Origin of the sequence: Buchnera aphidicola (genome assembly GCF_900128725.1) — a bacterium.
Taxonomy (GTDB): domain Bacteria; phylum Pseudomonadota; class Gammaproteobacteria; order Enterobacterales; family Enterobacteriaceae; genus Buchnera_F; species Buchnera_F aphidicola_K.
Genome location: NZ_LT667500.1, coordinates 230,686 through 288,356 on the forward strand (window position 1 = coordinate 230,686; position 57,671 = coordinate 288,356).

A 57,671-nucleotide genomic window follows, 5' to 3' on the forward strand; every position below is an offset into this window, starting at 1 on the left:
TAACTGCTGGGGCAAAAAAAGTTGTATTAACAGGACCATCTAAAGATGATACACCAATGTTTGTTAGGGGGGTTAATTTTAGCCAATACAGTGGTCAAAAGATTGTCTCAAATGCATCCTGCACTACTAACTGTTTAGCTCCATTAGCAAAAATATTAAATGATGAATTTGAAATTATTGAAGGGTTGATGACTACAGTGCATGCTACAACTGCTACTCAAAAAACTGTAGACGGAGTTTCTTTAAAGGATTGGAGAGGGGGTAGAGGAGCTTTACAAAATATAATACCTGCATCTACAGGAGCTGCTCAAGCAGTAGGAAAAATTTTACCTGAATTGAATAATAAGATTACCGGAATAGCTTTTAGAGTACCCGTTCCAAATGTTTCTGTAGTAGATTTTACGGTTCGAATAAAGCAAGATGTTACTTATTCCGATGTATGCAAAACTATTAAATTAGCTGCTAAAACATACATGAAAGATATTATTGGATATACTAACGAAGAAGTAGTATCCAGCGACTTTAACGGATCTCACCTAACATCTATTTTTGATAAAAAAGCAGGTTTGTCTTTAAATAAAAATTTCATGAAATTAGTATTATGGTATGATAATGAAGTCGGGTATTCAAATAAAGTATTAGATTTAGCAAAATGGATTACATCTTAATTGATAAATAAGATATGCAATATAAGACGTAATATAAAAGTTATACTGACAGTATTCAAGATGATTTATTTTGATGCTGTCAAAATATGTATAGATTATTAGCACACAAAACTATCAAATTAATTTTTTATGCTTCCGTTAACCCGCAGTAAAAATATAAATTTTTATTTATAACCAATATTATATTTCTAAAAATATACATCATTTTTAATAGTAATAAAAATTATAAAATTAATTATTTAAAAGATTGATTTCTGAAAAAACTAACTTTAACCATGAAACAATACGTTTTTTTGTTAATTGTGCTTGATTGTCTTCATCAATTGGTAATCCATGAAAATGAGTCTTATTTTTTTGAGCTTTAGAACTTTCAAATTTATAGTTTTTGATAGGCCATTTACCCACGCATCGAGCATTTCTTTTCTTTAGAAAACCGTACATAATGCCAATAGCATCACAAAAATATTCTGAATATTCTTCTTGATCTCCGCATCCGAACAGAGCAATAATTTTTTTATCAAAATTGATTTTTTCTAAAATTGGCAATGCATCTTCCCAATCACATTGTAACTCTCCATAATACCAAGTTGGTATTCCGAAAAATACAATATTAAACTTTTCTATCATTTGTAAAGAAGAATGGGATATATCAAATAGTTTTGATTTTTTTTGACCAATTTGTTGGTGTATAATGTGCGACACTTTCTCAGTATTTCCCGTGTCACTTCCGTAAAAAATACCTATTTCTTTCATCGCGGTAATCTCTCGAGAATAAATATTTAATTATTTAAACCATTATTTTTGTATATAAAAATATAATTTAATAGTTGGTGCACCAATTATTTTTACTATAAAAAATTTTTATGCTAATAACAATTTTTATTTTAACAATTATATTATATATGTCACGGATAACAAGAAAAACGAATAAAAAAAAATATTTTGTTTATAATTATTTTATATTATATAATAATAATTCTTGAATAAAAAATTTTTTGTTATCCCTTTATACAAAATATATACAAAATATTTTTACGAAATAAAAATTAATATTTTAATATTTTTATTTATGCTAAATTACTAAAAACAATTTTTATCATTAAGATATATAATATAATAAAATTATGAATATCAATTTAATGTGGTTTCGAAGAGATTTACGAATTCACGATAATAAAGCTTTATATTATGCTTGCCAAGACACCCATGCCCGTGTTATTGCTATATTCGTATATACACCCGGTCAATGGTTATTACATAATCAATCACCAAAACAAACGCTATATATATATAAAAATTTAATTTTTTTAAAAAAAAAACTCTTGAAATTAAAAATTCCACTTTTTTTTTTAAAATCGACTGATTTTTTAGATTCAGTAAAAAAAATATTAAATTTTTGTTGCATACATAAAGTTAAAAATCTTTATTATAATTATGAATACGGGTGCAATGAAAAAACACGAGATAACTCTGTTCAACGCCTATGTATAAAGAATAATATTGTTGTTCATGGGTTTTATGATAATGTTCTAATTTCTCCAGAGAAGATTAAAAATCATCTTAACCAAGCCTATAAGAGATATCAATGTTTTAAAAAAAAAATTATCAACACAGTTAATTTGCATAGAATTATTTGCTACCCCAAGCCCAAGCCTAGGATATTTTTTTTTCAAAATCTTAAAACAGAGATTCCGATATTTACATGCCCTCAAGAGAAATTTAATGAATCTATTTTTCTAGTAGGAGAAGATAATGTTTTTTTACAACTCGAAAAGTTCTGTAATAAATATTATAAGCAACATTTATATAAATCAAAATCACGAAACTATCAAATAAATAGTTTTTTATCATCAGCTTTAAATATTGGAGTTATATCAGTTCGAAAATGTGTATTAATGTTTTTAAAAAAAAATATTTTTATAAAAACGCTAGAGGATATTAATGCTAATGCATGGATTAATGAAATACTATGGAGAGAATTTTTTTATCACCTAATGTATTCATATCCAGAATTAAGCCAATACAAAACGCTTTCATTAATCGACAAAAGAATTCCATGGAAAAAAAATAAATTTTTATTTACATTATGGAAAAACGGAAATACCGGATATCCTATAATTGACGCTGCTATGCGACAATTAAACGAATTAGGATGGATTAGTAATCGATTAAGAATGATTTCTGGAAGTTTTTTAGCAAAAATTTTTTTTTTAAATTGGCGCTTAGGTGAAAGATATTTTATGTCTAGATTAGTAGATGGTAATTTAGCTATAAATAACGGTTGCTGGCAATGGGTTGCCTCTGTCGGAACTGAAAAAATGCCTTATTTTCGCAAATTTAATTTTCTTACCCAATCTAAAAAAATAGACCCTTTAGGGGTTCTTATAAGAAAAATGATTCCTGAATTAAGATATACGCCTAATAAACATGTTCATTTTCCTTATCTGCAAAAATGTCATAATAGATTCGCGGTTAATTTTCTACACCACATTGATCAATTTTACAATAAAACTATAAAAATATTTTCACAAATATATAGTGATATCAAACATGAGTAATATTAAAAATGAATAACTTTTTTCTTGAAAAATTAATTAATAAAAAATTACGAGCACCTAAATACATAGACGATTATATGCCTAATGGGTTACAAGTAGAAGGTAAATCAGAAATTAAAAATATTATTACAGGAGTAACAGCCTCTCAAAAATTATTAGATATAGCTATCAATACACATGCGGATGCAGTTATTGTTCATCACGGTTATTTTTGGAAAAATCAAGGAAGAAAAATTCTTGGTATGAATAAATCTCGATTACAAAAATTATTAACCCACAATATTAATTTATATGCCTGGCATTTACCGTTAGATACACATCCCGAATTAGGCAATAATGCCCAATTAGGTAAATTACTAAACATTTCTACCCAAGGTATTATATCTCCCTACATTTTTATGGGTTATTTTAAAAAAAAACATACCAAAAAATCATTATCTCAACTCATTAAAGAAAAATTAAACCGAGATCCATTTCATTATGGGCAAACAGGGACCAAATATATCCGCAATATAGCCTGGTGTACTGGGAAGGGACAAAAATTGTTTCCCCGAGTAGTGAACTTAAACCTTGATGCATACTTAACTGGAGAAGTGTCAGAAGACACGGTACATATAGCAGAAGAAAATAATATGCATTTTTTTTCATTAGGACATCATGCTACAGAAAAGTTTGGAATTCAAGCGCTGGGAAAGTGGCTCTTTCGAAAAGATAAAAATTTAAAAATAAAGTTTATTGATATTGAAAATCCTATTTAAAAATATACTCTCGCCATCTTTATTGCTAGCCTATAGAAAACTATTTAAATATATAATATAAATATGAAAAAAAACAAGAAAACAAATCCATTTTTTCGTAACGGATGGTTATACGCAAACAATCAATTATTTTTAGAAGATACTTATAAAAATTTTTTATCTAATTCTCAAGAACTAGATATTTCCTGGAAAAATGCATTTTATACATTATCTGATGATTATAAAAAAGATCATACAAACCAAAAAATTGGTTTAACCGATCGAAAAAAGAAAAATATTGAAAATGAAAACTTCTTATGTAATACAAAAAATACACCGTTTAATAATTATTGTGATCTTTTTAGAGAAAGATTTTTAAATTTTATAAACTCCTATCGTATATTTGGTCATTATGTAGCGCATTTAAACCCTTTAGTTAGCTGCAAAAAAGCGCTAAAAATTCCTGAATTATCTAAAACATTTCACCAAATCAAAAAAGAAGAATTAAATTCTTTAATACATTTTAATTTTTTACTTTTTAAAAAAAATATTTCTTCTTTTAAAGAAATATATTTATTTTTTAAAAAAAAATATTGTAAATATATTGGTTTTGAGTATATGCATTTAAATAAGCTCGATGAAAAACAATGGTTGCAAACGTATATAGAAACGCATAATGTTAAAAATACGTTATCAAATGCAGAAAAAGAAGATTTATTGAAAAATTTAATCAAATCTACAACATTTGAAAAATTTATTCACACTAAATTTCCTGGTAATAAACGTTTTTCGTTAGAAGGATGCGATGTTTTAATTCCTGCTTTAAAAGCTATTATAGCTTTTTGTATACATCGTAAAACTAAAAAAATATTTTTAGGAATGGCTCACCGAGGACGCTTAAATGTTATGTTTAATGTATTGCAGTGTAATGTGTTAAAAATGTTTCAAAATAATTGGCAGGAAATTAAACAACATAATGGCACTGGAGACGTTAAATATCACCTAGGTATAAAAAAAAAAATTACTCTTGGAGAAAAAAAAATTGAAATTCATTTACTAAACAATCCCTCTCATTTAGAAATTGTTACTCCTGTAGTAGCCGGGTGTTGTAAATTTTATTTAGAAAATCAAGTTTGTACGCATTATCCGTTACCTATTATTATACACGGAGATGCTGCTTTTACTGGACAAGGGGTTATACAAGAAACATTAAATATGTCTCAAACCCCTGGATACGGTGTTGGAGGCAGTGTACACATTATTATAAATAATCAAATTTCTTTTACTACATCAAAAAAAAAATATTTAAGAAGTAGTAAATATTGCACTGATATAGCTAAAATGATTGACTCTCCAATATTTCATGTAAATGCCGATCAACCAGAATCAGTTATCTTTTCCGTAAAATTAGCCTTAAAATTTCGATATTTATTTAAAAAAGATGTGTTTATTGACTTGGTGTGTTATCGCCGATTAGGTCACAACGAAGTTGACGATCCGTCAATTACGCAACCTTTTATGTATGCTTTAATTAAAAAACACAAACGCATATGCCGCTTATATTCTAAAAAACTATTGCATCAAAATAATTATTCATATGAAGACTTGTATCAAGCATACAATCGCCGACTAATTTTACAATTAAAGTTATCAAATATTCGGATCAAAAAAAAGCTATCGGAAGATTACCAATCCAAAGCAACTAAACTCGTTCCGTTTAAAAATATTTCTTATCAAATGTTAAAAAAAATAGCTCGCAAATTATTTGAACTGCCAAAAAACTTAATAATACATAGACAAGTAAAAAAAATTTTTTATAATCGCATGCAAATGGCCAATAATAAGTCTCTATTAGATTGGGGCGCAATAGAAAATTTGGCATATTCTACTTTAATGTATTATGGCATTACGTGCCGATTAACGGGAGAAGATGTACGTCGGGGCACATTTTCTCATAGACATACAACCGTTATCTGTCAAAAAAAAAATATTACTTATATTCCATTGAAACATTTATCTCGCTTAACTGGTTCATTCTATATATGGGATTCAGTTTTGTCAGAAGAATCTGTTTTAGCATTTGAGTACGGTTATTCAATAGCATCAAAAGCTATATTAAATATCTGGGAAGCTCAGTTTGGAGATTTTTCAAATGGAGCTCAAGTAGTTATTGATCAATTTATAGCATCCGGGGCTCAAAAATGGGGCTGCGCTTCTTCGTTAACAATGTTATTGCCTCATGGTTATGAAGGGCAGGGACCGGAACACTCGTCGGGAAGGCTAGAAAGATACCTTCAATTATGTGCGCAAAAAAATATTAGAATCTGTGTGCCAACAACAGTTTCTCAAATGTATTATATTTTAATAAATCAAGGTAGAAGTTTGCTGAAGCGACCGCTAATTCTTTTTACCCCTAAGTCTCTTCTCAGAAACCCATTAACTTTTATTTCTATCAAAGATTTGTTTTTTGAAAAATTTCATAAAATATTGCTTACTAATCCTATCAACCAGACCCACAAAATTAACCGTATTATCTTTTGTTCGGGGAAAATTTATTATGAATTACTAGATTTTTGGAATAAAAATAAGATATTTGATGTTAATATCTTGCGAATTGAACAATTATATCCTTTCCCGCACAAAAAAATAAATAATATATTGAAAAAATACGCGAATATAAAATATTTTATATGGTGTCAAGAAGAACCTAAAAATCAAGGCGGATGGTCATATATTTATTTTTATTTTAAAAAATATGTTTTGAAAAATAACAATGGACAATTATTTCAATATACAGGTCGCCCAAAATTTGCTTCTACTTCCGAAGGAAGTTTTCTTGATCATCAAAAACAACAAAAAAAAATTATAGAATCGGCTTTTTATATATAAAAACAAGTGAAATATTATGAAAAAAAAAATTGAAATTATCGCTCCAGATTTACCAGAATCTGTTAATAATGCAGTTTTATTGAAGTGGCATAAAAAAAAAGGCGAATATCTTCAAGAAGATGAATTAATTGCTGAAATTGAAACGGATAAAATTATCCTAGAAATTTCATCTCCAAAAAATGGAATTTTAATATCACAAAACGTATCTATTGGTCAAAATATAAAATCAAAATCTATTTTAGGGTATATTGAAAAAATAAATAATATTAATAATCGTGAAATAAATACTATTCGCTCACACGGAAGAGAAAATGATAAAAAGTTTTTTTTTACTCCTACAATGCGTCGATTAATTTCATGTCATAAAATAGATACTTTTAAAATACAAGGTATAAAGATTAGCGAAAAAGTTACTAAAAATCATTTTATTATAAACAACCAACAGAAAACACAAGCAAATAAATTAATTAATAATCCAAATGAAGAGACATCAATATTAGGTGTAACGCGTAAAAATAACGTATTAAATGAACGCAGCTCTAAAACAATTGAAATGAACCCACTAAGAAAAAAAATTTCAGAACGGCTATTGTCTACTAGAAAAAATACAGCAATGTTAACTACGTTTAATGAAGTGAATATGAGTCTAATTATAAAAATAAGGAAAAAATACCAAAATATTTTTCAAGAAAAACATACAACAAAATTAGGTTATATGTCTTTCTTTGTTAAGGCAACAACTCAGGCATTAAAACAATTTCCAGAAATAAATGCCTCTATTGAGGGCACTAATATAGTCTATCATAATTATTACGACATAAATATCGCCGTTTCTAGTCCACGCGGACTCATAACGCCTATTTTAAAAAATACTGATTGTTTATCTATGTCTGAAATTGAAAAAAAAATTAACTCTTTTTCTACATTAGAGCGCTCTAAACAATTAAAATTAGAAGATTTAGATTCAGGTACCTTTACTATTACTAACGGAGGTGTTTTTGGTTCCTTAATGTCTACGCCTATAATTAATCCTCCACAAGTAGCTATTTTAGGTATGCACAATATTAAACAAAGACCGGTAGTAGTAAAAGATAAAATTAAAATACAGCCTATGATGTATTTAGCTTTATCATATGATCACCAACTAATCGATGGAAAGCAAGCAATACAATTTTTAAATTATATAATAAATATTATAGAAGATTTTTCGCGCATGATTATAGACGTATAATTATACATAAGTAACTGACTTGTTCGTGTTGAAGAATCTACTTACGCATGTACGAAAACCAAACGAGTGGGAAGCTAAAAATTAGTATGAAAATAAAATTTAACTATTAAACCAAGAATTACGTGTAAAATATAGTATACAGATCTTTATTTATAGCAAACTCTTGAAAAAGTTAACTGTGATTATGATAAATAATCATAAAGAACGTATTAAAATAATTAAATATTAGAGACTTACTCGTATATTGAAATATAACGTAAAAGACAAGATAGTTATTGTAACTTAAAATATATTATATATTAATGGGATAGAATAAATTATGAAAAAAAAAAAAATAGTATTAATGCGACACGGGGAAAGTCAATGGAATCAATTAAATCAATTTACAGGATGGAGGGATATTCCGTTATCTAAAAAAGGAGAAGAAGAAGCTAATTATGCTGGAAAAATTTTAAAAAAAAACAAATTTGTTTTTGATATGGCTTATACATCTGTATTAAAAAGGTCTATTCATACATTATGGATAATTTTAAATCAATTAGATCATTTGTGGGTTCCTGTTTATAAATCATGGAAATTAAATGAACGCCATTACGGAGCACTTGAAGGGCTCAACAAAAAAGAAGTTGAGAAAAAATATGGGGCAAAACAAGTTATATTATGGCGAAGAAGTTTCAAAACTATTCCTCCGGCACTACATTCCTTAGATAAAAGTTATTTAATGAATGATAGAAAATATGCAAACCTAAAAGAAAGTGAAATTCCTTTAGCGGAAAGCTTACAAATGACATACTATCGAGTAATTGATTTTTGGAAATTAACTATTATTCCACAAATAAAGAAAAATAAAAATATCATTATTGTTGCTCATGGAAATTCTTTACGAGCGTTAATAAAATATTTAAGCGTTATCAGCGATACTGATATTTCTAATTTAGATATCGCTACCGGTTCACCAATTATTTATGAATTTTCCGATCAAATGAAACCATTACAATATTATTATTTATAAAATATTTTTTTTTAAATTAAATGTAAACTTTACATCACTCGGTTTTAAAAATATTGAAAATCATTCAATGATAAATAAATTTAATAAAAATTTTTTTAACAAATATTATTACAGACGATTATATATTTTGAGTTTTCTTATGTTTATATATCATGTATGTATTATTTAATATACATAATCTTTATATCATGAGAAAAAATATAAAAAATTAAGGTTATAGAATTATAATGATCAAAAAAATAGGAATTTTAACAAGCGGAGGTGATTCTCCGGGAATGAATGCAATTATTAGATCTGTCGTCCATGCAGCATTAAAAAATAATTTAGAGGTAATCGGTATCTTCAATGGTTTCTTAGGATTATACCAAAATAAAATGATACCATTAAGTTATAACAGTGTTTCTGATTTACTCAATAAAGGCGGTACATTTTTAGGATCTTCGCGATTTTCAGAATTTCGGCTAGAAAAAATTAGAAGAACTGCGGTAAAAAATACTTTAGAACAAAAAATTGATTTTTTAATTGTGATCGGTGGTGATGGATCATATATGGGGGCTAAATTTTTAACTGAAATGGGAGTTCCGTGCATTGGAATTCCGGGGACTATAGATAATGATGTTTCCGGAACAGATTATACAGTGGGGTATTTTACTGCTCTAGAAACTGTTGTAGAAGCTATTGATAAACTTCGAGATACTTCTGCTTCTCACGAAAGGATCTCTATTGTAGAAATTATGGGCCGTTATTGTGGCGATCTAACATTATCTGCGTCTATTGCTGGAGGATGTGAGTTTCTTATAATTCCAGAAATAACATATAAAAAAGAATTATTGTTGCTAGAAATACAGAAAAGCATCAAAAAGGGAACTAAACATGCTATTGTGGCTGTGACAGAACATATATGCGATGTTAGAAAATTAGCGGAATATATTCAAAAAAATACTAACCGAGAAACCAGAGCTACTGTGTTAGGACATATTCAAAGAGGGGGAAAACCTGTTGCGTATGACAGGATTTTAGCTATACGTATGGGCGTATACGCAATACAATTATTGTTATGTGGGCATAAGGGTAGATGTATCGGAGTAATCAACGACCAAATAGTACATCATGATATTAATTATGCTTTAAATAATATGAAAAGATCTGTTAAGAAAAATTGGTTGAATGTTAATAAACAATTATATTAATATTATTCAAGAATTAAAAGCATCAGTTATTTAATAAGTGCCGGAATACCGGCGCTTACGGGACATTAATGATTTCTGCTTAGTGATATAACGTGTATAACTTATCTTCTGCATTCAGAAATAATTAAGATGTATTGCTAGTTATCATTGGAAATATAGGTTTTCAAATACACTCTTCTAAATCTATTTTAAGAATACATCTGGTTGATTATTTTTATAATTTTAGTAAATTCTTGTAACTGAAGAGAAGCTCCTCCGATTAAAAAACCATCGATATCTTTTTGAGAAATTAATTGCTTGACATTATCGGGAGTAACAGATCCACCATATTGAATAAAGAAATTTTTTATTTCAGAATTTGCTTTCAGTTCTATATACTCGCGAATAAAATTAGCGATACGTTGAACTTCTTCAGGATCTGCTGAACGCCCGGAACCGATAGCCCAAATAGGCTCGTAGGCGATAATAGAATTATTAAAGGCATGCTTAGAGCCGCAAATTTTAAATATTTCATCAATTTGGTTTTTACATTTTTCTTGAATTTGATTGTCTCTTTTTTCTTTCAAGGTTTCTCCAATACAAACAATTGGAATCAAATTTTCTTTTTTTAAAATATAAAATTTTTTAGCAGTGGATTCGTTATCTTCTTGATGATACAAACGCCTTTCTGAGTGTCCTATTATAACATAATCTACCTCAACATCGATTAGCATGCTGGGAGAAATTTCTCCTGTAAAAGGTCCTGAAGAGTGTAAATCAGTATTTTGAGCTCCAATAAAAAAATTTCTTTTATTTGATGAAAATATATGTTGAATAAACGCTGCATATAAAATTGGAGGAGCAATTACAACCGTAGACTTTTTATAATATTTTTCTAAAAATTTATTTAATGGTATAAAAAATTTATTAATAAGCTCTTTGTTTCCATTTAATTTCCAGTTACCTACAATAATAGGCTTTTTCATGTTAAAAAAAATCCTTAAATGCAATTATTGGAGTATATTATACTCTAATAATTGCTAAATTATAAAAAATTACCGAATAGTATTTAACTGCATGTAAGAATTAATGATCTAGTGCTCCTATCCGTAGAATTTATTCAGCACTTTAATTAGTTTTTAGATTTAAATAAGTAGTATGTTCCCTCTTTTTTCAGAATGTTATTTTTATCTTTTCTGAAATTTATTGGTTTTCTAAAAAACGAAAAGTCAAAAAAACTGCTAACAAGACCTCATTATAATTTTTGAGCCATGCTCAGAATAGAGATATTTTTTCTAAAAATATCTTTTATAAATGAATGATCAATTGTTCTGGAATATATTTTTTTTAGTTCTCTTTTTTTTAAATAAATTTAATTTTTTTGGTGACTCACTGACTCAAAATATATGCTATATTTAAATGTTTTTCTTATACACTAACTTTTAGTATTATCAACGGCCTGTGTCAGGATATTAGCGTTTTTTTTAGTATCTTCTAAATTTTCTTGTAGTGAATTTTTTTGTATATTTTGCTGATGAACTTCATCGGTAATTGATAAATATACAATTCTATTTTTTTTATCAAATCCTAAAATTTGTACTAATAAATTTTTTCCTACAGACATTTGTGAAATATATTGTTTTCGATATTCGGGCAGAATATCTATTACTTTTAAACACCCTTTTATACCGTAGTCTATATGAAGTAATATTGCTTTTTCTTCAATTAAGTGAACCACACCTGTAATTACGGCGCTTTTTTTGTTTTTCAAAAGGTACTGATTAAAAGGATCTTCATGTAACTGTTTTATTCCTAAAGATATACGCTCTCTATCAGCATCTACTTGAAGAACAACGGCGTGTATATTGGCGCCTTTTTTGTACTCTTTTACAGCTTTTTCTCCGGGAATAGACCACGACAGATCTGATAAATGAACTAATCCATCTATCCCACCGTCTAATCCAAGAAAGATTCCAAAATCAGTAATAGACTTAATTCTTCCATTTACTTTGCTCCCTTTATAATATTTTTCAGAAAATTGTTTCCAAGGATTGATTGTGCACTGCTTAATTCCTAAGGAAATTCGCCTTCTCGCTTCATCAATATTTAAAATAGATATCTTAATTTTTTCTCCAGAAGATACTACTTTAGATGGATGTATATTTTTATTGGTCCAATCCATTTCTGATACATGCACTAAACCTTCTACACCTTCTTCTATTTCTACAAAACAACCATAATCAGTGAGATTAGTTACAACGCCTAAATGCTGGCTTCCTTCGGGATAACGTATAGATAAGCGGAGCCAAGGATCTGTCCCCAATTGTTTTAATCCTAATGATACTCTTGTTTTCTCTGGATCAAATTTTAATATTTTAACCTGAATTTCATCTCCAATTTTTACTACTTCACTAGGATGCTTTACTCTTCTCCAGGTCATATCTGTAATATGTAATAATCCATCTATACCGCCTAAATCAATAAAAGCGCCGTAATCTGTTAAATTTTTTACTATTCCTTGAATAATATTACCTTCCTGTAAATTTTTTAACAGTTGATCACGCTCTGCACTGCTCTCGGACTCAATCACAGCTTTACGCGAAATGACTACATTGTTTCTTTTTTGATCTAATTTAATTACCTTGAATTCTAACTCCTTTCCTTCAAGATGTAAAGTATCTCTGACGGGCCGAATATCGACTAGCGAGCCGGGTAAAAATGCTCTGATGTCATTTATTTCTACAGTAAAGCCGCCTTTGACTTTACCATTAATCACACCTGTTACATTAGATAATTCTTTATGAGCTTTTTCCAGCTTAATCCATGATTCGTGTCTTTTTGCTTTTTCTCTCGATAAAACCGTTTCTCCAAAGCCATCTTCAATTGCGTCTAGAGCAACATCTACTATATCCCCCACTTGTACTTCTACAAGACCTTGTGAGTTTTTAAACTGTTCCGATGGGATGGATGATTCTGATTTCAAGCCAGCATCTACTAAAATCATATCATTATTTATAGAAATAACTGTTCCTTTAATAATAGACCCTGTACGTGTTTCTACTGTTTTCAGTGATTCTTCAAATAATTTAGCAAAAGATGTTATCATATAAAATAATTTGTCGTGTCAAGTTATAAATGTTTAAGAAAAATCTTTTTAATTAAATTAAACATATATAATATAGTTCATAAAAACCATTTATATTTCAATGGAGTTAAATAAAAAAATATATTTTTAATAAATGTATATTTTCTATTTTAAAGAAAATAATAATTAAAATAAAAATATTTTTTTTAAAAAAAAAATATATAAAAAAATATGTCATTATTATTTAAATTATTTTTTTTAAAAAGGCAAATCTTTAAATATTACGTCATTTAATATGTACAAATAGTTTGATAAAAGCGTTCTAAAGTTCTAATTTTTAAAAAATTATTAAACATGATTCTTTTTACCTTATAAAGTTGTCTATCCAGCTAAAATAAAATAATATTATTTTAAAAATATATATTAATTATTAATTAATTTACCTAAATGATAGAATCGTGACATATGGATTTAAATGTTTGGAAAAAAGACGGAAAAGTTTTATTTACACACGAAGGGTTCAATAATGTTACGGATACCTCTGATAAAGCAATTAAGGAAAAACACATCGCTATTCTATGATCGTTATATGTATTAATTGTAGCATGTAAAAATCTTTTAACTGGATAAACGATTATAAAATCTGCTCCTTCTTGAACCTTAGCTCCAATTTTTCTTAATTCTGTAGTCATTGCATGCAACCGATCTGTTTCTTTGACTCGCCAGTTATATATATTTTTAATATATACTAATTGTTGCGCAAACAAACCTAACATAGCAATTGTCATCGCTGCATCTGGTATATGATTACAGTCTATAGAAATCCCCATTAATTTTTTTTTAGTACAAATTAAAGAATTTTTTTTCCACTCAATAGAAGCTCCCATGTTTTGTAAAATATTAATAAAATCTAGATCCCCTTGAATACTATTTTTCTGTATACCATTAATTTTTACACAACCCCCTCTTATTGCTGCCGCTGCTAAAAAGTAAGTAGCCGAAGACAGATCACTTTCAATAAAATATTCTTTTGGAGAAATATATTTTTGCTGGCACTGAATATAAAAAGATTTATAGTCATCTATAACCTTTACTATAACACCAAATTTTTTCATTATATTAAGAGTTAGGTCAATATATGGCTTGGATACTAAATCACCTTCTACAATAATTTCTGTGTCTACCTGAGCTAAAGGAGCAGTCATTAGTAACGAACTTAAAAATTGACTAGAAATACTACCATTAATAAAAATTTTTCCACCCCTAAAACCACCCTTTATATATACAGGAGGATAATCGTTTTTCTGTAAATAACTGATACACGCTCCGCCTTGACGCAAAGCATCCACTAAATGATTTATTGGGCGCTCTTGCATTCTATCTTCACCCGTTAGGATAATTTTATTTTTACTCAAAGATAATATTCCTAATAAAGGCCGCATAGCAGTTCCAGCATTACCTAAAAATAATGTAGTTTTTTTTGAAGAAAACAACGGCCTTGAAATACCATCTACAATACATTCAGATGAATTTTTATTTATAAATACTTTTACCCCTAATGCCAATAAAGCGTCTAACATATACTTAACATCATCGCTGTACAATAAATTTTTTAAAATAGTTCTTCCACAAGATACTGCAGAAAGCAATAACGCTCGATTTGAAATACTTTTTGACCCCGGTATATTTAATTCTCCAGAAACATATTTGACTGGCTTTAATGTTAAACTATTTTGCATAATAAAAAAAACCCTATAAAGAATAACAATTCACAATATGTAATTTTGTTAGAAAACACTTAATAAAATTAACCGAACTTTTTTTCAAAATTTTTCATAAAATCTACGAGCAAAAGAATACCTTTGACAGGCATAGCGTTATAAATAGATGCACGAATACCTCCTACCATAGAATGACCCTTTAGCCCAACCAATCCATTTTTTTCTGCTTTTTGGAGAAAAATACTTGTTAACTCATGGCTTGGTAAATAAAAAGTTATATTCATACGCGATTGATTCACCGGTAATATAAAATTTTTATAGAAATCAGTAGTACTTAAATACTGATATAAAATTTTTGCTTTTTCTTTATTTTTTTTTTCTATTATCTCTATACCCCCCAAATCTTTCATCCATTGAAAAACTAATCCTGATACATACCACGAAAATACATTCGGAGTATTAAACATAGATTGTGATTGAGCTAATACTTGATAATTCAGAATTGAAGGAGTTTTTTTATTAATCTGTGTTAATAAATCTTTGCGAATAATAATAACTGTAATCCCTGTAGGACCAATATTTTTTTGAGCACAAGCATAAATCATGCCATATTTTTTTATATCAATTTTTCGGGATAAAATAGTAGAAGAAAAGTCTCCAATAATGACAGTTTTATAAAATATAGGATTTTCAAATATTTCTATGCCCTCAATAGTTTCGTTGGGGCAATAATGTAAATATGAGCTATTAGCAGGAATTTCCCATAGCACAGTTGGTTGAATATATATTTTTTTATCTTTTGTCATTTTTCGTACATCAAGAATACTAGGTTTACAATATTTCTTAGATTCTTCTGCTGCACATAAAGACCAATATCCGCTGTTAATATAACAAGGTTTTAAAGATTTTTTTGATAAATTTATGGGAATAGCTGAAAATTGTCCCCTAGCTCCCCCATGAGAAAATAAAACGCAATAATTGTTAGGAATATCTAATAAATAACGTAAATTTTTTTCAACTTTAAAAGTGTATTCTATAAAATCATGACTACGGTGACTAATTTCAACAATTGAACAACCAGAGTTGTTCCAATTTAGAAAATTTTTTTTTACCTCTGATAAAACAGATCGGGGCAACGTAGCTGGCCCTGGATTAAAATTATATGTTGTAGGCATATTTTTTACCAATATCATGATCTAGTGTTATAAATAATATTATCTATAATTTACAATTCAGTAAATAATGTTTCTTTATATAAAAAATCAAATTCAGAATCTTTTTTTAAAATGATTATAAATACTTCATGCCACCCATATAAGGATATTGCAATACTTTAGGCACAGAGACTCTACCATCTGAACATTGAAAATTTTCCAAAATAGCAGCCACAGTTCTCCCAACAGCTAACCCGGAGCCATTTAAAGTGTGTAAAAAGATGTTTTTTTTTGTATTAAGGGATTTATAACGAGCATTTATGCGTCTGGCTTGAAAATCTCCAATCATAGAACAAGATGATATTTCTCGATATAATTTTAAAGATGGAAACCATACTTCTAAATCATATGTTTTTTTAGATGAAAAACCAAGTTCACCGGAACATAGTAATATTTTCCTATACGGTAATTGTAATAATTGTAAGATATTTTCAGCATGTTTAGTTAAGATCTCTAAAGCTTCATCAGATTTTTCTGGTCGTACAATTTGCACAATTTCGACTTTATCAAATTGACGGTTTCTAATTAATCCTCTAGAATTTTTTCCATAAGAAGAGGGCTCAGCTCTAAAGCAGGGGCTTAATGCTGTAAATTTTAACGGCAATAATTGAGGTGAAATGATTTTATTTTTTACTAAATTAACTAAAGGAACTTCCGACGTGGGTATCAAGAAAAAATGGTTATTTTTTTTTGCTTCAACAGAATTAAACGTGGAATTTATATGAAATAAATCTTTTTTAAATTTTGGCAACTGACCGGTTCCATACATACAGGATTCTTTAACTATGTATGGCACATATATTTCTTCATATCCGTGTAATTTAATATGCGTATCCAGCATAAATTGACCTACCGCACGATGTAATCGAGCCACTGAACCTTTTATAAGCGTATATCCTGATCCAGCAATTTCCGCAGAAGAATTCCAATCAAATCCCTTCAACTTATTTCCGATTTTTATATGATCGATAATAGGAAAATTATAATTCTTTTTTTCTCCCCACAAATAAATTTCTTTATTGTTTTGCTCTCCAAACCCAACAGGGACGTCTTTGTGTGGTATATTGGGAATAGTAATTAATATTTTATATATTTTTCTTTGAACTAATTCTAATTTTTTTTTTAAGACGCTAATCGAGTCTCGAGAATGGATGAGTTGATTTTTTAAAATATCAATTTTATGATAAATTTGTTTTCTATGTATGATATGCTTTGATAATTTCTTATGTTCTGAAATTTTCATTTCGCTACTTATTTGTAATTTTTTACGCTTTTTTTCTAATTTTTTTAACATCTCTATATCTAAGATATAGTTTCTTGTATGTAATCTTTCTTGAAAAAAAGAATAATTATTTTTAATATCATTAAAATTTAACATAGTGTTTATAGTCTTCAAGTGTATAAGTTTTTTAAAAAAATATAAATGCTTTCTTTGATATACACATCAATCAAATAAAAATAACATAAGACATTATCATATAATAACATTATTATACACAAATCTTATTTTTATTATATTAACTATTTTTTTATTTTATTTTAAAAAAATAAAAATTTTTAACAGGAGCTGATAGTGAGTGAAAAAAAAAAACAATTTAGTCAATTAGTTATTATTGGCTCAGGTCCAGCTGGTTATACAGCAGCTATTTATGCTGCGCGCTCTAACATTAACACTATATTGATTACTGGCCCCCAGCCGGGTGGGCAATTAATAAAAACAAATGATATAGAAAACTGGCCAGGTGATTATAAGCAGATTAGCGGTATAACTTTGATGGAGCGTATGTTACACCACGTAAAAAAGTTTTCTATCAAAATTATTGACGACATAATCACGTCAGTAAATTTTAAAAATAATCCTTTTGAAATTAATGGAGCGACAACACAATACTTTAGTAAAGCTATTATTATTGCAACAGGATCATCTACTAAACTATTAAACATTCCCTCAGAAAGTGTTTATATGGGAAAGGGTGTGTCTACCTGCGCTGTATGCGACGGTTTTTTTTATAAAAACCAACCAGTAGCAGTTGTAGGAGGGGGAAATTCAGCGCTTGAAGAAACAATATATTTATCAAATATTTGTAAAAAAGTATATTTAATTCATCGTCGTCAACAATTTCGAGCAGACAAAGTATTAATTAATCGTTTATATGAAAAAATAAAAACAAATAAAAATATTATTATTTATTTTAATTCTCGTGTTGCACAAATCGTAGGAAACCATATAGACATGAATGGAATTAAAATTTATTCCGAAATAGACAAAAAATTTAAATTAATTAATGTATCCGGATTATTTGTAGCTATTGGGCATATTCCAAATTCTATGATTTTTTCTAAATTTATTGACATTAATAATAATTATGTAAAAATTAATTATAATAACCAGGTATTTAAAACACAAACAAACATACCCGGAATATTTGCGGCTGGAGATGTTTCTGATCCAATTTATAGGCAAGCTATAACAGCTGCTGCAAGCGGCTGTATGGCGGCGATAGATGCTGAAAAATATTTAAATAACTCTTGAACAGAATAATCCATAAATTGCTGTCTTATTCTTAGGAAGCACATCATGAAAGAAAAGAGCATAGAGATGCAAGGAATTGTAATAGATACTTTACCGAATACCACATTTAAAGTGAAACTAGAAAATAAACATATAGTTATAGCTCATATATCCGGAAAAATGAGAAAAAATTATATAAGAATTTTAACAGGAGACAAAGTAACGTTAGAGTTAACTCCTTATGATCTAAGTAAAGGAAGAATTATTTTCCGTAGTCGATAAATTGTAATTTATTGTGTTAAAAAGAGTTTAAAAATTTTTAAAAGATAGTATTTATTTTTATTAGAAATAAAAATATCTATAACTTAATATAAATCTTAAAAACAGATTAATTCATTTTAAAATATTTTAAAAAATTAGGATGTGTATGCGTACCAAATATTGCGGAGATATCAAGTCAACAGACAACAATAAAACTATTACTATATGCGGATGGGTAAACCAAACAAGACGATTAAAAGATATTATCTTTACTAATATTAGAGATATTTCAGGAAACATACAAGTTGTTTTCCACAAAAAAAATAAATCTTGTTTTTTGTCTGCACTAACTTTAAGAAATGATTTTTGCGTTCAAATTCAAGGGTTGGTTACTATTAAACAGTTTAATCAAAAAATAAATAAAAAAACGATTAATCATTCTTTTGAAATTATAGCGCGTCAGTTAGTTATTTTCAATAAAACAGCTCCTATTCCTTTAGACTATTCTAAAAAAAACAAAGAAGATATAAGATTTAAATTTCGTTATTTAGATTTACGGCGATTCGAAATGACTGAAAAAATAAAAAAAAGAAACGAAATCACTACATTAATTAGAAAATTTTTTATTAAAAAAAAATTTTTAGAAGTTGAAACACCCATTCTAACTAAATCAACTCCTGAAGGAGCGTCAGATTATTTAGTAAACAGCCGATTATATCCTGGTAAACATTATGCGTTACCTCAATCCCCTCAATTATTCAAACAATTATTAATGATATCAGGAATAGAGAAGTATTATCAAATTGCGAAATGTTTTCGGGATGAAGATTTACGATCAGACCGACAACCAGAGTTTACTCAAATAGATATTGAGGCATCTTTTGTGGAAACTTATGCTCTGAGAGAATTGATAAATAAGCTAATAAAAAAATTATGGTTTTCAATAAAAAATATTACTTTAAAAAATATTGATACGATAAGTTATCGTGATAGTTTGCTTAAATATGGAACTGATAAACCTGATTTACGTAATCCTATTCAATTTATTGAATTTAGCGATATTTTTAATAAAGAAACTAAAAATTTATTTTTTTGGTTAGAAGATAATAAAAAAAATAGAATTATTGGCATCAAAATACCCAATGGAGTATCATTAGTTTCTAATGAAAGAATAAAAGTTTATAAAAATTTTTTAAAAAAGCGTTATTCACATCAATTTTTATGCATTCAAGCAATAGACATAAAAAAACATGTTGTTGATATTTATAATGCCGAAAAAATTACTATAAATAAAAAAATACTGAAAGCTATCTTTTCTCGCGCTTCAGTATGCAATGGCGATATACTATTTGTAGTAGCAGAAGAGTTACATTTAGCTAATAAAATTTTAAGCGATTTAAGATTAAAGATAGGGCTAGATCTTAATATTACCGACCAAAAAACAGTATACCCTATTTGGGTTATAGATTTCCCTTTATTTAAAATAGATAAAGACCATCAATTAAAATCTATGCATCACCCCTTTACCGCTCCTAAAAAAAAAATTAAGTCGCTTATGCTAGAAAATCCGCTAAAAATTATATCTAGTGCATTTGATTTGGTTATTAATGGTCATGAAATAGGTGGAGGCTCTCAACGCATTCATGATTATAAGTTACAAAATCAAATTTTTGATTTGCTGCAAATAAATAAAAAAACAAAAAGAAAACAATTTGATTTTTTTGTTAATGCTCTAAAATATGGCGCCCCGCCCCATGCTGGATTAGCTTTAGGCTTAGATCGCTTAGCTATGCTGTTAACAGACAGTTCGACTATTACTGATGTCATTGCTTTTCCTAAAACTAGCTCTGCAATTTGTTTAATGACTGGCGCTCCCTGCTAATAGCAATATTTTTAGTACACTTTAAACAATGATTTATGTTTTTAAATGTTATCATCTTTAATAATAAAAAATTTTATTTTTAAAATATTTAATTGATATATGAGGGTATATGGCCGGACATAGTAAGTGGGCAAATACAAAACATAGAAAAAAAGCTCAAGATATCAAACGAAGCAAAATATTTACTAAAATTATAAGAGAAATTACAAATGCTAGTGCACAAAACGGATCCAACTTAAATACAAACCTTCAATTAAGAACCATTGTAGCAAAGGCTAATAATTATAACATCAGTAAAGATTTAATTAATACAGCTATACAGCGCGGCTTGGGTCAAGATAAAAAAAATATTTTTAAAGTTGTAAAATATGCTGGATATAGTGCAAGTGGAATAGCGATCATAATACATTGCGTTACGAATAACAGCAATAGAACAGTGAGCAGCATAAGAAATATTTTTACTCGCTTTAAGGGCACTTTAGTAAACTATGAAAATGCTCAGTATTTATTTAGTTTTTTTACCACTATACAGGTAGACGCGAGCCCGCATACTAGAGACATAGTATTGAATAATCTTGACATTCACTCGAGAATATATTCTAAAAAAATAAAAAAAAATTTTTTAGAGCTGACTATTAAAAAAAATAATGTTAAATTTATAAAAAAACAGCTGTTATCCTCTAAGATCGCTCTTAAAACCATGCGTATGATAATTACTCCTAAAGTTTTATGTGATTTAGATGCTATTAATAAAACAAAAATGCTCGACTTAATTAACTCATTACAAAAATTAAAAGAAACTACTGAAATTGCACATAATGCAAAAATATAATCCGATACTATAAAGCATATAAAACTGTTATCCTTAAGGGTCTAATAAATATAATTAACCCTCGCATTATTGTATCAATCATAATCTTTTATATGATTTATTTTGTGAAAAATTGCTTGTATACCAAGCGTGTATAATTTATAAAATGACTATATATGATAAACAATTTTATACTTAAACAGCATATGATAAAATGAAAGAAAAATTTACAAAAATGTTCGTGTTAAATCATAATATTTATGTTCTCTAAATTAAAAATATTATTTATATAAATTCTATTTCACCATATAAAGATAATTCTTTTATTAAGATAAGAGTTGTTTGGTCATATATAGTCTCGACAATACTATACAATAAAGTTATAAAATATAACTGTACTTACAATATTTGAACAATTCTACACATATTTGGTATAATTAAATTATTTTTATCACTGCTTTCTATTGCTATAATAAAATCATGTTTTTTTAAAAATTTCTTATTTTTTAATAACTGTATTGCTGAATCAGTAGTATTTAAATCAGTGTTTTGTTTTTTAAGATATACTGGAACTATTCCCCGATATAATGCTGATAAACGAAGCTGCTTCGTGCTACTGGATAAATAAAAAATAGGTAAACCAGATGTAATTCTAGAAGCTAATAAAGCAATTTTATGTGATGTACGAGCAAGAATAACGGCGGAAACATTAGTTAAATGATTTGCAGCATACATAGCCGTCATAGAAATAGTCTCAGAAACACTACTAAAAGTCTTATTGATGCGATGTTTAGAAATATTAACACTAGGAACTTTTTCGGCGCCCAGGCATATTTTAGACATAGCCTGAACCGTTATTTCAGGAAAATTACCAGAAGCGGTTTCTGCAGACAGCATAACCGCGTCCGTTCCATCTAAAACTGCATTCGCGACATCCATCACTTCTGCTCGGGTAGGAAATGGGTTAGTAATCATTGATTCCATCATTTGTGTAGCTGTAATAACTGTGCGATTGAATTGTCTCGCCATTTTGATTAATTTTTTTTGTATTCCAATTAATCGATGATCACCGATTTCTACACCTAAATCACCTCGAGCAATCATAATTCCGTCAGACTCTAAGATTAGATTTTTTATAATAGTATCCGATGATATTGCTTCTGCTCGCTCAATCTTAGCAATAATTTTTGCCCGGCTACCTGATTGCCTCATTAACAATCTTGCTTTTTTTAAATCTTCTCCTGATCGAGGAAATGATACTGCTAAATAATCTACTTTCAACTTAGCGGCTAGCTTTATATCTAATTCATCTTTTTTGGTCAAAGCACTTGCTGACAAACCGCCCCCTAATTTGTTTAAACCTTTATTATCAGATAAATAACCACCAATAACCACTTTAGTAAAAATTTTTGTATTATTAGTTTTTATAACCTGTAATTGTATTTTTCCATCATCTAATAAGAGAATATCACTGGGTGAAACTTCTTTGGGAAGATGTTTGTAGCTGAAGCCTACCACATGTTTGTTACCTTGTTTCTTTAAAACATTTAGATCTAACAAAAAATCATCTCCAGCACTTAAAAAAACTTTTTTGGCACTAAAACTAGAGATACGTATTTTAGGACCCTGTAAATCTCCAATTAAAGCCACGAAACAATTTAAATCTTTTTCTATTAATCGAATTTTTTTAACTCGATCAATATGATCTTGAGCTGAACCATGAGAAAAGTTCAATCTTAACGCATTGGTCCCTAATTTTATAATTTTTTTTAAAACCGCATCATCATCCGTCGAAGGTCCTAACGTAGAAACAATTTTCGTTCTTCTAATAGAATTTTGCATATAAACGCCTGTATAGTAAATATATAGTTAATATAAAACTAAAATTACATAAAAAAAATCATTAAATTTGTATTTTTTTTAAATCACTGAAATTAGAATATTCCTTCATTGATAAGATAATCACTTAAAAATATAAATATAATTTTTGTAAAAACGTTTATTTTTTAAAAGAATTATTTGGTATATACTATTTACATATAAATATTCTATAAATCTTTATATATTTTGTTTTTATGGATTATCTTAAAAAAAATAACTTCAATTTAAAAAAAATCTATTTAATTATAGATCAAAAATATAAAAGATATATACATTTATTTATTAAAAATAAAATTTTATATATATCCATAGTAATTTTTAAAAAAAATTAATATAATTATTAAATTAATGTAGTTAAAAAAAGATGAATAAAAAAAATTTTTTTATTCACACGCAATACAGTAAGGAAAGATATGATCATACCATCTCATCTATATACTTTGATTATTTTTGGGGCTACTGGTGACTTAGCTCAAAGAAAATTATTTCCTGCTTTATATCGATTAGAAAAAAGAAATAAATTAATAAACAACATAAAAATAATAGGGGTAAGTCGAGCAAATTATTGTGAAAAAAAATACCTTGAGGTTATATATAACGCTCTTAAAAAATTTTTAAATGAAGAGATCTCAATCGATATCTGGAAAACGCTAAAAAAACGTTTTTTATTTTGTCAGCTGGATGTAAATAAAACTGAAGATTTTAAAAAATTAAATGTTTTTTTTAAACAAAAAAATAATATTTTGATTAATTATTTAGCGGTATCTTTTGATTTACTTATAAATATTTGCAGAGGCCTTCAGTTTATTGGATTTAATAAAAAAAACTCTAAAATAGTTATAGAAAAACCAATTGGAAATTCTTTAAATACATTTAATCTAATCAATACGTCCATAAAGAAGCATTTTAATGAAAATCAAATATTTCGCATTGATCATTATCTCGGCAAAGAAGCTTTGATGAATTTAATTTCATTAAAATTTGCTAATCCTTTTTTTAATAATAACTTTAATTATAAACACGTTGATCACGTCCAAGTGACATTGTCAGAAAATATAGGCATAGAAGGCAGATGGGATTATTTCAATAAAACAGGGCAAATAATCGATATGGTCCAAAACCATGTCTTACAAATAATTTCTATTTTTGCTATGAATGCGCCTAAATCGTTAACTAAAAAACATATTATAAAAGAAAAGATAAAAATATTAAAATCCTTACGGCTAGTTGATGAAAAAAATATAAAAGAACATATTTCTTTGGGTCAATATTCTTCTAAAGACCTTAACGGTCAAATAACACCACATTATTTGAACAAAAACAACGCAAATAAAGCGAATAACACCGAAACATTTGTCGCTATAAAGCTGTATATAGATAATAAAATATGGAAAAACGTTCCTTTTTACATACGCACCGGCAAAAGATTACCTAAAAAATGTTCAAAAATTGTTGTTTTTTTTAAAAAAAAAACAGAACACTTATTCTCTCCTGTAGACTTAGGTAATATGAGTAATCGTCTAGTAATAAATTTACAGTCACCTCCGGATATTAGAATTAAGTTTTTCAATAAAGTACCAACATTAAATTCTAACTTAGCCGTAAAACCCTTCGAATTATCTTTTAATTACAAAAAAATTTTTAAAGGTTCTTCTTTTTTTGAAGAGTATGATAAATTATTATCAGAAATAATACAAGACAATCAATTTTTATTTGTTCATTATAAAGAAATTATATACGCTTGGAAATGGATCGATCCTATCATACGCGCGTATAAAGCAAATCTTGCGCTCTTACAAAACTATGAATCCGGAACCTGGGGACCTGATTCATCTCAAAAATTAATAGAACAAGACAAAAAAAAATGGGATAACAGCTAATAATAATCCATATAAAAATCTACACAGCTTTTCTAAGAAAACATTTTTTAGAATTACAACTAACGTTAAAAATATTGATACATAATCAGTTTACGTTATTTAAAAATAACTAAATAATAATTGTTATTAAAAAATATTGCATTATTTTTTCACATAACAATTATCTCATAAAGAATATATCTTCTTTACCTGTTGTAAGGAATCTTATATATGACTCATTTTATTCTTTTGTTTTTGGCGAATTGCTGCAATATATTATTTTTTGGAACCATTTTAAATTTGATGGGACTGCCTAGTGATAATATTTATAGCTGTGTACTAATGTACATATTTTTTAATTTACAGCAATCAATCATCGCATTATATTTTTCAAAACAAAATAGCTTAAAATCCGTGAATGGAACAATCATTAATTTTCCTTGTAATAACATAGAGAAACGGTTGGTAGAAGCAGTTAAACAACAATCTCAATTAGTTGGTATAAAAACCCCTACAATAGCAGTATACTCATCACCTACTATGAATGCTTTTGCTACTGGATTTAAAAAAAATAATTCTCTTATTGCTTTTTCCAGTAGTTTATTAACAACAATGAATCACGAGGAAATAGAAGCTATTATTGCTCATGAGCTAACACATATTACCAGAAGGGATGTAATAACCATGATTGTTCTTCAAAATATAGTTAATGCTTCTATTTTTTTTGTCTCTCAAGTCTTATTTAGATATTTTTTAAAATTTTTTCCAATATACAAAAAAAATTATTCAGTAAAAAAATCTATTTTATTCGCCCACTTACCAATAATTCACAAATATACAATTAATATTATATCTTCGGCCATAACTATGTGGTTTTCTAGAAAACGCGAATTTTACGCAGATGCTGGAGCAGCAAAAATAGTAGGCTGTAAAAAAATAATTGCTGCACTAAAGCGACTAAAAAATAGTTGCAACCCACAAGAACCAGAATCTATCCATACTTTATGTATTAACGGCAAATACAATAAATACATAAGCTTTTTCCGTTCTCACCCAACTCTTGATCAGAGAATAGAGGCTATTAAAAAGAGAAAATATATTTCGTCTAAAGTATAATAAAAGTATAGAATTTATTTCTAAAACTAGAAAAAATATAATTTATATTGATTTTTTCTTTAAAAAAAATAAATAAATAAAAAAACACGCATAAAACAATTAAAGAACAATAAAAAAAATAATTTTTTAAAAATAACATTAAACGGTATAAACAATAACTATAGCTATTATTAAGAGAATCAAGCTAGACAATGCGCTAACGAACGTATATTTACTTAATTGCTAATCTAGATTTATAATATGCATGATGAAGAAAAATGTTTCATAAAACATTTTATACCCTTAAAAGTTATATAAAACGCTTATTCTGCACTTTTTCGGAAAAAATATTATTTTTTTTAAAAAATAATAAATATTACATGTTTTTTATTAGGAGATTTTTTATGATTTCTTTATTAGATCCATCTATTTGGATCAGTATTTTTGCTCTAATATTTGTAGAAATTTTTTTAAATATTAATAATATAGGTTTTATTTCTTTATTAATACAAAAATTACCTCATCAAGAAAAAAATAAAGCTCAATATTTCGGATTGATAGTGGCGTTACTTATGCGATTTAGTCTTTTAATTACCTCATCCTGGCTAGTAAATTTAACAAAAACGACACTAATAAATAAATTTTTTATTTTTTCTACTAAAGAGATTATTTTATTTTTTGGGGGATTTTTCTTATTCTCTGAAACTATAGATGAGCTGTACGCCTATATGTATGATGTAGAAAAAAATAAAAAATATTCTCGTTTTTGGTATGTAGCGGCTCAACTTATAATATTAGATGCAGTTTTTTTTATTAACTCCGTTACGATAGAGACTGGAATAACAAATAATTTATTAATTAAAATGCTATCTATAACGGTATCGCCTATTATCCTAATACTTTTGGCTCAATTATTTATTAAATATATGGGTTCGCAAAAAAAGACATCTGCATCGTGTTTATGCTATTTATTAATTATTAGTTTAAATTTAATTTTAGAATCATTAGGTTTTTTTATACCAAAAGAATATTTATATATCCCGATGGGATTTACTTTATTTATAGAAACAATGCACCAAATTCGAAAAAATAATTTACAAAATAAAAAATTTCAACAACCTCTTCCAACACAAATAATTAATACAACATTAAATGTCATATATAAAAATATAAAAAATAATAAACATTATAAAAAAAATAATTATATTATAAAGCAGATTAACTATTCTCATGATGATATATATAATTATACTGATATTAATGCTATCCTAACATCAGAAATAAATATAATTACTAACGCGTCTCAGTTAGGAAATAAATCTATTCAAGAGATTATGATTCCAAAAAAAAAAATAATTTGGATTAATATTTTTGATAACAAACAATTAATTAAAAAAATTATATCAAATTACTCATACCAGGTCATACCGGTCTGTCAAGATACATTAAATAACATGATAGGAATGGTGCCTATTAAAGCACTACTAGATGCAGTGCACGAAAATAAAAATTTATATGATATAGCAATACAATATCCACCTATTATTATTCCCAATACTCTGAAAGTAATTACTTTACTTAATTTTCTTCGTTATGCAGAAAATAATATTATTTTAATTAGCGATGAATCAGGCGTTATTCAAGGATCGGTTACACCTATGAATGTATTTAATATGTTCATCGGAACTTTCTTGAGCGTCACCACAATGCCTCAGATTATTCTAAATGAAAATCATTGGATCGCTTACGGTTCAATAAATTTAAATTCTTTAGAAAAAATATTACAAATTAATATAAACAAAAAATATGATGGTTGTATTTCTCTAGCAGATTTTCTAATATATAAAAATAAAAACATTCCAAAATCAGGAGAAGTTATTTGTTATCAATCCTATAATTTTCATATCCTAAAATCTAATTTATACCAAATACATTTAGTAAAAATAACAAAAGAGAAAAACAATAATATCTGTATGCTGGAGTCAAAAATATAAAACTATATTATGAATATAAATAAATATACTGAAAAAATAAGCGATTTAATATGAATGTCAAAAAAACTATCCTAGCGCTGGACACTAGCGTATATTCTTGTTCTACTTCTTTATTATATAAAGAAAAAACATATAGTTTATTTATGCCATGCGCTAAAAATCATGAAAAAAATATTTTAAATATGATTAAAACAATTTTAGAAAAAAAACAAATTACTTTAAATCAAATAGATTTAATTGCCTGCACAGTAGGCCCTGGAAGCTTTACTGGGATCAGAATTGCTATTGGAGTATCTCAAACAATATCAATAATTTATAAAATACCTATTATTGGATTCTCGACATTAAAAATTTTATCAGAACAAAGTTGGAATATTAATAAAATTAATCGAGTTTTTGTAATTCTACAAATATCTCAAAAGCAAATATTTTGGGCTAAATACTTAAAAAATAAATTTGGTTTGTGGGCTGGCAACCATACAGAAAAACATTTTGATAATTTAAATATTATAACAAAAATGATAAAAAACCATACTGGAACCTGGTCTGTAATTGGATTGCGCTCAAACATAAAAATTTCTAAAAAGTCTATTAAATTATTTTATACACGTATTAGTACGCCGCATGCAAAAGATATTATTTCGTATACTAAAAAATATTTACAATACAATAAAATATCTAACAGACTAAATTACATATATCCGAGGTATCTTCTGCACCCTGTAAGTCACTAATTTAAAAACGACATAATTTACTGTATAGTTACTGGAATTCTTAATTCTAAAATCATTTTTTTCTTTCTAGTTTTTTCTATTTTGATAGACACTAAATGTGATTTAATCTTAATGTATTTTTGAATTGCTAACAATAAATCATTTTTTAAATTCAAAAAACAGTTAAATTCTTCGGAGTTATTACGTTGCATTTGAACAAGTATCTTTAATCTTTTTTTGGCTATATTAGCTGTAAATTGTTTTTTTGATAAAAATAAATTTAATAAAATCATATTTATCTCCTAAATAACCATTGGAAAAAACCCTTTTTCTCTTCTGATAAAAACCGTAAGGGCACGCGTTCTCCCAACAATCGCTTTACCGTATCTGAATATGCCTGACCAGATAAAGAATCAATATTTAATATCGCTGATAACCCCTGATTAGAAAATTTTAAAATATCAGGATCTTCAGGAATAACTCCAATTAAAGGAATTTGGAGGATATCTAAGATATCTTCCATACTCAACATATCCCCCTGAATTACTTTTTTGGGGTTATATCTTGTTAATAGCAAATGCTCTTTAACCGGAATATCATTATTTTCAGCTCTCTTAGATTTAGAGGATATAATGCCTAAAATTCTGTCAGAATCTCGAATAGAAGAAATCTCAGGATTAGTAACAACAATCGCCTCATCAGCAAAATATAATGATAAAATAGCCCCGGACTCAATTCCTGCTGGAGAATCACATATGATGAAATCAAAATGCATATTTAATAAAATATTAAAAATTCGTTCCACTCCCTCTTTAGTTAAAGAATCTTTATCTCTTGTCTGAGATGCAGGGAGCAGAAATAAATTTTTGGTATATTTATCCCTAATCAGGGCCTGATTTATACTGGCTTCTTTTTTAATTACATTAATAAAATCATATACTACTCTACGCTCACAACCCATAATTAAATCAAGATTTCTTAACCCAATATCAAAATCAATTACTACGGTTTTTTTTCCTTTTAACGCTAATCCGGTGGCAATGGAGGCGCTGGAAGTAGTTTTTCCAACCCCTCCTTTTCCAGAAGTAATAGTAATAATCCGAGACATATAATAAATTACTCCTTTAAATAAATTTTTATTAGCATAATCATACGTTAATTTAAATTCCTTATATAAATTTTTTTATTAATTAAGCCAATTTCTACACTTTTTCCTAAAAATTTTATTGGAATTTGCTCAATAGTTAGATATTCTCCAGCAATAGCGATTAGTTCTGCCAATAGTTTCATACAAAAAATTTTCTTGTGAATATCTCCGCTAGCGCCTGCTAGCGCTCTCCCTCTTATCGTTCCATATATATGTATATTTCCATCTGCAATAACTTCTGCTCCCGAACTAACATTATTAGTAATTATTAAATCATTACTCGAAACATATATTCTCTGCCCCGAACGCACTAACTGATCTACTAAAAGACTAGCTAGACTTGTTTTATGCAAACATAATGGTTCAGTAGCATTATTTTGGTAATGATAATGCATATCCTGTGGTATACCACCAGGTGTTGTACTGGTGTTTTCGCGTAAAATTAGAAGCCCAGATTGTAAAATTTTTTTTTTTATCTTTTCATTCGAGCAACCAGAAATACCTATTAAAAAAAAACCCGAAGATAAAATAAAACTTTTAAGCTTTATCCAATTTAAAGCATATGATAATCTCTTTATATTTAATATAATAGGTTGATTTTGAAAAAAAGCAGGAGATTCTTTTATTTTTTGTAGTAAAAAATCTTTAAAATAATAATGATTCCTATCATTTAAATACACAACTAAAATAGAAAAATTATTTTTTTTAAAGTGTATTAATTTATTTTGCATGTTTGTTAATCCGCGGCTACTATGTAATTATATAGTATTGATAAAAACAAATAAAAAAAATAAACGCTGTAAAGAAATAAAATTTTATATAATCAGTAAAGGTAGTAGTATGTGTTATATAACATATCATTAAGCAGGCCTTTTAAAAAAACTAATGCTCGCATAATAACGCCAATATTTGTATTTATTCAAATGCTTTTATACTTATTAATAATCTTACTTAACGTTTAAGTAAAAATTTTAATTATTAACAATGAATATTTTTAAATGACTTTTGTAAAACTATATGAGTAAAATACCTATTAAAAAAATACATAAATCTAAAGAATTTCAGTTTTTTAAAAAAAATTTTTTATTTTTTAAAAAAAAATATACTATTCTCGCCGGAGAAATACCAGAAGAATTATGCATAAAGAATTTTTTCAAAAAATCCATTATATTAGTTGAAAACTATAATATATATAAAATGATATCCTGTAAAATAAAAAAAGAATTAATTTTCAATAATTTGTTTCGCCCTCTTCAACTTCAAAAATATAAACAATTAATTTTTTTTTGGACAAAAAATAAAAATGAAGTTAAATTTCAAATCATGCATTTATTACCATATATTTCATATACTTGCAAAATATCTTTAATAGGGAAAAAAGATTGCGGTATAAATAGCGTGCCTAGTATTTTTCACACATACTTAAAATTTAAAAAAAAAAATTATTCACGAAATTGCTGTTTATATCAAGGACGTATCATTCAAAAACCAATATTTTTATTAAATCAATTTATTAAAATACACGTATGGAATAAATTAATTATTGAATCTTTACCCGGAGTATTTGGGTATAAAAAAATCGATGAAGGAAGTAAGTTATTAATATCAACTTTTGATCATAGTATTCGGGGAAATGTATTAGATATCGGCTCTGGAACAGGAATTTTAAGTATTGCTTTACTTAAAAAAAACTCCGAATTAAATGTAACATTGGTAGATATTCATGGTCCATCAGTTTGGTGTAGCAAAAAAAATTTATTAAGCAATAATTTTTCAGGGGAAGTTTTTTTTAGTAATATTTACTCTAAAGTGACAAAAAAATATAATCTCATTATATCTAATCCACCAATACATATCGGAATAAAAATAAATCTAAAGATATTAATTACCATTATTAAAAATTCAAAAAAATATCTTAAAAAAAACGGTGAACTAAGATTAGTTATAAACTCTTTTATTTCATGTGATTTTATCTTTAAAAAATATGACTTGAATTATAAAATATTGTTAAAAACGCATTGTTATAAGATTTTACAAGTAAAAAGAAATTATCGTTCGTATTAATTATTATAATTATAACAATCATACCCGGAGCGGGACTTGAACCCGCAAAGCCATAACAGCCGAGGGATTTTAAGTCCCTTGTGTCTACCGATTTCACCATCCGGGCAAAAATATAAGCATATATTTTATATGAATACTTGAATTCAGGCGCGTCCCGGAATTGAACCAGGTTCCACGGATTTGCAATCCGCTACATAACCAATCTGTCAACGCGCCATAATATCTATAAAATTTATTTTTGGAGGAAGAGGGATTCGAACTCTCGGATAATTTCTCATCGGCGGTTTTCAAGACCGCTGCCTTAAACCACTCGGCCATTCCTCCTTTATCTTTATAGTATACTAAGAACTAAAAAAAAAGTAAAGTACTCAAAAAAACCCATTTTATTAAAAAACTGCTCACACTCTAAAAGAGAATCAGTAAAATGATTTATGCTAAGCGTACAAACGTATAACTTATTACCTAATAAACATACATAATGATTTACGATAATCATCGATCTTACAAGATCGCTCGTAAGATAACTGATAATTTTTTGTAATATTAAAAATATTCTTTTAAAATAACAGCCTAATTATTAGGAAGAGCGCTTAAATCCTTGAATAAAAATATTTTTCTTTAATAAACCCTTTTTTATAAAATATTTCGATGCTTCTAGAGCGCGATTTAAAGATCTTTGTTTATCCTCATCACTTGTTGTTGATAAATTTTCGTAACCAGTAATTACCAAAATGATTCTTTCTTTTCCTGATTTTTCAATTTTTTTGTTAAGTAAGTTTAACGAATCATGTATAGATACAAAATCTTGAGAAATATTTAAAAAAAATAAAAAAGGATGCTGAATATTAATGGTATGATAAATATCTACATATTTACGAGGTAATATAGATTCAACATTTTTTTCACTTCCATTCAAGGATGCGCTCTTGTTGTCAGTCAAGAAAAAAGAAAATCCTGCACCAATACCATCAAATAAGCTACGCGCATGTTTTAATTTAAGGCGATTAATATACTGACGTAAGTCATAATTTATATTAAAATTAATATGTTTTTTAAATAAATATTTAACACCCGTCGATAAAAAAGGTAAAGTCGGGAGGTTTTTATTACGGCTGAAAACACTTATAAAGTTCTTTCTTTGAAACTTAGATTGTAAATTAGTCCCCACTTTAGCACAACCAATTAGATTTTTATTAAACGTATACAGCGTATTTATAGCATATTCTATATTAGAAATATATGAAGGAATTTTATTATTTCTGTCATTATAGTAAATATTTGCTAATCTACCAGATAATATTCCGAAATTAAAATATGAATTAAATTGACGTTGACATGAAACAAGGGGTTTTAACACTAGAACTGATTGGGCCGTGCCTTTATAATCAAAGAAAAATAATCTTGTGCATGTTTTAAATATTTTAGACGGACTTAAAGAACTACATTGAAAACTAACGTCCCGCTTATTTGTCTTCTGTATCGCTTCCTTTGCGTGCACGGGTGAAAAAAAACTAGATAACAATAAAGCAAAAACAATGGTAAAGTTTTTCATATATATTCCCAAGTTTTTTGAGGTAAAAGTTTTACGAAATGAAAAAAATTTCAATAAATCTATTTTAGAAAAATAAAAAAATATTTTTATTTTTTGATCTCTGATTTGAGATATATAGAATACTTCAATATAGTTATTTAGCTGATAAACATCGAGATATTTAAAATATATATATTTCTTATGTATTGAAGAAGATTTTCTTATCAATATCTTTCTTCAAACAAATACGCTAACTATAACAACGTTATGTGCAATTATTTTTTTATAAAAACATTTTATATATCTTTCATTCAATTAAAATACTATCACATAAAATACTCTAGGCAATAATTTTATTTAAGTCAATATAAAAATAAAAAATATATTTTTTTATATTTTTGAATCAATTAACATCCAACCCCTTTTTCTTTACAATCAGCGCGGTATTTTTTAGTAAAAATATTTTTAAAAATTCTTCTTTACAAAAATTTTTTATATCTTTTTATTAAACTTAAAAAAATAATAATGTTCATAAAAATAACTGAACCCGAGACAAATAAAATCATTTGGTAAAGGAATAAGGGTTTAATTGCATTGCTAAAGCATATTTAACATTTATATAAATAAATATTCTTATAAATACATGTTTAGTTCTTTATCATAAAAGAACTGCTTAGAATCACTTCAGTCAGATGCATAAAAAACTGTGTTTTTTGTTACAAGTATATGCCTTTTATATAACTTCAACCCAATCTTAACAATAAATTAAAAAAAAGTATTAAAAAAACAATTTAATTTATTTTAACTATATCGCTACAAAATAAAAATTATATTTTTTTTATTTTCTGTCAAATATTATATAAACTTTATAAATGCAGGAGCTTAGATCGCATCAACAATATACTCAAATTAAATAAAAAATTTATAAACATTGATATTTTTGTTAGAAAATGCTAAAAAATTAAAAATAATTAAAAGAACTAAAAAAATAGATAGACTCAACATTATAGAATATAAAAATACATGAATTTACTGTACTTATAAATATTAAATTGGAATAAAAAAGAGACCCTGAAAAAAGAACAAAACTTGTTATAAGTTAAAAACTTTTCAAATATATTTTTAATATAAATGGTGTTCTTTTTAGACAAAAGTAGTGTGCATCGTTCTTTTTATAGCTATTATAAAAATATACGTCTATTTGACGCTTATAGTGTTACTACTTAAACTTTAAAACATTTGATTATTAAAAATATCAAAAAAATAAAAAATTTATTTTTCTAATATATTTTTTTTAAAAGGTGCAATAAATGCAATCAAAAAAAATACAGATAAACCCGTAGTATAAAAAAAGCATCATGATATTAGAAAAATAACCCAGAAATACTGATTAAAATCATTTTATGTAACTTTTAGTTAACCGAGCGAAATCCGAGAAATTTATAGAGATACAATCTCAATAAACTAATAAGAATTAAAGCACTAAATATATCCGTAAAAATTAATTTTTATTGATAAACAAATTATATGATTAATATTTATTTAATAAAGATTCATTAGGGTCACAAAAATATAAATTTCTTAAAACGTCTTAATTGTAAACACAATTAATAATTAGCTAAAAAAATTCAGTATACGTTATACCATAATTAAAGTCTATACATTAGCTGTTTAATAATCTTAGCATATTGTTAGAAAAAAATAATCTTTTCGACATTTTAAGAAAATATTAATCATTTTATTTAATTAAATATAATTTACTTTATTTACGCGAAAGTCTTTTCCGAAAGAATTGTGTGTCTTTAATAATTTTTTAAAAAAAAATATTTTTTTATTGATAATTATAACAATGTACTTGTTATACAGAATGAAAGTTTACTATAAATATAAAATATATATTTAAAAATATAAAAAATTTTTAAAAAATTTTTACATTTTATATATAAAATAATTTACTATTTAGGTAGTATTCGATATTATAAATATGTGATATATTTTATTCTTGAATAAAAGGGAATAATTAAATAAAAAATATTATTTAAAAAAAAAAAGAAACAAATATTGACGCTTGAAAAATAATAGTTTACTTATTCGAATAAATGCTGATAATAGATTTACCGCATTAATTGTGTGCTCAAGGTAAAAATTTTTATTATTTTACTTTATTCACATAAAACGTTATTTTAAAAATAAACTCCAAGTCAAGATAGTGGGATTAAAGAATATATTGTTAAAGTTACTGAATATTATTTTTACATACTAAAATATGAATGTTATATTAAAGTTACCTATTAACTACATAACGATATCACTATACTAGAAAACTATAATTTTTTGAAAAATAAACAACTTTTCAAAAAATAAAATATATTATGTATACTATGTATACTAAAATATAATCAGTCAAAGTTATATAAATTAATCAAGTTATTACAATATTATATATATCAGTTTTTTAATGATAAAAATAAAAAAAATTATATTTTTACAATAAACTATGGAGTCATACATGAACACAATAAAAAACTCTACTACTGCTATAGATCATAGAAATTTAATTGACCGCCATGTTAAGGTTTCTAACTTTCGCTTTAAAAACAAAGATGTAAAAAATGATCATAAATATCACTTAGATCTTGACAAAGCAAATAAAAAAACTATAAATAAAAAGGTTGTAAATTCTGATGCTCTAAACGTTAATCAATCTCAAAAAAACACACCTGCTTTAGATCAAGAAAATAAAAAAGAAATAGGGTGGTTTTCTGTTTTAGATGGTCAGGGGTATGAGGGATTCGTAAAAACGGGACACATAGAAGTTAATAAAAATCGAGAAATATCAATAGATAATTACACACTTCTAGATATTCACAATAAACCAATCATTGTTCCAGAAAACAAAACTATACTTATAAAATCTGAAGGTATTGTTGTAGCGCAAGATGCTGCTGATTTAGAAAATAATAAAGTAGAATTCTTGGGACAATTAAAGAATCTTGCGTTAAATAATGATGACGTTATTATGCGGGATGATGGAGCAATGTATGATTTAAGTGACTCTGGAATAGAAAAATATAAACAAAATGAATTAGATATCCAGAATAAACTTGTATCTAAAAAAACTTCTATGAAAAAAGACCAAGCCAAAGCAATAAATTTAATTAACATATTAAATGAAGTAAGAGCTCAAGAATCTCGTATGAAATTTAATTTAGACAATAACGACGAAAAAACTAAATAATCTTTTGAAAAAAATTATTTTATTATTGAGAAAATTATGTTATTTATAAGACAATAATATGAGTAAAAACTAATTTTTAAAATATAAAAATAGAATATTTCTCCACCACGAGAAAAATACGATTACATAATTTTTACTAAATTTAAATTTTTTATTGAAATAATAATTAAACATTTTCTTATAGTTTTCAATATAGAAACTGGATTACTACCAGTTTCTATAAACACCTTTGAGCTATAACAAAAATGTTTATAAAAAACTACACTGTACAAAAAAGATACACTGCAAATAATACGGCAATACGCTCAAATTAATACAAGTGACTATACAACTTGATAGCTCCTATCTTCTAAACAGAAGTATAAAATTTTAAAAAAAAATGATATTCTTTAAAAATTGTATTACTAATCAGGATCTCGAGTAATAATGAACTTACGCGCCTTACTACACAGACATATACGAACGGCTATATTTAATATCTTGTCTATCAAATCACGTAGCTCCATCTAATCACACACAAACGAAGAAAAAGTTTTTATTCAGAAAATTAAATTATCAGAAATAAATTACAAAAATGCTTTAAAAGATAATCCTGCATAGTTTAATGGTTACTCTCCATACAGAGTAGATGATAATATACAATATTATTTTATGAAACAAATATTACAAAATATATCGTCAGTAACTACTTAAAAAGAAAAATATGCAATTATGTTAATATGAAACCTGTTATTGTGAATAAACATATAAGTCGTATTCATAAAAAGAAAGGCTATTCCTTTTTTATCCATCAAAACCTTTCTATTAAAAACAATATTCAAACCAAGTTCTCAGCTAAAACGGTTAAAATTTTAAAAATAAATATTTAAAACTATTTGGAGAAAAAAATTTTTATTAATTATTATATAGGCCAGATTACATTCTATGGAATGGTTAACCCAAAACAAATTAATAAAAATCATTATCTAGATTCTTCTAAAATATCTAGTTTAATAATTAAATATCAACACAACAATATACCAAAAAATTTTATTTTTTTATTTATTTAAAAAAAACATAGCATTTTTTAATTACATAATATGTATTATATATTATGAATACTTTCATCTATACATATCGTTGATATATTGAGGATTATATGAATACACTGTTAAAATTAAAATATATTATTATCATGATATGTATTGTCTTCATAAATATCTTTCATTTTTCTACAAAAAAAATTTATAACTTAATCGATATTTCAAATATGTCGAATATTCCCTTAATTAGATATGCTTTAGTAGTTGGATTAAACGGCACTGGAGATAACTCATCAAAAACACCTTAAACCCCTCAAACGCTCAATAATATACTAATAAAGTTAGGTATTCACGTATAGATAACGTAAAAAAAATTAATACTAAAAATATAGCGGCCGTGATTGTAAAAGTCCGTATTTTTCCATTGAATTATATGGGTCAAGAAGTTGATATAACTATATCTTCTATCGGTAATGCACAAGATTTGAGTGGCTGAACATTGCTGATGAAGGTTTTAAAAAATACTAATAAAAAAAAATAAATATTTTTTTTTAAAGAAATTTAAAAATAAAAATTAAAAAAATTTCTAAAAATATATTTTTTTAAAAAATTAAACTTAACGTCACTTTAAAAATTAATACTTAGACCTCCAGATATAAAAACTAGTATAATAAAAATATACTTTATTATGCGAGATACCAACATAATATTTATTTTTACTTCAGAGACTGTAATATGCGCACTCATGATTCGCTTAAAAAAGTAATCACTATTCAAAAACACATGTCAGAACAAAGAATTGATAATTTTTTATTTAAGAATTTTAAAAAATTACCAAAAAGCATGATATATCGTAGCTTACGAATTGGAAAAATAAAAATCAATAAAAAAAAAGTCAAACCATACTATAAATTACAGAGAAACGACTGTATAACTATACACTCTATTAATATAGACATAAAAAAAAAAAAGTTTATTTAACCGGATTAACTATTAATTTGTTTTTAAAAAACATTTTATTTGAAGATAAATATTTAATCGTTTTTAACAAGCCTTGCGGAATTGCCGTACACGGAGGAAGCGGAATAAGCTATGGTGTAATAGAAACTTTTAGAACAATGCGTCCAGAATTAAAATTTTTAGAATTAGTTCATCGTATTGATAAAGAAACATCCGGAATACTTCTTCTAGCAAAAAAACGATCAATTTTAAAAAAAATGCATGAAAATTTCTATTTAAAGAAAATAAAGAAAGAATATTTAGCATTATTACAAGGACATTGGTCAAAAAAAAACAAAGTAATAACCCTTCCATTATTCATAGGAAGTAATATAAACCAAAAAAAAAAAGTATATGTGCATAAAGACGGAAAACCTTGTAAGACCCATTTTTTAGTTAAAAAATATTTTTACGACACTACCCTTGTCTCTATTATCCCTGTTACAGGTCGTACTCATCAAATTAGAGTACATGCTTCACAATTTGGACACCCAGTTCTTTTTGATCAAAAATATGGAAAAAAAAAAACAAAAACCAATTATGTTATAAAAAAAAATAATAGATTGTTATTACATGCTTATAAGATATCTTTTCCGCACCCTAAAGATGATAAAAAATTTTCTATAATTGCTCCTTTAGATGAAAAATTTGAAAATTGCTTAAAATTTTTTTCAAAAAAATAATTATTATTATATGTATGTTTATAAAAATAATGTTATATTGTGATATAAAGATTTATTTTAGTTCTAAACAATTAAATTAATTGATGAACAAAAACATATTAATATTAATAATAGGAAAAAAAATGGCTGTACAAAAAAGTAAACCTAGTCGCTCCAAAAGAGGAATGAGACGATCGCACGATCACTTAATTCAAAAAACATTTTCTACAGACAAAACTTCAAAAGAAATACATATCAGGCATCACATTACCGCAAAAGGATATTATAGAGGAAAAAAAACATCGTTATTCTTTGCAAGATCAGAACAAGATATTAAGTAGAAAAAGAATATTCGAATAAATAATTAACATGATTTCGTTGTGAAATATATAAGCTATTTCGTACATCGTTTTATTTTTTAAAAATATTTTTAAAAAATACATAAGTATATATTTAAAAACTCTATTTCCCTCTAAAAGTTTTTTTGTTCAGTTCCATTAACGTTAATAATTATTTATTTCGTACATATTTTCAAACTCTTATATGCTCTATATAAAAAAGCATGTGTGTTTATTGTGAAAAACACATGTGTTCTATTCCAATAAGATATCTATCTATATTATCGATTATACTGCTATAAAAAAGCTAATAGGTCAATTATTATATGAACCAATTTGCAATAATTTTTCCCGGATTAGGAACTTACAACATAAAAGTATTAGAAGCATTATTTAAAAAACATAATATAATTCGCCAAACATTTACTGAAGCATCAGACATATTACACAATAACATATATAAAGACTTTATAATTAATGCATCTGATCCTTTGTATTACAAAAAAAATATATATTTAATTATATTCATTTCATCAATTGCCATATACAGGACATTAAATAAAGAAATAGATATTAATCCCGGTATTATGGGTGGACATAGCTTAGGCCAATATTCTGCTTTGGTCTGCAATAATAATATTTTATTTCAAGAAGCTCTAAAAATAATTAAAATACGTAATCAAATTATGCTATTAGCAGTTAAAAATATTCGTATATTAAATTTAATAATTTTAGGATTAAACTATAATATTGTAAAAAGAATTTGCACATCAGTGTCTACTACAAAAAAAAAGTATTTATCTCTATTGTTAACTCAAAAAAACAAATAGTCATTACGGGACATTATTCAGCAGTACATTATGCTGGAACTATTTTGAAAAAACTTTTTTTTGCAAAAATTATTCGATTACCTATCTTAATTGCACCTCATTGTTTATTGATGAAAAAATATAAAAAACACTTTTCTTTTTATTTAAAAAAAATAAATATTTCTTCAAGCACAAATGCAATTATTAGCAATCATAATTCTAACCTTCTATATTCAAAAAAAGATATCTATAATTCATTAGTCAAACAAATATATAAAAAAGTACGATGGAGTGATAATATCAAAAAAATAATTTCTTTAAGAAAAAAAATAATTATTGAAATAGGAATCGGAAGAATATTAACTAATCTAAATAAAAAAAACAAAACAATTCAATCATATTCTACTGATCATAGTAAAAAATTATCATTAATCGTAGATATAATCAAAAAATTATGAAAAAAAAAATTGCTTTAATTACGGGCGCTAATCGAGGCATCGGTAAAAAAATTGCTACAGACTTAATAAATCTAGGAATATACGTCATAGGCACAACAACTACAAAAAAAGGGTTGGTCAAAATAAAAAAAAGATTTCAATCAAACGGAACTGGAGTATTGATAAACTTTATACATAACTCTACAATTAAAAAAAAAATAAAATCGATAATTAATAAATTTAAAGTTATTGATATTATTGTTCATAACGCTGGAGTGATATATGATAATTTATTAGTAACAATGAAAGACGAAGAATGGACAAATGTTATAGACATTAATTTATCTGCTATATTTTATATTACAAAAATCATCCTACCGCCTATGATCAAACAAAGATATGGCCGAATAATTGTCATCAGCTCACTCTCCGGAAAAATAGGGCAAAAGGGACAAACAAATTATTCAGCATCAAAATCTGGTTTGATAGGTTTTGCAAAATCTTTAGCGTTAGAGGTGGCTTCCAAAGGAATTACAGTGAATATTGTTTCTCCCGGATATATTATAACTAATATGACTAAAAATATACTATCTTCTCGAAAAAAGGAAATTTTGAAAAAAATACCGGTAGGTCGCTTTGGAAAAACCAAAGATGTCTCTCACCTTGTATCTTTTTTGTCATCAGAAAAATCTTCCTATATTACTGGCCAAAATATTCATATTAACGGCGGCATATATGCTTCTGCAAGCACATAACTTTCCGTATATAATGATGTTACAGTATTCATAATAAATTTCTACTATTATTCAATATCATGGAAAACGAAAAAAATGAAAAGTATTACTAATCGAGTAAAAAGAATAATTCAAAAACAGTTCCCTACAAAAAAAACAATTTGTTTAAGCAGCCGGTTGCATAAAGAATTAAAAATTGATTCATTAGATTTCGTAGAATTAATTATGCTGTTAGAAGAAGAATTTAATATTGAGTTATTCGACATAGAAGAAGAAACAATAAAAACAATACAAGATCTAGTAATATACATTACAAAAAAAATTAATAAATAAAGATAAAAGCTTATATATGAAGAACTATCCGTGGCTATTACATCAGTATAATGACATTATTGAAAAATACTTAAAAAAAAAATTACATCCAATCATTTTAATGCAATCCAATAACGATATAGGCGTTTCCAACTTAATTTTACAAATCTATAAATGGATTTTATGTTCTAATAAAAAAAAAAATAAAAATTGCGGGCATTGTCTCGCATGCAGGCTAATAGATTTAAATAATCACCCAGATGTATATAATCTCTATCATTTATCTAAAAAAAAAAATATTGGAATTGACGTAGTTAGAAACGTTCTAAATAACTTATATAATTCCTCACAACAAGGTGGAAAAAAAATAGTTTGTTTTCCCGAAATGAACAATCTCACCCAAGAAGCGAGTCATTCTATATTAAAAACTTTAGAAGAACCGCCACATGATACGATATTTTTTTTATGCACAAACAATATATTGCAAATCAATAATACCATTAAAAGTAGATCAACTATTTATCTAATTCCCTCTCCAAGCGAAAAAAACAATTTAATTTGGCTAAAAAAAAAGAATAAGTCTTTTCTTTCTTTTCAGCTATTAACTGCGTTACGAATGAATAATAACTCTCCTATTAATGCGCATAAATTTCTAAATAAAAATACCTTTAAACAAAGAGATATATTTATGCAAGCAATAAAAAAATATATTTTTGACCATAAAAATATTGATCTATTAAAATCTATATACGGTTACAATACAAAAAATGTTGTTTTGTGGGTTTTTTATTTGTTAATAGATACTATAAAATATAAAACAAATTACATAGGCAAAATCAGAAATATAGATAATTTAAAATTAATTAAGATAATTTCCAATAAAAATAGTATCAATGCATTAAAAAATAATTTATTAACTTGGATCAGTTACCAAAAAATATTAACTCATGCATTTAATATTGATAAAAAGTTAGTTTTTACTGAGCAAATTTTATCATGGGCAAATGTAATATTAAAATAACGTTTTATCCAAACCAATAAGGATCAAGAATATGTTTTTAATTGACAGTCATTGCCATATTAATCGTATATATAATGCTAAAAAAAAAATAAATATTAATAATATTTTAAATAAAGCATATTCAAAACATGTTAAATTATTCTTATCCGTTTCTACATCCTTATCAGACTTTAACGATTTATTCAAACTTACAAGCGCATATAGAAATATTTTTTTATCCTGCGGCCTACATCCGTGTTATTCACACTTGATCAATGATATCCAAGATATTAAGTCTCTTGCCACAAACAAAAAAGTCATCGCGATTGGAGAAACGGGGCTGGATTTCTATCGATCTCAACAAAAAAAAACCGAACAAATAACATTATTTGAAAAGCATATATGCATCAGTAGAATTACTAAGAAACCATTAATTATACACAATAGACATGCAGATAATGAAGTTATAAATACTCTAGAAAACCAAAAAAATAAGTTATCTACCGGAATTATTCATTCGTTTACAGGAACAACAGAATTTGCAAAAAAAATATTAGATTTAGGATTTTATATTTCATTTTCCGGAATTATTACATTTAAAAAATCACACGAATTACGTTCTGTTATAAAATTTATTCCATTAGATAGATTATTAATAGAAACAGATTCTCCGTATCTCGCCCCTGAGCCGTATCGAGGAACTAACAATCAGCCCTATTTATTATATTATATAGCTCAAACTGTTAAAAAATGTTTAAACATAGATCTTGATAATCTCTCAGAAATACTAAAAAAAAATTTTTTTGAATTATTTAACATAAAAAACTTCTAAATAAAATATAAAAAATAATTAAGTAAATGCTATTAATATAAAAATATTATATATTTCAAAAAAATAAAAGTATAGAATTTTATAATCAAGTTCACTAACTATATTTTAATATTTTTTCAAAAACAAAGAATAACTAATTATTAAATTCATTACGCTAATTAAGAGAGCCTTAAATATGTAAATCTATTTATAGGCTCAAATCATTTTTTTTAACCATAAATACTACTCATTTAACCAAAACCTACAATATAACAAAAAGTTATATGATTGATATTTTTTTTATATTTCCATCATGCTGCAAAAAATATAATCAAAAATTAAATTATTAAATCATTTTAGAGTCTAACGAAGGCGTAGAAAAATAAATTATTATTTACATATACCGAAAGATACTCGAAATACTTACTCTCGGCATAAAAATATTTTTATCAATATAAAAATAAAAAGCACCATATTTATAAACGTAAAAATATATATTTATAAAATAGAAAACGATATCAATAAATAATGTTTTCTAAGCTAGACGCTTGTTCATAAATAAAATTCAGGCAATAAAATTGTATAGATGTTATCCGGCAAGGCAAACTTCTAAAAAAATAAAAAAAATATTTATTTTATTTGATAAAAATAAATATTTTAACAATCAGACTTACCAATAGTTCTAGGATAAGGAATTGATTCTCGAATATTTTTAACCCCAGTAATAAATAAAATTAATCTCTCTACTCCTAACCCAAATCCAGCATGAGGAACGGTTCCATATCTACGTAAATCTCGATACCAATTATATTTTTCCCTATGCAGCTTTACTTCACGCATTCGCGCATCTAAATAATTCATCCTATCTTCTCTTTCAGATCCTCCGATAATTTCACCAACTCTTGGAATAAGCACATCAAACGCAGATACAGTCTGATTATCACTATTCAAACGCATATAAAATGCTTTTAATAATTTTGGATAATTGCGAATCACAATCGGGGATTTAAAATAATCATGTATTAAATATTTTTCTTGCTGAGCAGATAAATCTTCTCCCCAAGAGATATTGTCCTGAATAATATTTCCATTCTTTTTTATTATATTGACAACTTCAGTATATTCAATTTGTATAAACTTCATGCATAAAAATTTATTCAAACGAGATATAAGATTAACGTTAATCGTTTTTTGCAAAAAAATCAAATCAGGAAGGCAGTTATCTAAAACATAACTGATTACATATTTTAATAATTTTTCAGAAAAACTAGATATTTGATCAATATCAGCAAAAGCTTTTTCTACTTCCAACATCCAAAATTCTGATAAATGTTTTTTTGTATTAGAGTTTTCAGCTCTAAAAGTAGGACCGAGTGAATATACCTTAGACAAAGCGCACGCATAAGCTTCTAATGTCAACTGACCAGAAACCGTTAAGAATACTTTTTTTCCAAAAAAATCTATTTTTTTTGCACCTTTGTTTTCTCCATGAAGATGATTACTGGTATCTAATAAAGATACTTTAAACATGGATCCGGCGCCTTCGGCATCAATGCTCGTGATAATTGGTGAAGATACCCACAAGTAATTATGATTCTGTAAAAATTGATTCAAAGAATAAAAAACAGTATTTCGAATTCTAGAAACAACACTAATTAACCTTGTTCGGGGTCTTAAATGAAGAAAATTCCTCATATATTCTACAGTATGTTTTTTTGCTGATATAGGATATAATTCAGGACGATCAACCCACCCTAAAACCTCAATATTATGTGCATTAATTTCATATATTTGAAAATTTCCGTAAGAAAGCAACAATTGACCTTCGACAGAAATAGAACAACCTGCAGTTAATTTAGTGATTTCAGTAAAATTTTGTAATAAAGATTTTTTAGCCACTACCTGAATTGTATGAGCAGATGAACCGTCATATATAGTTAAAAAAGATATTCCTATTTTTGACGTTCTTTTGCTTCTCACCCATCCGTTTATAGTAACTAGCTTATTTACATAATTGTTTTTTGTATAAATATCAAAAATAGAAGCAGTTTTCATAATTACTTCCTTTCGTGTAAAATAAATATATATAATGTATAATTTTAGTTATACGATCTATTTAAATAGTCGTACCATAAAGCTGTATAGTTAATTCAAAAAATTTATATTCAGATAATTAAAAAAATTAAAAAATCAATTTTTATATTTATTGGAATCGATTTTGTAATAAAAGTTCGTTAAAAATATTTAATATCTATAAAAAATATTAACCATATAATTATCAATACAATTTATGTTAAAAATAAACAGTAAATATTATGTAAAAGCCAATAATGACCCTGGATATATATTAAAAAATAAAAAAATTATTAACAATAAATATATTTATATATATTAAGCTAATGATTAATCAAATCTCAGCATGCATGTACTTAAGAATATTATATATGTTCTAAAATGTTTTTATAAAAATAATTTTTTTTGACACTTTTCGCTACAACAAGAATCGAATTTTATAGAACATACCTTGCATTGAATAAATAAGCGATGGCAAAAATTATTAAAACAATTAATATGAACTCTATCTGTAAATTGATTACAGCTTATGCATTTAGAAAAAATTTTATTGGTAACTTTTTTTGCTAAACGAGCATCAAAAACAAAAACTTTTCCCTGGAAATAATTTCGCAAATTATATTTTTTTACTTGTGTTAAATAACATAAAATACCGCCATATATATGGTATACCTGAGAAAAACCATGGTTACGCAATAAAGCTGTAGCTTTTTCACAACGTATTCCACCGGTACAATATAAAATAACTTTTTTTTCTTTGTATTGGTGTAGATATTTAGGAATTTTTTTTAACTGTTCTCGAAATGTTTGAGCAGGAACGGTAATTGAGTTAAAAAAATGCCCAATTTCATATTCGTAACTGTTTCGCATATCCACTAAAACGCATGATTTATATAAAATATATTTGTTAATTAAATAGGCATTCAAATAAATTCCACGCTTTTTATTATTAAAATAAAAATTATTAATCTGACTAGATATAATTTGTTTTTTTACCTTAACCCTCAAATCAAAAAATGTTTCTTTTTTATTTTCAAAAGAAGCATTCATATACATTTTTTTAGTTTTAATATGAATACATTTAAAAAAATGCTTTATATAACTAAATTCAAAAAAGGGGATGCTAATCAATGCGTTGATCCCTTCTTCTGAAATATAAATGCGACCTAAAATATTTTTTTTTTCTAAGTTTAATTTTATTAAATAGCATAATTTTTTCGGATCTAAAATTATAAAATATTTATAAAAAGATAAAACAATACGCTTTTTGCAGCTGTAGTGAGAGTACACATTCTCCAAACAAGTATTCGAAATTAATTGAGTTTTTTTATACATAAAGCGAAATCCGTTTTATATTAGTAGAGAATATAAATATATGTACATATGTTACATACGACAACTTGATCAATGTTTTTATTTTAAACAATTAATATTTTTTTTTACTAAAACTTTTTTCTGAATATTAATCTTGTCTAAAATAGATATATCTTTATTTAAAAGAGATTTTTTTTCTAAAATTAAATGTTTAGGAGCACGAATTAAGAATTGTTTATTGCATAATAAGCTGCCTGTACGCTGAATGGATTGCTCTAATAATCGAATTCTTTTATTCAAACGCTGTAATTCTATGTTAATGTCTAAAAAAGAACTAATTTCCACAAATATTTCAACATCCTCAATAATCCGAATAATAGAAGATGGAATTTGATCTATTTCCTTGATTTCTACCATCTCTTCTAAATAAGCCATTTTTTTTAATACTGTATAGTTTTCAAAAATAAATACTCTTTTTTTATAAGACAAATTTCTTATATATATTTTTAATACAGCATTATATGAAACTTTTGTGTCTACTCGAATGCAGCGTAGAACAGAAATTATTTTTTGAAACCATTTCATACACTTTGTAGCATACACGTTATTTAACGATTTATTATATTGAGGAATAGAGTTTACAACAATGATTGATTTATATATAGGTTGTAATGCTTGCAAACAATTCCAAATATATATAGTAATAAACGGCATGATCGGATGTAACAATAATAGAAGTATACTCAGAACATGAAATAGAGTGTATGTAATGGATTGAATCTCATAATTTTTCCCATATTTTAAAATGGGCTTAATGAGTTCTAAATATTGATCACAAAATTTATGCCATATAAATTTGTGTAATAAAACTGACAAATTATCAAATCGAAAAACCTTCATCGCTATATGATATTTTTTACATACATCATTTAACTCACTAAAAATCCATTTATCTAATAAGCAAGTATTGAAGTAATTATTTTGACTATAATTATTTTGACCAGCATTCTTTTTAATATGCTTAATAACAAAACGACTCGCATTCCAAATTTTATTACAGAAATTTTGGTATCCTTGTAAACGACTCATGTCCCAGTTAATATTCCTGCTTGTAGATGCTAAAGATAAAAAAGTATATCTCAAGGCGTCTGTGCTATGGGCAGAAATTCCCTCTGGAAAATTTTTTATAGTACTTAATCTAATAGTATTGAGTGCATCAGGGTTAATTAAATTTTTTGTTCTTTTTTTTATTAATTTTAATAAACTAATGCCATTAATCATGTCCAAGGGGTCCAAAATATTTCCGTAAGACTTTGACATCTTTTTTCCGGATTCGTCTCGTATCAATCCGGTAATATACACAGTTTTAAAGGGAATTTGGGGTTTTCCGTTTTTATCCTTGATCATATACATAGTAATCATAACCATTCTAGCAATCCAAAAAAAAATAATGTCAAATCCGCAAACAAGAACATCGGTAGGATGAAACGTTAATAATTTTTCAGAATTACCAGGCCACCCTAAACCAGCAAACGTCCATAAGCTCGAAGAAAACCAAGTGTCTAAAACGTCGGGGTCTTGGTATAAGCCGACACTGCTATCTAAAGAATACTCTTTGCGAATAGACTGTTCGTTTTCTCCTACATAAATGTTTTTGTTTATATCATACCATACCGGAATACGATGCCCCCACCACAATTGTCGCGAAATACACCAATCTTGAATATTATTCATCCAAGCTAAATACATATTTTTATATTGATGCGGTATAAAAATAATCTTTTTTTCTTTTACTGCCTGAATTGCTAATGAGGATAAGGCTTTGGCATTTAAATACCATTGATTAGTTAGCATTGGCTCTAAAATAACCCCACTTCTATCTCCGTGAGGAACACTAGCTTCATGCTTAATAACTTTTTTAATAAAACCTGTAGCCTTTAAAATCAGTAAAATTTTTTTTCTTGCAATCAAGCGATCATGATTTTGTAAATTTTTTGGAACTTGATTATCAAAAATAGATATCTTTTTTCCATTATAATCCAATATATTAAAGGTTTTTCGTATTTTGCCATCTCTTGTAAAAATATTAATCATAGGTAACTTATTGCGCTGACCAATATCATAATCATGAAAATCATGAGCTGGTGTAATTTTTACACAACCCGTTCCCTTCAACATATCTATCGAAGCATCGCTAATAATAGGGATTATACGATTTAATATAGGAACTAAAACATACTTTCCGATATATTTTAAGTATCGACTATCCTCAGGATGTACAGCTAATGCAGTATCCCCTAGTAAAGTTTCAGGTCGAGTAGTAGCTACAATCACTCCGCCTTTATTTAATAGATTATATTTTTTCTCTACAAAAGCGTACCGAATATACCACATATTTGTTTGACAAATTTTGTTCTCTACCTCGAGATCCGAAATAACTGTCCTAAAATGTATATCCCAGTGAACTAATTTTTTACGCCTATAAATTAGTCCATCTCTATATAACGTGATAAAGACTTTTTTTACAGCTTCCGAAAAATTCGAATCTAGCGTAAACCGAACAGAATTCCAGTCAATTAAATGTCCTAATCTTTTTATTTGTTTAAACATTATTAATTCAGATTTTTTTTTCCAATGGAAAATTTTGTTTATAAACTCTTTCCTGGAATACGAATTTTTGTCTTTACCCTCTTTTCTTAACAAATAACGCTCTACGACCATTTGTGTCGCAATACCAGCATGATCTGTCCCCATTTGTAATAATGTATTTTTTCCAAGCATGCGATGATATCGCGTTATAACATCCATAATAGTTTGCTGAAATGCATGACCCATATGCAAATAACCGGTTATATTGGGAGGCGGAACCATAACGCAAAAACTATCAGAAGATATTTTTCTTTCAGAATGAAAAAAAAATTCATTTTTTTTTAAGTATTTTTGTATTTTTTTTTCTATTAATTGAAAATTATAATGTTTTTCCATAATCTCTATAATCACATCGCTCATTTATTTTTAAAAAAATAAAAATTTTTATATGTTAAAAACTAATAAAAACATGTATTTTACACTACATTATAAATATAAAATAATATAGAAATTTCTATCCCAGTTATTTAACTGCTATCAAGAAAAATAAATAATTTTTTAAAATAAAAACTTTATTTTATTAATAACACTGTGTTAATATTAACTACTAATATCAAAAAAAGTAAACAGGAGTGAACTGAAATATATGTTTTCATTAAATATATAAATTTAGATATATGTATATTTCTAAAAAATTTACTATATAGTTAGAATAGCGCTAACAATAAAATATTATTTTATATATTATACCCGCTTGCCTAGTTACATCAATCAATCGAATAAATGTTTATATAATATATATCATTCAATTATGATTTTGATATCTATCAAATATTATAGCATAATAACGGTTATTATAATTTACTCTAGCCGTGCCATACGATTAAAAAAATATACTTTAAAACTAACATAAGAAAAATGGTTACAATGAAATAATTCTTAAATTTATCAGTATAGCTATACTCAACAAACTCGTATATCTATGCTCAAGCATTGTCTTTTATCATACTTTCGTGGTGTTAAAACTTAAAAATATAAGCGTTCGAAAGATAATCGTTTTTTTTATCTTTTTTTAATAAAATTATCTATATATATAAATTAATAAATTGTTAGTTTATCATTAATTAGTAAAAAAAAACTATTTTTTTCGCTTTGGCGCCAAAAGAAAAAAATTAAAAAAAACCGCGTTCTAAATAATCTATGCAAAAAAGCCCTTAAAAATTAAAATTTATACTAAAATATAAACCCATTTTTTACGTATTCAGATTTTTTCTCTGTATAAGAAAAAGTGTGTAATAAAACAATTAAAGATTCATAATATAAACCAAAAAAATATTTAAAATCTAAATTTTTCAGGTATTCATAAATATTCATAATTAAATTAATATTATTAATTTTTGATATTCATAAGCAATTATACATATAATATGTATATATCAGAATAATAAACAAAAACACTTTTACAAAATAAATTGTACATATCGCTGCATATTACCCATTATGCAAATAAAAAAATATATATAAGAGAAACACATGAAAACATTATATAAAAAAAGCTGTCTAAATCTATCTAGCTTTACAAAAAAAGAAATCATTTATTTGGTAAAATTGTCACAATTGTTTAAAAAAAAAAAAGAAAGAAAAATGGAAAAACAATATCTTAAAAAAATAAATATAGCATTAATTTTTGAAAAACAATCTACCCGCACTAGGTGTGCATTTGAAATAGCTGCTTACGATCAAGGAGCCAACACCACCTATTTGGGCCCAAACGATACACATATAGGATACAAGGAATCAATAAAAGATTCAGCTAAAGTATTGGGAAAATTATACGACGGAATACAATATCGAGGTTTTTCTGATCGAGTGCTCGAAGATTTTAATAGATATGCAAAAGTACCTGTATGGAACGGACTAACCAATACTTTTCATCCTACTCAAATATTAGCAGATTTGATTACAATAAAAGAAACCTATCCGGATGTTCCGTTAAAAAAAATTAAATGCGCTTATGTCGGTGATGCGCAAAATAATATATGTAATACTTTAGTAGAAGCATCAAATATTACTGGTTTACAAGTTAATATTGTGGCCCCTAAGTTATACTGGCCTAAAAAAAATATTTTTTTAAAAAATGATATTAATACTACTCAAAAAAATAACATTAAATATACTGAAAATATTCAACAAGGCGTTCAAAACGTTGATTTTATTTATACAGACGTATGGGTTTCTATGGGAGAAAAAGAAGAACGATGGGAAAAAAAAATACATGATCTTTATCCGTATCAAGTTAATAAAAAAATGTTAGACATGACAAATAATCCCAATATAAAAATATTACATTGTTTACCAGCTCTACATAACAAAAAATCTATTGTAGGATTAAAAATATGTAATAAATTTAATTTAAATAATGGACTAGAGATTAGTAGCGAGGTATTTAATTCCCATATAAATCTTAGTTTTCAGCAGTCCGAAAATCGATTACATAGTATTAAAGCATTATTAGTGTCATGTTTATCTAAACAAAAATTCTTTTAACAAATAGAATAAAAATATACTATTTTTATTCACAAAAAATATAAAATAATATATTTTTATTACAAAAATATACAAAATATTAGGAAATCACGTGCTCAAGAAAAAATATATTTTAAATAAAACATTTGGACCTTATTCACCTATTATTCAGGTAAATAATTTATTTTTTATTTCCGGTCAAATTCCTATATATCACAGGACTGGCGTTATCCCTGATAATCTATACGAACAAACAAGTTTGGCGTTAAATAATATTCGCGTTTTATTAAAAAAAAGTAATTTACATATAAGAAATATTGTCAAGATAACTATTTTTACAACAAAAATAAACCAATTAAATGAAATTAATTTATCTTATCAAGAGTTTTTTAACAAATATACTCTAAAATATCCCGCAAGATCATGTATAGGTATATCCGCATTACCCAAAAAGGTAGATATAGAAATTGAAGCTATTGCTGCAATATTATAATAACAACATATGCCACTGAGTGGCATAATATATAAAATCGTATTTTAATAAGCATCCAGTTTCTCTAGAAAATAGAGAAATTACTTATTCTTATAATTTTGATATTTTCGAGCGCTTTTCTTTCTATTTCTCTCTAAAGACGCGCTTATAGGAATAATTTTGATATTAATCGCTTTATTTAAAATTCGTGTATTTAATAATCGTACTAACAAGCGCTTGGAATGACTCTTTGGGAGCTCTATAGTAGAATAATTCGAAAATAAGCGAATATTACCAATCAAGCGGCTACTAATATCTCCTTCATTAGCGATGGCTCCTACAATATGACGCACCTCCACTCCATCACTGCGACCCACTTCAATGCGAAATACTTGAAAATCTTCCAGTTTCTTACGATTATAAATAGATCGAGAGTTAGTTTGTTTTATAAATCTATTTTTATTACTCCAAGACGGATTATTTCTGCCATGAAAAGAAAGAACAGGGTATTTTTTATCAGAGGGTATAATTAGCGGGCGCTCGCCTTGAGCTAACTTTAATAAGGCTGCAGAAAGTTTTTCAAAATCCCAACCATCAATTAAATTTAATTTTAATAATAAGGACTGATATAAATATAAATCAGAACTATTTAACGCATCTTGTACTTTTTTGGAGAAACTTTTCAACCTATATTCTGCTAGTACTTCAGATTTTGGCAACTGCACTTCCGGAATAGAGTGTTGAATGACTCTTTCAATATTTCTTAATAATCTACGTTCACGATATTCCACAAACAACAAGGCTCGACCAGTTCTTCCTGCTCGACCAGTTCTTCCGATACGATGAACATAAGACTCTGCGTCCATGGGAATATCATAGTTAATGACAAAGCTAATCCTATCTACATCCAAGCCTCTAGCTGCTACATCTGTTGCAATTAATACATCTAATTGACCATTTTTTAATCGCTCTAGAGTTTGTTCTCTCAGTACCTGATTCATGTCACCGTTTAGAGCAGAACTGTTGTATCCATTTTTTTCTAATGCCTCAGACACTTCCAAAGTAGCGCTTTTTGTTCGAACAAAAATAATGGTTGCAGAAAAATCTTCTACTTCTAAAAATCGAATTAAAGCATCAGTCTTTTTCCCTCGCACTATCCAATAACTTTGTTGTATGTCAGGACGCGTATTACCGGTAGACTGTATTTTAACTTCTTTTGGAGAGCTCATAAAACGCTTAGATATTCTTCGAATAGCTTCTGGCATGGTAGCTGAAAATAATGCTGTTTGATGTGTTTTAGGAATTTTGGACATAATAGTCTCGACGTCTTCTATAAAACCCATGCGCAACATTTCATCAGCTTCATCTAGTACTAGGCTTTTTAAATGAGTTAAACTCAGCGTATTTCTTTTCAAGTGATCTAATAATCGACCCGGAGTACCTACAATGATTTGAGGTCCTTTTCGCAGGGCTTGAAGCTGAATTTCATATCTTTGACCCCCGTATAGCGCTAACACCTGTATTCCAAATAGATATTTAGAAAAATCAGAAAAAGATTTAGCGACTTGTATAGCTAATTCGCGAGTAGGAACTAAAACTAAAATCTGAGAACGTTTTAAAGAAACTTCAATATTATTCAATAAAGGTAAAGCAAAAGCAGCGGTTTTTCCGCTTCCCGTTTGAGCCATACCTAAAACATCTTTTCCTAATAACAAATCAGGAATACATGCAGATTGAATGGGAGAGGGTTTTACATATCCTAATCCTTCTAAAGATTTTATTAAACAGGAATTAAGATCGAAAAAAGAAAAAGAGTTATAGTTTTGAGCCATGCAGAGTATAAGCCTCTTATGTTGCAATAACGGCCAGTCTACTACACAACTCAATAAGAAAATTTTTACTTATTTTCATTAAAGAGCATAAACCGGCTAAATTGAATGTATATATATTTTTAGGAAAATAAATTCTTTTAATACAAAATTTTTAAATATTTAATAGTTGCAAAAATTAGTAAAATTTAATTATACAATAAAATAAAAAAATAAGATAGTCCATATATTTATGTCAAATAAAAACCCATAAACTCAAATAACATATATCTACTTATCTAAATATCTTTCATACTTAAACGAATACGCCCTTGTCTATCAATATCTAACACCCTTACAAAAATTGCTTGATCCACTCGCAAATGATTCACTACTTTATCCACTCTTTTGTGCGAAATCTGAGAAATATGTATTAACCCCTCCTTACCTGATCCAATAGCAACAAAAGCCCCGAAATCTAAAACGCGGGTTACTTTTCCCGAATATACTTTTCCGATCTGTATCTCTTCTGTAATTTGTTTAATTCTACGAATTGCATTTTTAGCCTTTTCCCCAATAGTAGAAGAAATTTTAACTATTCCGTCATCTTTAATTTCAATAACAGTGCCCGTTTCTTCGGTTAACATTCTAATAACAGAACCGCCCTTTCCTATAACATCCTTGATTTTTTCAGGATTAATTTTTATAGTATATATTCTTGGAGCAAATTTTGAGATATCACTTCTAGGAATTTGCAATGCGGTTTCCATAATATCTAAAATTTTTAATCTTGCTAATTTAGCTTGATCTAAAGAAGCTTCAATGATTTCACTAGTAATTCCAGGAATTTTGATATCCATTTGCAAGGCAGTAATGCCAATTCTACTACCTGATACTTTAAAATCCATATCACCGAGATAATCTTCATCCCCTAAAATATCTGATAAAATAACATAAGTATCATGTTCTTTAATTAACCCCATAGCAATTCCAGCAATAGCTGATTTAATCGGTACGCCTGCATCCATTAAGGCCAAAGATGCGCCGCAAACAGAAGCCATAGAAGATGAACCATTAGATTCTGTTATTTCTGAAACTAAGCGAATAGTATATGGAAATTCATCGATATTTGGCATAACTGCTAAAAAACTACGTTTAGCTAATTTTCCATGACCAATCTCTCTTCTTTTCGGCGAACCAACAATTCCGATTTCTCCAACAGAATAAGGGGGAAAATTATAATGAAATAAAAAGTTATCAGTTCTATCTCCTAGAAGATCGTCTAAATTTTGAGCATCTCGAGATGTCCCTAAAGTAGCCGAGACCAGGGCTTGAGTTTCTCCTCGAGTAAATAATGCAGACCCATGAACACGCGGCAAAATGCCAGTTCTAACATCGATGGGTCTAATTATATGATTCATTCGACCGTCAATTCGTAATCTACCCTTTAAAATACGTTTTCGTACAATATTTCGTTCTAAAAAAAAGATACTCTCTTCAATTTGGGAAATTGTTAAAGAGCTATCTTTGCTTAATAAATCTGTTATAATTTGTTGTTTAATATCGCTTATTTTTTTTAATCTCTCTTTTTTAGAAAAAATGTGATATGCTAAATTAATATCCTTTCCAATTTTTTTAGATACTAAAGAGTATAAAGTTTTATCGGGTTTATACATTGAAGAACAGATATTAGGAACTTTGTTCGCTATTTTAGAAAATAAATAAATATTATCAATTAAAGATTTTTGATGCTCATGGCCAAATAAAATTGCATTGAGAATTTCTTCTTCTGATAAAATATCTGCTTCTGCTTCCACCATTAAAATGTTTTCTTTAGTTCCTGATACTATTAAATCTAAACAACTTTTTTTCATTATATCAGTAGAAGGGTTTAAAATATATTTGTTGTTTAATAACCCAACACGCGCGGCGCCTATAGGACCTAAAAAAGGTAGTCCAGATAAAGATAAAGCTGCCGATGCCCCTATAATAGAAATAATATCTGGATTAATCTGAGGGTTTACTGAAATTACGGTTGCAATAATTTGAACTTCATTTAAAAAATCTTTAGGAAATAAAGGGCGTATGGGCCTGTCTATTAGTCTAGACGTCAAAATTTCATTTTCATTCGGCCTGCCTTCTCGTCGGAAAAAACCACCAGGAATTCTGCCGGCAGCATATGTACGTTCCTGATAATTAACTACTAAGGGAAAAAATTTTTGCCCGGTCGTGACCGCGTTATCGCTAACAATTGTAACCAATACAGTTGTATCGTCCATGCTCGCCAAAACTGAAGCAGTAGCTTGTCTAGCTATAACACCGGTCTCCAAAACAATTGAGTGTTGACCATATCTGAACTTGTGTATACTTGGTTTTAACAAAATTAATATCCTTAAAAAATAAAAAATTTAAAAAAATGACAATTATCACTTGATACAAAATCTCAAAATAATATCATTTCGTTAAAATAAAATACATTATGTACCTTTGACA

At 26.8% G+C, this 57,671-nt stretch carries 46 protein-coding genes and 3 tRNA genes (1 of these 49 running past the window's edge); 30 read left to right on the forward strand and 19 right to left on the reverse strand.

Annotation, left to right across the window (positions count from 1 at the left end; translation table 11 throughout):
- Positions 1 to 668, forward strand: partial view of a type I glyceraldehyde-3-phosphate dehydrogenase gene (gene gap, locus CINFORN2912_RS00955; protein WP_075433813.1) — the 3' portion only. 328 nt of this gene lie to the left of the window's left edge; the window shows 668 of its 996 coding nt (coding positions 329-996); its start codon lies beyond the left edge, outside the window; the stop codon is at positions 666 to 668.
- 231 nt (positions 669 to 899) lie between these two features.
- Here gap and fldA read toward each other — a convergent pair whose 3' ends face one another.
- Entirely contained in the window at positions 900 to 1,421 is a 522-nt protein-coding gene (fldA, locus tag CINFORN2912_RS00960) for a flavodoxin FldA (RefSeq protein WP_075433815.1), read from the reverse strand.
- Between the two features lie 371 nt (positions 1,422 to 1,792).
- Here fldA and CINFORN2912_RS00965 point away from each other — a divergent pair, with 371 nt between their 5' ends.
- The 6 genes from CINFORN2912_RS00965 (at position 1,793) to pfkA (ending at position 10,285) form a co-directional block, all read left to right on the forward strand.
- Positions 1,793 to 3,226: an FAD-binding domain-containing protein gene (locus CINFORN2912_RS00965; protein ID WP_075433817.1), complete on the forward strand. Its 1,434-nt coding sequence runs from the start codon at positions 1,793 to 1,795 to the stop codon at positions 3,224 to 3,226.
- 8 nt (positions 3,227 to 3,234) lie between these two features.
- Positions 3,235 to 3,984 (forward strand): Nif3-like dinuclear metal center hexameric protein, encoded by a 750-nt coding sequence (locus CINFORN2912_RS00970; RefSeq protein WP_075433819.1) that lies wholly within the window; start codon positions 3,235 to 3,237, stop codon positions 3,982 to 3,984.
- A gap of 63 nt (positions 3,985 to 4,047) precedes the next feature.
- Complete coding sequence (locus CINFORN2912_RS00975; RefSeq protein WP_075433822.1) at positions 4,048 to 6,852, forward strand: 2-oxoglutarate dehydrogenase E1 component; 2,805 nt, start codon at positions 4,048 to 4,050, stop codon at positions 6,850 to 6,852.
- Between the two features lie 16 nt (positions 6,853 to 6,868).
- The gene (gene sucB, locus CINFORN2912_RS00980) at positions 6,869 to 8,083 is read left to right on the forward strand and encodes a dihydrolipoyllysine-residue succinyltransferase (RefSeq protein ID WP_075433824.1); all 1,215 of its coding nucleotides are present in this window, start codon (positions 6,869 to 6,871) and stop codon (positions 8,081 to 8,083) included.
- A gap of 319 nt (positions 8,084 to 8,402) precedes the next feature.
- On the forward strand, positions 8,403 to 9,095 hold the full coding sequence (gene gpmA / locus CINFORN2912_RS00985) for a 2,3-diphosphoglycerate-dependent phosphoglycerate mutase (RefSeq protein ID WP_075433827.1): 693 nt from the start codon (positions 8,403 to 8,405) through the stop codon (positions 9,093 to 9,095).
- Between the two features lie 227 nt (positions 9,096 to 9,322).
- The gene (pfkA, locus tag CINFORN2912_RS00990) at positions 9,323 to 10,285 is read left to right on the forward strand and encodes a 6-phosphofructokinase (protein ID WP_075433830.1); all 963 of its coding nucleotides are present in this window, start codon (positions 9,323 to 9,325) and stop codon (positions 10,283 to 10,285) included.
- Positions 10,286 to 10,473: 188 nt separating this feature from the next.
- On the opposite strand, the gene tpiA is transcribed toward pfkA, so the two are convergent.
- From tpiA to serS, 5 genes are all read right to left on the reverse strand, one after another.
- A complete protein-coding gene (tpiA, locus tag CINFORN2912_RS00995; RefSeq protein WP_075433833.1) occupies positions 10,474 to 11,250 on the reverse strand; it encodes a triose-phosphate isomerase in 777 nt (258 codons plus the stop codon).
- 449 nt (positions 11,251 to 11,699) lie between these two features.
- Positions 11,700 to 13,370, reverse strand: a complete 1,671-nt coding sequence (rpsA, locus tag CINFORN2912_RS01000) for a 30S ribosomal protein S1 (protein WP_075433835.1) — start codon at positions 13,368 to 13,370, stop codon at positions 11,700 to 11,702.
- A gap of 422 nt (positions 13,371 to 13,792) precedes the next feature.
- A complete protein-coding gene (gene aroA, locus CINFORN2912_RS01005) occupies positions 13,793 to 15,088 on the reverse strand; it encodes a 3-phosphoshikimate 1-carboxyvinyltransferase (protein WP_075433838.1) in 1,296 nt (431 codons plus the stop codon).
- A 68-nt stretch (positions 15,089 to 15,156) separates the two neighbouring features.
- Positions 15,157 to 16,245 (reverse strand): 3-phosphoserine/phosphohydroxythreonine transaminase, encoded by a 1,089-nt coding sequence (gene serC, locus CINFORN2912_RS01010; protein WP_075433841.1) that lies wholly within the window; start codon positions 16,243 to 16,245, stop codon positions 15,157 to 15,159.
- Between the two features lie 115 nt (positions 16,246 to 16,360).
- Positions 16,361 to 17,662: a serine--tRNA ligase gene (gene serS, locus CINFORN2912_RS01015; RefSeq protein WP_075433843.1), complete on the reverse strand. Its 1,302-nt coding sequence runs from the start codon at positions 17,660 to 17,662 to the stop codon at positions 16,361 to 16,363.
- 195 nt (positions 17,663 to 17,857) lie between these two features.
- Between serS and trxB the strand changes: the two genes are divergently transcribed.
- The 4 genes from trxB (at position 17,858) to CINFORN2912_RS01035 (ending at position 21,771) form a co-directional block, all read left to right on the forward strand.
- Positions 17,858 to 18,817, forward strand: a complete 960-nt coding sequence (gene trxB / locus CINFORN2912_RS01020) for a thioredoxin-disulfide reductase (RefSeq protein ID WP_432416202.1) — start codon at positions 17,858 to 17,860, stop codon at positions 18,815 to 18,817.
- Between the two features lie 42 nt (positions 18,818 to 18,859).
- On the forward strand, positions 18,860 to 19,078 hold the full coding sequence (infA, locus tag CINFORN2912_RS01025; RefSeq protein WP_075433849.1) for a translation initiation factor IF-1: 219 nt from the start codon (positions 18,860 to 18,862) through the stop codon (positions 19,076 to 19,078).
- Positions 19,079 to 19,223: 145 nt separating this feature from the next.
- Positions 19,224 to 20,939: an aspartate--tRNA ligase gene (gene aspS / locus CINFORN2912_RS01030; protein WP_075433852.1), complete on the forward strand. Its 1,716-nt coding sequence runs from the start codon at positions 19,224 to 19,226 to the stop codon at positions 20,937 to 20,939.
- A gap of 109 nt (positions 20,940 to 21,048) precedes the next feature.
- The gene (locus CINFORN2912_RS01035; RefSeq protein ID WP_075433855.1) at positions 21,049 to 21,771 is read left to right on the forward strand and encodes a YebC/PmpR family DNA-binding transcriptional regulator; all 723 of its coding nucleotides are present in this window, start codon (positions 21,049 to 21,051) and stop codon (positions 21,769 to 21,771) included.
- 378 nt (positions 21,772 to 22,149) lie between these two features.
- On the opposite strand, the gene pyk is transcribed toward CINFORN2912_RS01035, so the two are convergent.
- Positions 22,150 to 23,592, reverse strand: a complete 1,443-nt coding sequence (gene pyk, locus CINFORN2912_RS01040) for a pyruvate kinase (protein ID WP_075433857.1) — start codon at positions 23,590 to 23,592, stop codon at positions 22,150 to 22,152.
- 452 nt (positions 23,593 to 24,044) lie between these two features.
- Between pyk and zwf the strand changes: the two genes are divergently transcribed.
- The 4 genes from zwf (at position 24,045) to tsaB (ending at position 29,313) form a co-directional block, all read left to right on the forward strand.
- The gene (zwf, locus tag CINFORN2912_RS01045) at positions 24,045 to 25,511 is read left to right on the forward strand and encodes a glucose-6-phosphate dehydrogenase (RefSeq protein ID WP_075433859.1); all 1,467 of its coding nucleotides are present in this window, start codon (positions 24,045 to 24,047) and stop codon (positions 25,509 to 25,511) included.
- A 210-nt stretch (positions 25,512 to 25,721) separates the two neighbouring features.
- On the forward strand, positions 25,722 to 26,606 hold the full coding sequence (gene htpX / locus CINFORN2912_RS01050) for a protease HtpX (protein ID WP_075433862.1): 885 nt from the start codon (positions 25,722 to 25,724) through the stop codon (positions 26,604 to 26,606).
- Between the two features lie 383 nt (positions 26,607 to 26,989).
- On the forward strand, positions 26,990 to 28,579 hold the full coding sequence (locus tag CINFORN2912_RS01055) for a TerC family protein (RefSeq protein WP_075433865.1): 1,590 nt from the start codon (positions 26,990 to 26,992) through the stop codon (positions 28,577 to 28,579).
- A 50-nt stretch (positions 28,580 to 28,629) separates the two neighbouring features.
- Positions 28,630 to 29,313 carry a tRNA (adenosine(37)-N6)-threonylcarbamoyltransferase complex dimerization subunit type 1 TsaB gene (gene tsaB, locus CINFORN2912_RS01060; protein ID WP_075433868.1) on the forward strand — a complete coding sequence of 228 codons (684 nt, stop codon included), beginning with the start codon at positions 28,630 to 28,632 and terminating at the stop codon, positions 29,311 to 29,313.
- A 17-nt stretch (positions 29,314 to 29,330) separates the two neighbouring features.
- Here the strand turns inward: tsaB and minE are convergent, their stop codons facing one another.
- The 3 genes from minE to minC are packed head-to-tail and all read right to left on the reverse strand — an operon-like array spanning position 29,331 to position 31,170.
- On the reverse strand, positions 29,331 to 29,585 hold the full coding sequence (gene minE, locus CINFORN2912_RS01065) for a cell division topological specificity factor MinE (protein ID WP_075433870.1): 255 nt from the start codon (positions 29,583 to 29,585) through the stop codon (positions 29,331 to 29,333).
- Between the two features lie 2 nt (positions 29,586 to 29,587).
- Positions 29,588 to 30,400, reverse strand: a complete 813-nt coding sequence (minD, locus tag CINFORN2912_RS01070; RefSeq protein ID WP_075433872.1) for a septum site-determining protein MinD — start codon at positions 30,398 to 30,400, stop codon at positions 29,588 to 29,590.
- 47 nt (positions 30,401 to 30,447) lie between these two features.
- Positions 30,448 to 31,170 (reverse strand): septum site-determining protein MinC, encoded by a 723-nt coding sequence (gene minC / locus CINFORN2912_RS01075; protein ID WP_075433875.1) that lies wholly within the window; start codon positions 31,168 to 31,170, stop codon positions 30,448 to 30,450.
- 286 nt (positions 31,171 to 31,456) lie between these two features.
- Between minC and CINFORN2912_RS01080 the strand changes: the two genes are divergently transcribed.
- Positions 31,457 to 32,503: a methyltransferase gene (locus CINFORN2912_RS01080; RefSeq protein ID WP_075433878.1), complete on the forward strand. Its 1,047-nt coding sequence runs from the start codon at positions 31,457 to 31,459 to the stop codon at positions 32,501 to 32,503.
- A gap of 21 nt (positions 32,504 to 32,524) precedes the next feature.
- On the opposite strand, the gene CINFORN2912_RS01085 is transcribed toward CINFORN2912_RS01080, so the two are convergent.
- From CINFORN2912_RS01085 to CINFORN2912_RS01095, 4 genes are all read right to left on the reverse strand, one after another.
- A tRNA-Leu gene (locus CINFORN2912_RS01085) sits at positions 32,525 to 32,609 on the reverse strand.
- 39 nt (positions 32,610 to 32,648) lie between these two features.
- A tRNA-Cys gene (locus CINFORN2912_RS02105) sits at positions 32,649 to 32,719 on the reverse strand.
- Positions 32,720 to 32,742: 23 nt separating this feature from the next.
- A tRNA-Ser gene (locus CINFORN2912_RS01090) sits at positions 32,743 to 32,827 on the reverse strand.
- Positions 32,828 to 33,080: 253 nt separating this feature from the next.
- A complete protein-coding gene (locus CINFORN2912_RS01095) occupies positions 33,081 to 34,055 on the reverse strand; it encodes a hypothetical protein (protein WP_154101263.1) in 975 nt (324 codons plus the stop codon).
- Positions 34,056 to 36,543: 2,488 nt separating this feature from the next.
- Between CINFORN2912_RS01095 and CINFORN2912_RS01100 the strand changes: the two genes are divergently transcribed.
- The 12 genes from CINFORN2912_RS01100 to CINFORN2912_RS01150 all read left to right on the forward strand — a co-directional run bounded on the left by CINFORN2912_RS01100 (position 36,544) and on the right by CINFORN2912_RS01150 (position 44,417).
- Entirely contained in the window at positions 36,544 to 37,272 is a 729-nt protein-coding gene (locus CINFORN2912_RS01100; protein ID WP_075433884.1) for a hypothetical protein, read from the forward strand.
- A gap of 1,138 nt (positions 37,273 to 38,410) precedes the next feature.
- A complete protein-coding gene (locus CINFORN2912_RS02135) occupies positions 38,411 to 38,602 on the forward strand; it encodes a flagellar basal body P-ring protein FlgI (protein ID WP_075433887.1) in 192 nt (63 codons plus the stop codon).
- Positions 38,603 to 38,667: 65 nt separating this feature from the next.
- Positions 38,668 to 38,790: a flagellar basal body P-ring protein FlgI gene (locus tag CINFORN2912_RS02140; RefSeq protein WP_280144520.1), complete on the forward strand. Its 123-nt coding sequence runs from the start codon at positions 38,668 to 38,670 to the stop codon at positions 38,788 to 38,790.
- Between the two features lie 239 nt (positions 38,791 to 39,029).
- Positions 39,030 to 39,275, forward strand: a complete 246-nt coding sequence (locus tag CINFORN2912_RS02125; RefSeq protein ID WP_244268592.1) for a S4 domain-containing protein — start codon at positions 39,030 to 39,032, stop codon at positions 39,273 to 39,275.
- Between the two features lie 17 nt (positions 39,276 to 39,292).
- Positions 39,293 to 39,976, forward strand: coding sequence for an RluA family pseudouridine synthase (locus CINFORN2912_RS01115; protein ID WP_244268593.1), 684 nt, complete (start codon positions 39,293 to 39,295; stop codon positions 39,974 to 39,976).
- 122 nt (positions 39,977 to 40,098) lie between these two features.
- Complete coding sequence (gene rpmF / locus CINFORN2912_RS01120) at positions 40,099 to 40,296, forward strand: 50S ribosomal protein L32 (RefSeq protein ID WP_075433890.1); 198 nt, start codon at positions 40,099 to 40,101, stop codon at positions 40,294 to 40,296.
- 323 nt (positions 40,297 to 40,619) lie between these two features.
- Positions 40,620 to 41,123 (forward strand): ACP S-malonyltransferase, encoded by a 504-nt coding sequence (locus CINFORN2912_RS01125; protein ID WP_075433893.1) that lies wholly within the window; start codon positions 40,620 to 40,622, stop codon positions 41,121 to 41,123.
- A 44-nt stretch (positions 41,124 to 41,167) separates the two neighbouring features.
- A complete protein-coding gene (locus CINFORN2912_RS01130) occupies positions 41,168 to 41,560 on the forward strand; it encodes a hypothetical protein (protein ID WP_075433896.1) in 393 nt (130 codons plus the stop codon).
- A complete protein-coding gene (gene fabG, locus CINFORN2912_RS01135; protein WP_075433899.1) occupies positions 41,557 to 42,294 on the forward strand; it encodes a 3-oxoacyl-ACP reductase FabG in 738 nt (245 codons plus the stop codon). Before CINFORN2912_RS01130 ends, fabG begins: the two co-directional genes overlap by 4 nt.
- A 75-nt stretch (positions 42,295 to 42,369) precedes the next feature.
- Complete coding sequence (locus CINFORN2912_RS01140; RefSeq protein WP_075433900.1) at positions 42,370 to 42,606, forward strand: acyl carrier protein; 237 nt, start codon at positions 42,370 to 42,372, stop codon at positions 42,604 to 42,606.
- 16 nt (positions 42,607 to 42,622) lie between these two features.
- On the forward strand, positions 42,623 to 43,606 hold the full coding sequence (locus CINFORN2912_RS01145; protein ID WP_075433901.1) for a DNA polymerase III subunit delta' C-terminal domain-containing protein: 984 nt from the start codon (positions 42,623 to 42,625) through the stop codon (positions 43,604 to 43,606).
- Positions 43,607 to 43,637: 31 nt separating this feature from the next.
- Entirely contained in the window at positions 43,638 to 44,417 is a 780-nt protein-coding gene (locus CINFORN2912_RS01150) for a TatD family hydrolase (protein WP_075433902.1), read from the forward strand.
- 636 nt (positions 44,418 to 45,053) lie between these two features.
- Here CINFORN2912_RS01150 and asnS read toward each other — a convergent pair.
- The 3 genes from asnS to CINFORN2912_RS01165 all read right to left on the reverse strand — a co-directional run bounded on the left by asnS (position 45,054) and on the right by CINFORN2912_RS01165 (position 50,768).
- Positions 45,054 to 46,451, reverse strand: a complete 1,398-nt coding sequence (asnS, locus tag CINFORN2912_RS01155) for an asparagine--tRNA ligase (RefSeq protein WP_075433905.1) — start codon at positions 46,449 to 46,451, stop codon at positions 45,054 to 45,056.
- Between the two features lie 405 nt (positions 46,452 to 46,856).
- Complete coding sequence (locus tag CINFORN2912_RS01160; protein WP_075433908.1) at positions 46,857 to 47,804, reverse strand: rhodanese-related sulfurtransferase; 948 nt, start codon at positions 47,802 to 47,804, stop codon at positions 46,857 to 46,859.
- A gap of 78 nt (positions 47,805 to 47,882) precedes the next feature.
- Entirely contained in the window at positions 47,883 to 50,768 is a 2,886-nt protein-coding gene (locus CINFORN2912_RS01165) for a valine--tRNA ligase (protein ID WP_075433911.1), read from the reverse strand.
- Between the two features lie 1,137 nt (positions 50,769 to 51,905).
- Here CINFORN2912_RS01165 and argF point away from each other — a divergent pair.
- On the forward strand, positions 51,906 to 52,919 hold the full coding sequence (argF, locus tag CINFORN2912_RS01170) for an ornithine carbamoyltransferase (protein WP_075433913.1): 1,014 nt from the start codon (positions 51,906 to 51,908) through the stop codon (positions 52,917 to 52,919).
- A gap of 91 nt (positions 52,920 to 53,010) precedes the next feature.
- The gene (locus tag CINFORN2912_RS01175; RefSeq protein ID WP_244268594.1) at positions 53,011 to 53,391 is read left to right on the forward strand and encodes a RidA family protein; all 381 of its coding nucleotides are present in this window, start codon (positions 53,011 to 53,013) and stop codon (positions 53,389 to 53,391) included.
- Between the two features lie 80 nt (positions 53,392 to 53,471).
- Here CINFORN2912_RS01175 and CINFORN2912_RS01180 read toward each other — a convergent pair whose 3' ends face one another.
- Positions 53,472 to 55,202 (reverse strand): DEAD/DEAH box helicase, encoded by a 1,731-nt coding sequence (locus CINFORN2912_RS01180; RefSeq protein ID WP_075433919.1) that lies wholly within the window; start codon positions 55,200 to 55,202, stop codon positions 53,472 to 53,474.
- A gap of 275 nt (positions 55,203 to 55,477) precedes the next feature.
- Complete coding sequence (gene pnp, locus CINFORN2912_RS01185) at positions 55,478 to 57,559, reverse strand: polyribonucleotide nucleotidyltransferase (RefSeq protein WP_075433922.1); 2,082 nt, start codon at positions 57,557 to 57,559, stop codon at positions 55,478 to 55,480.
- Between the last annotated feature and the right edge of the window lie 112 nt (positions 57,560 to 57,671).

What these genes read in the sequence shown, in the direction of transcription:
- fldA (WP_075433815.1), bottom strand. Translation starts at nt 1,421, where the DNA reads ATGAAAGAAATAGGTATTTTTTACGGAAGTGACACGGGAAATACTGAG.
- CINFORN2912_RS00965 (WP_075433817.1), top strand. Translation starts at nt 1,793, where the DNA reads ATGAATATCAATTTAATGTGGTTTCGAAGAGATTTACGAATTCACGAT.
- CINFORN2912_RS00970 (WP_075433819.1), top strand. Translation starts at nt 3,235, where the DNA reads ATGAATAACTTTTTTCTTGAAAAATTAATTAATAAAAAATTACGAGCA.
- CINFORN2912_RS00975 (WP_075433822.1), top strand. Translation starts at nt 4,048, where the DNA reads ATGAAAAAAAACAAGAAAACAAATCCATTTTTTCGTAACGGATGGTTA.
- sucB (WP_075433824.1), top strand. Translation starts at nt 6,869, where the DNA reads ATGAAAAAAAAAATTGAAATTATCGCTCCAGATTTACCAGAATCTGTT.
- gpmA (WP_075433827.1), top strand. Translation starts at nt 8,403, where the DNA reads ATGAAAAAAAAAAAAATAGTATTAATGCGACACGGGGAAAGTCAATGG.
- pfkA (WP_075433830.1), top strand. Translation starts at nt 9,323, where the DNA reads ATGATCAAAAAAATAGGAATTTTAACAAGCGGAGGTGATTCTCCGGGA.
- tpiA (WP_075433833.1), bottom strand. Translation starts at nt 11,250, where the DNA reads ATGAAAAAGCCTATTATTGTAGGTAACTGGAAATTAAATGGAAACAAA.
- rpsA (WP_075433835.1), bottom strand. Translation starts at nt 13,370, where the DNA reads ATGATAACATCTTTTGCTAAATTATTTGAAGAATCACTGAAAACAGTA.
- aroA (WP_075433838.1), bottom strand. Translation starts at nt 15,088, where the DNA reads ATGCAAAATAGTTTAACATTAAAGCCAGTCAAATATGTTTCTGGAGAA.
- serC (WP_075433841.1), bottom strand. Translation starts at nt 16,245, where the DNA reads ATGCCTACAACATATAATTTTAATCCAGGGCCAGCTACGTTGCCCCGA.
- serS (WP_075433843.1), bottom strand. Translation starts at nt 17,662, where the DNA reads ATGTTAAATTTTAATGATATTAAAAATAATTATTCTTTTTTTCAAGAA.
- aspS (WP_075433852.1), top strand. Translation starts at nt 19,224, where the DNA reads ATGCGTACCAAATATTGCGGAGATATCAAGTCAACAGACAACAATAAA.
- CINFORN2912_RS01035 (WP_075433855.1), top strand. Translation starts at nt 21,049, where the DNA reads ATGGCCGGACATAGTAAGTGGGCAAATACAAAACATAGAAAAAAAGCT.
- pyk (WP_075433857.1), bottom strand. Translation starts at nt 23,592, where the DNA reads ATGCAAAATTCTATTAGAAGAACGAAAATTGTTTCTACGTTAGGACCT.
- zwf (WP_075433859.1), top strand. Translation starts at nt 24,045, where the DNA reads ATGATCATACCATCTCATCTATATACTTTGATTATTTTTGGGGCTACT.
- htpX (WP_075433862.1), top strand. Translation starts at nt 25,722, where the DNA reads ATGACTCATTTTATTCTTTTGTTTTTGGCGAATTGCTGCAATATATTA.
- CINFORN2912_RS01055 (WP_075433865.1), top strand. Translation starts at nt 26,990, where the DNA reads ATGATTTCTTTATTAGATCCATCTATTTGGATCAGTATTTTTGCTCTA.
- tsaB (WP_075433868.1), top strand. Translation starts at nt 28,630, where the DNA reads ATGAATGTCAAAAAAACTATCCTAGCGCTGGACACTAGCGTATATTCT.
- minE (WP_075433870.1), bottom strand. Translation starts at nt 29,585, where the DNA reads ATGATTTTATTAAATTTATTTTTATCAAAAAAACAATTTACAGCTAAT.
- minD (WP_075433872.1), bottom strand. Translation starts at nt 30,400, where the DNA reads ATGTCTCGGATTATTACTATTACTTCTGGAAAAGGAGGGGTTGGAAAA.
- minC (WP_075433875.1), bottom strand. Translation starts at nt 31,170, where the DNA reads ATGCAAAATAAATTAATACACTTTAAAAAAAATAATTTTTCTATTTTA.
- CINFORN2912_RS01080 (WP_075433878.1), top strand. Translation starts at nt 31,457, where the DNA reads ATGAGTAAAATACCTATTAAAAAAATACATAAATCTAAAGAATTTCAG.
- CINFORN2912_RS01095 (WP_154101263.1), bottom strand. Translation starts at nt 34,055, where the DNA reads ATGAAAAACTTTACCATTGTTTTTGCTTTATTGTTATCTAGTTTTTTT.
- CINFORN2912_RS01100 (WP_075433884.1), top strand. Translation starts at nt 36,544, where the DNA reads ATGAACACAATAAAAAACTCTACTACTGCTATAGATCATAGAAATTTA.
- CINFORN2912_RS02135 (WP_075433887.1), top strand. Translation starts at nt 38,411, where the DNA reads ATGAATACACTGTTAAAATTAAAATATATTATTATCATGATATGTATT.
- CINFORN2912_RS02125 (WP_244268592.1), top strand. Translation starts at nt 39,030, where the DNA reads ATGCGCACTCATGATTCGCTTAAAAAAGTAATCACTATTCAAAAACAC.
- rpmF (WP_075433890.1), top strand. Translation starts at nt 40,099, where the DNA reads ATGGCTGTACAAAAAAGTAAACCTAGTCGCTCCAAAAGAGGAATGAGA.
- CINFORN2912_RS01125 (WP_075433893.1), top strand. Translation starts at nt 40,620, where the DNA reads ATGAACCAATTTGCAATAATTTTTCCCGGATTAGGAACTTACAACATA.
- fabG (WP_075433899.1), top strand. Translation starts at nt 41,557, where the DNA reads ATGAAAAAAAAAATTGCTTTAATTACGGGCGCTAATCGAGGCATCGGT.
- CINFORN2912_RS01140 (WP_075433900.1), top strand. Translation starts at nt 42,370, where the DNA reads ATGAAAAGTATTACTAATCGAGTAAAAAGAATAATTCAAAAACAGTTC.
- CINFORN2912_RS01145 (WP_075433901.1), top strand. Translation starts at nt 42,623, where the DNA reads ATGAAGAACTATCCGTGGCTATTACATCAGTATAATGACATTATTGAA.
- CINFORN2912_RS01150 (WP_075433902.1), top strand. Translation starts at nt 43,638, where the DNA reads ATGTTTTTAATTGACAGTCATTGCCATATTAATCGTATATATAATGCT.
- asnS (WP_075433905.1), bottom strand. Translation starts at nt 46,451, where the DNA reads ATGAAAACTGCTTCTATTTTTGATATTTATACAAAAAACAATTATGTA.
- CINFORN2912_RS01160 (WP_075433908.1), bottom strand. Translation starts at nt 47,804, where the DNA reads ATGTATAAAAAAACTCAATTAATTTCGAATACTTGTTTGGAGAATGTG.
- CINFORN2912_RS01165 (WP_075433911.1), bottom strand. Translation starts at nt 50,768, where the DNA reads ATGGAAAAACATTATAATTTTCAATTAATAGAAAAAAAAATACAAAAA.
- argF (WP_075433913.1), top strand. Translation starts at nt 51,906, where the DNA reads ATGAAAACATTATATAAAAAAAGCTGTCTAAATCTATCTAGCTTTACA.
- CINFORN2912_RS01180 (WP_075433919.1), bottom strand. Translation starts at nt 55,202, where the DNA reads ATGGCTCAAAACTATAACTCTTTTTCTTTTTTCGATCTTAATTCCTGT.